Below are 57,671 nucleotides of genomic sequence, written 5' to 3' on the forward strand. Positions count from 1 at the left end.
AATTGTCAACGTACTTTCATCCATTAGTTTGGATTATCTTAGGCGGAACAATATTTACACGTATTGCAAGCTTTATGGCAATGCCTTTTTTAGCTATTTATCTACATAATGAAATTCAAGCCTCCCCTTTACAAATTGGGTTGACGATTGGAATTGCGCCACTTATTTCCACTATTGGTGGATTTTTTGGTGGTTATCTAACAGATCGCTTTGGTCGAAAAAGTGTTATTTTACTAACGATTATTGTTTGGAGCCTTGTATTTTTCGGCTTTGCAACTGTTCATACCGTATGGCTCTTTGTCCTATTCAATGCCTTGAATGGTCTTTGTCGTTCATTTTTTGAACCTTCCACACAGGCATTAATGATTGATTTTACACCTGCTGATAAACGAAAAAGACTATTTTCGTTACGTTATACAGCCATTAATATTGCAGCGGTCATCGGCCCTATTATCGGTGTGTACATCTCACAGCTATCAAGTCCAAGTATCCCCTTTATGCTGACAGGTATTATGTATATCATTTATGCTGTATTTTTATTTTTCGTGTTAAACCGTTATCAAATGCAACAACCTAAAGCTGTCACTCAAACAAAAATACTAAGTACATTCACAATTTTATTAACAAATCGTGTACTACTTAGCTTTATTTTAGGTGCCATCCTAATCAATATAGGATACTCTCAATTTGATTCTACATTACCACAAATCATTGAATTAAAAATCGAGGAAGGTGCGAAACTTTATTCGCTATTAATCTCTCTCAATGCAGCGGTTGTCTTATTATTACAATTACCAATAAGCATTGTATCAGAGCGGTTTTCATCGTCCGCAACATTATTGGTAGGTATACTGTTCTTTGCAATTGGTCTATTTTTATTCGGATTCTCCAATAATTATACGCTCTATATCATCGCCATGATTATTTTTACAATAGGTGAGATTTTTGCCTTCCCAACAATGAATGTTATGATTGATGAAATTGCACCAGATACACAAAAAGCAACTTATTTGGGCGCTGCGCAATTTAAAAATTTAGGCGGCTTTATTGGACCCATAATAGGTGGTTGGTTATTGACTCATTATATGAATGCTATGTTTGCTGTCATCGCCATTCTTGTATTATGTAGTTGTTTCTTTTATAGATCCAAAACGACAACGCATTAAAAAACGCTCCATTGCTATCATTGGCTAATGATAGAATGGAGCGTTTTTTTAAATACTATAGTCTTCGTCAGCAGCGACCTCAGCATAACTAGAATATTGATCTTTACCTGCATTTTTAGATTGATATAGTGCCTTATCCGCCCGTTCAAATAAGCTCATTTCTGTCTCTTCAACATGATGATAAATGGCGCCACCCATGCTGACAGATAATACGGACCATTTTTCACTAGCATATCCCTCATATTTTACGGTTCTGATTTGAGTCAAAATGGCCTCTGCAATTTGTTGCATCTGTTGTTCTGTCGTATCGTACAAGACAATAGCAAATTCATCTCCACCGAATCTCACGACAAAGCCATTGTTTTTCACTACATGCTTTAAAATCATGGCTGTTTCAATCAGGATACGATCCCCTTCCACATGCCCAAATTGATCATTTACTTGCTTAAAATTATCCAAGTCGATTAACAATAAACCCGGCACATTCATTTTTCGTTTTTTTAATAAATTGTCAAACTTCCGAATATAGGTAGCACGATTATAGACACCCGTTAACGGATCGAATGTGGCAAGATAGATTGTTTTAGATAAAATTTTATTGATGACTAATAGCATAATAAATGCTGTTAGCAAGGCAATGGATAGTAAAATCCAAAATTGTTTTGTATTTTTTTGGAGCGCTTCTATTTTAGTAGAATTGACAAATTTCACATAAACAAGCCTTTTTGAAGACTCCCCTCTCACTGTCTCTGCTTCATAAGGCAAAAAAAGATGCGTTTCTATATAACCATGATGTAATGCTTTTTGAAATTCAACTGGCTCCATTTTTTTCTTCGCTAGCTCAAAATATTGCTGAAATTGTTTGGATTGATCTCGCACGGTGATCTTCTTCAATCTAGAATCATCAAAAAAAACTCCACCGGCGTTAATGATTTGCACTTCTACTAAATCCTCGTATTTAGCAATTAAGGATTCTGCGGTTTTCTCAAAATTAAAGGTTTGAAAGACTGGATCATTCAGTAAGTCTATGCCTAACTCAAGCAGATATTTCTTATCATGCGTTGCCAAATAGCCGAACTTTCGGTATTCTCCTGTCGTTGTCGAAATATCTATTCCATCTGTATAAAACTCACCACTAGCACGCCGCTCATCCAATAATGCCGAAAAACGCTGACAGCAGCTCGAAAAATCCAAACCAATATCTTTCTCAAATGTCGTGTAAATCACCTTGTTGGATTGATCTACTATGTAAATATCCATACCATGCTTCTGTTTCTTCTGTTGCAAATCCCAAGTTTCAATAGCAGGATTTTTGCGATAATCGTTTTGTAATTTTCTAAGTTCCTGTTCCATATTATCTGACATATTTTTATCAAAATAAAAATGAGCATTATCGATCGTTTGCATATCTGTCAGAATATGATTTTCAATTAATACTTTATTCATGGCCACTTGCTTCTCGATATCTGCCACTAGTATTTGTCTGTTGACATATGAAATGACAGCAACGAGTATGACTGCAAAAGCTATTAAAGATAGTAATAATTTTATACGCAGGTTCTTCATATATTTGTCCTCTACCTATTTTCACCATCATATTTTAAAAACTTTAGATAATGATAAGCTACATGAGTACATCACAGTAACTCATTCATATTATACCGTTACTGTCATCATACTGTATATAAAAAATCCCCGATGCTATAGTAGCACCGAGGATTGTGTTAATGATTGTTTTGTAAGCTGGCTAGCTCTTCTGCAGTTAGTTCACGATATTCACCTAATGCCAGCTTATCATCTAGGTGAAGATTCCCCATAGACAACCGCTTTAAATACGTTACACGTTTACCCACAGCCTCAAACATTCGTTTCACCTGATGAAATTTGCCTTCCTGAATTGTCAGCTCTATTTCTGATTGCTGTGCAGATTGTAGAATCACAAGCTTTCCAGGCTTTGTAACGTAGCCATCATCTAATTCCACGCCATGCGCAAATTTCTCGACATCTTCTTCCGTCACAACGCCCTCAATCTGTGCAAAATAAACCTTTGGCACATGTTTTTTCGGAGACAATAAATTATGGGCCAGCAAACCGTCATTGGTTAATAACAGTAACCCTTCTGTATCTTTGTCCAGCCGTCCAACTGGGAAAGGTTGAAAATGCTGATGCAATGGCTCTAATAATTCAATCACCGTTTCGTCTCTTAAATCCTCTGTTGCAGAAATAACATCAGGTGGCTTATTCATCATAAAATAGACAAACTCTGTATAAACAACGCGCTCTCCAAACACTGATACAATCTGCTGTTCTGGGTCTACATGTAGCGCTGCGTCTTTAACATAAGCACCATCCACTGTGACAGCCTTTTGCTTTAATAGCTGCTTCACTTCTTTACGGGAACCATACCCCATATTCGCTAGTAATTTATCTAAACGCATAGTACCACTCCTATTTCATTCCCAGTTTGCTCATAATGCGCGTTAATCGTTCACCCAATAACTTTTGTGCCAAACCTAAGCGCAGTGATAAAAAGCCGTAAACAGCCACACCAACACCCGCACAAATAATAGAGAATAGTAATGCTGAGAATTTACTATCTACTGGGCCCATAAGCAATTCCAATAATTTATGCACAACGAGCACGCTAATTGCCATTGCCATTGTCAATAAAGCAATCAACATAACACGACGAACAACCATTTCTGATCGATAATTCAATGTTTTTCGTAGCACAAGGATATTGATAAGAATCGATACACTATAGCCAATTGCAGTTGCCACAATGGCACCATCTGCCTCCAGCCAACGAATGAATGGAATATTTAACGCTAGCTTAACGAATATCCCTGATAATAAGCTGAAGACAATCCACTTTTGAAAATCAATCCCTTGTAACAACGCTGCTGTTACTTGGAATAATGCAAATAAAATCGCAACTGGTGCATAATGCGCTAATATAGTAGCACCCATTTCACTTTCTGAATAAAGCATGAAGTAGATTTCATTAGCTAAAAGAGAAATACCTACTACAGCTGGCAATGTAATAAAAATTAAAATTTGATAGGTTTTATCCATCGCATGGCGTAGTGATAAATACTCACCCTGTGTGTAATATTTTGTAATCGTCGGTACTAATGCCATTGAAAAGCCTGTCGCTAGCATGACCGGAATGATGACAACCTTATGTGTCATAAAGTTTATCATCGATAAATAAGTATCTGTCACTTCTGCTAAACCAATGGAAGTCATCGCCCCATTAAATGTAAGCATGTCAACTAATTGGAATAACGGGTTGGCTACTCCAACAAACACCATTGGTATGGAATAGGTAATCACTTCTTTATAAATATTGGACATCGGTAGCTGTGTAGACGTCACACTTTGGCTACGTAATAAGTTGAATTCAGGCTGATATTTTTTCCAGTAGTAATAAAGAACACCTAATCCACCGATTGCCCCAATAAAGGCAGCAAACACAGCAAACGAAATCGCTGTCTCTGGCTTCCCTTTGAACACCACAACGACTAAGAAAGAACCACCAAGTAACACAACAATTCGCACAATTTGTTCTACCAATTGAGAAACTGCCGTAGGCTCCATTTTGTCATAGCCTTGGAAGAAGCCGCGCCATAGACTCATAAATGGTACGACGATTAAGGCAAAGCTGACCCAGCGAATCACCGAAGCAATTTGTTCAACCGTAAAGACTTGTTCCTCACTTTTAATAACTAGCCCTGCTATCGGCGTTGCAAGCAGGAAGAGTGCGATAAATGCCCCGAAGCCTGTTACCATCATAATGAGTATGCCCGATTTCATCAGCTTGCGACCTGATTGATAGTCTCCCATTGCATTATACTTGGAGACAAATTTAGAGACGGCTATTGGCGCACCTGAAATAGCTATTGCCAACATAATAGAATAGGGAATATATGCATACTGATAAAGCGCAATGTTCTTTTCGCCAACAATTGCATAAAACGGAAAAATATAAATTAATCCGAGTACCTTCGATAAAAACATCCCCAGTGTTAATATCGCAGTACCTTTCATTAAATTGGACATCATACCCATCCATTCATTGTAAAATCAATATTAATATCGTAACACTTCAAGGATACTTATAAAACATTTTCGTTTCTGTTACTTCAAAGAAACCAACATGCAAGCGCTATCACCTTGTGAATAGCATAAGTAAACCAACTGTAATCTTAACATATTTATAGGAAATGAGACGCATAAATACACCAAAAAGTTCATTCAAAAATACCTGATGAAAAAAGACCTTAAAATAATCGGTGAGGAATGGAACATCCCCACCGATTAACCGTATTTCTTATACCATGTCCACAAAGAACTTTTTATACCACACTAGGAATACATAAACCGTCCAAATATATCGACCGCGATTTGCTTTCCCTTCATAGTGTTCATCTAGATAGCCCACTAATTGTTTTGTATCAAAGAATTCATTCGCAAAGTCCGTTGTAAACATTTCTTTGACCATGCTGTAATACTTTTCTTCACGTAACCAGTGACGAATTGGCACTGGGAAACCAAGTTTTGGCCGTTTCGCCCATTCCTCTGGTAATTCTTGATGTGCCGCTTGACGTAAAACATATTTTGTATCAATGTCGTTGACACGATATCTAGATGGAATATTTTTCGCTAATTCCATAACTTCTTTATCTAAAAATGGTACACGTAATTCAATTGAATGAGCCATACTCATTTTATCTGCTTTTAATAAAATGTCACCAGGCATCCAAAGGTTTAGATCTAGGTATTGCATTTTTGTCACATCGTCATCACCAGGCACTTCATCATAAATACGTTTTGTAATCGATTTTACAGATGGCGCATTTTTATAAGCTGGTTTTAAAACATTAATGGCATCTACTTCATCCCACACGACTGCTTCTCCAATAAAACGCTCTTCTACCGTTTGAGCACCTTTAATAAGGAAGTTCGTATATTGATTTTTCGGTAGGGCTTCTGCCATTCCTCGTAATGTTTTACGAAGACCTAATGGTAGTTTTTCGTATTTTTGCATTTTCCCTGAGTTTTGATACCAAGCATAGCCACCAAAAATTTCATCTGCGCCTTCACCTGATAGCACAACTGTTACATCTTTTGATGCAAGCTCTGAAAGGAAGTAAAGTGGCACTGAAGATGGATTGGACTGTGGCTCATCCATATGCCATTGAATTTTAGGAAGAGCTTCAAAGCACTCATCCGCTGTAATATATCTACGTTCATTTTGAATATTCAACGTATCTGATAAATCTTTTGCAAGATTTGTCTCATTGAACATATCTTCATAGTCAGCAAATCCTACTGAGAAGGATTTATCTGGGCGTAATAAAGAAGTAATATAACTAGAGTCAATACCACCAGATAAGAATGAACCAACTTTTACATCACTAATTTTATGAGCTTCTACAGACTCTTTAACCGTTGACTGAATTTCTTCGATATATTTTTCAATCGGTGCGTCTTTTGCATGGAATTTTTTATCCCAATATTGCACAATTTGCTTTTGTCCATTTTGAATCAGCATATAGTGTGCAGGTGGTAATTTAAAGACACCTTTAAAGAAGGTTTCATCCATTGAAGAATATTGGAATGTTAAGTATGGGCGTATCGCCTGTTTATTTAATTCTTTAATAAATGAAGGATGTGGTAAAAACGATTTTATTTCAGAACCGAAAATAAATGTACCATCTGTTGTATGCTCAGAATAGTACAATGGTTTAATACCAAAACCATCACGTGCAATAAATTGTAAATCATTCTTTTTATCCCAAATACAGAAGGCAAACATCCCACGTAGTTTTTTCACAAAATCTACGCCATATTCTACATAGCCATAAATAATGACTTCACTATCTGACTGTGTTTTAAACGTATGACCTTTTTCAATAAGATCTGCACGTAACTCTTGGAAGTTGAAAATTTCCCCATTAAATACAAGCACAATATTGCCGTCTTCACTATATAATGGTTGATTTGCTACTTCTGATAAGTCAATAATACTTAATCGACGGAAACCTAACGTTACTTTATCGTCACTATGAATACCGCCGCTATCTGGTCCGCGGTGAATAATTGTATTCATCATATTTTCTATTGTTTGATGATGATCAATCACATTTGTTCCATTAATATAACCAATAAATCCGCACATTCTATTTTTCACCTCATAATTTAGTGCATAACCTTTACCATAATAGCATGAAAAGACGTTCATTTCATGCTGACAATGCTAATAAAGGAAAACTTTCATCGAAACAATTGTATAACAAAGATTCATGTGTTTCATTCTACTATAAACACTCTTCATCACGAAAGATGAGATAAGGAATTATAAAACACTTTTCTATTATTTTCAATGTCCAAGAAAACCCCTCTCTATATAGACTTCATGTATAATAGGAAAGATTCCTAATTTGAACAGAAAGTGAGTTTCTAACTATGTATGATGTAATCGTGATCGGTGGTGGCCCATCTGGTTTAATGGCGGCGATTGCTGCCGGAGAGCGTAAAAAGAAAGTGTTATTGTTAGAAAAAGGCGCAAAACTTGGCAAGAAATTAGCCATCTCTGGCGGTGGACGTTGTAATGTTACTAATCGTTTACCTGTCGAAGAAATAGTTAAGCATATACCTGGCAATGGTCGTTTTCTTTATAGTCCATTTACAGTTTATAATAACGAAGATATTATCGCATTTTTTGAAGGGCTTGGTGTCGCCCTAAAAGAAGAGGATCACGGCAGAATGTTCCCTGTATCCAATCGGGCACAAGATGTAGTTGATACACTAATTCGTCAGCTTCAACGACTACATATTGAAGTTCGTTTACACACAGCCGTCAGTAAGCTTCTGATGGACGAAAATAAAATTTTGGGTGTACGTCTTGCGGATGGCTCCGAAGTCCGTAGTCAAGCAGTCATTGTAGCAGTTGGTGGCAAGGCGGTCCCACAAACCGGTTCAACAGGTGATGGCTATCCTTGGGCAGAGCGTGCTGGTCATACAATCACGACGCTCTTCCCAACAGAGGTGCCTGTTCTATCAAAAGAGGACTTTATCCAAGCGCGTGAGCTTCAAGGTCTAGCATTGCGTGATGTCGCTGTCTCTGTGCTCAACAAAAAAGGCAAGACACTTGTCACACATCAAATGGATATGCTCTTTACCCATTTTGGCTTGAGTGGTCCCGCTGTTTTACGCTGTAGTCAGTTCGTTGTGAAAGAATTAATGAAAACAGGCTATGAACCAGTGACAATACGTATTCAGACACTGCCTCATTATAATGAAGAAACATGTCTGCAATATTTAAATAAACTAATCAAGGAAGATCCAAAAAAGGCTGTGAAAAATGTCTGGAAAGGCATTGCACCAGAACGGTGGCTCTTATTCTTATGTGAGCGAGCAAATATCGATGTCCAATCAACAGGTGCTGAGTTATCCCAAGAGAAAATTCGTCAATTAGCACATTTATTAGTCAATTTCACATTAAAAGTGAGCGGCACACAGTCACTTGACAAAGCGTTTGTTACGGGCGGTGGTGTCTCTGTAAAAGAAATCGAGCCAAAAACAATGGCATCAAAGAAAAAAGAAGGTTTATTCTTCTGTGGAGAAATTCTTGATATTCATGGCTATACAGGAGGCTATAATATTACCTCTGCGCTCGTAACGGGACGTATTGCAGGAATGCATGCTGCATTATAATAGAAGAGAAAGACCTTTTGGCAAGGCAAGGGGTTTATTTCCGTTCAAGGGGCGTCCGATAAGCCGCCTCCACCATGTTTCTTTATCTTTCATATAGCTGTTGCAATCGAATAGCCCTTTATTTGTATAATGAGAGAAAGAACAGGCTCTTATTTTCAATGTGGAGAAGTGTTTAGTTACAACACGCTTTCATAAATGCTTAGTGAACACCTTCACTTTATTTAAAAACCTTTGCTAAAAAGTTAAAGATTTGTGGGTTGAGGTGGCAGGCTACTTGACTCCCATGGGATAGCGAGACAGTTGAAACCCTACACAGAGCGGTAGCGGAGGAAGCGGCTCGGTGCTCGCCTACAGGAAAGCAAATAGCCAGCAACGGAAATCCATTTTCATCTTTCACAAAAATGCTATTGATTGCTTTGTTTTTCAACACTATGAAAAAGCGTGTCCAAGAAAAACGGACACGCTCTTTTTAGCTTTCACTAGACATATAAACTTCTTCAAACGGCTGGATAATGACAAAGCCTTCACCTGAAAATGCCATCTGAATGGATTCGCCACTGCCACGACCGATAAATGTACGGAAGCTGATATCTGTTTTAAACTCAGGTGTTAAATTTCCTGACCATGCAACGGTAGCATGTGGATCAGTATAAACTGTTTCACCTGGTTTCACTAATAATGTCAATGGTTCAAAATGTGTTGTAATGGCCACTTTCCCTGTTCCTTGTAGTGTCACATTGAATAAACCACCTGACATGATGCCAGCCATTTTACGCATTAAGCGTATATCCCATTCAATACTAGGCTCAAAGGCAAGTAAATCATTTCCGTTTACACAAATACTATCATTTTTCAAATCAAAAACCGTTACTTTCTTTCCTTGGTCTGCTAAATAAAGTCTTCCCTTTCCACTTGCTTTCATCAATTGCGTGCCTTCACCTGTTAAAGCCTTCTTAAACATCTTACCAAGACCATGCTCCAGCACACGCTCACGTTCAAATTTAATATCACCCGTATAGGAAATCATTGCACCCATTTTTGACCATACTTCACCGTTTAGATTCACTTCTAATACTCGTTCAGTTTCCAATTCAAAATAATCATTCTCATTGTCATCTTGCTGTGTTTTATGAACAAATTCATCTAAAGAAAATTTCCCCAAGATTCATCCCTCCTAATTACCTTATATACGTTTACTGTTGAGAAAAGATTCAAATTTTAGCGGATTGTCCCTGATTGTGCATTTCGTTACAAAATTTCTCTTTTAATAATAAAATCACTTCATTTCCAGTCATGTTATTGACATCAAATATATACTGTTATACATTAAATGAAGAAACGTTAATTGTTATATAACAACCGCTGCAAAAAAATAACTATATAAGTGCCATGTGCGAAATGACACTTATATAGTTCCTGTCTCAATTGAAAGTTCACTTTATTGAGTAGCGGAGACATCTCCAACATTTTGTGCTGCTTTTAAAGCAGTTTGTTTACGTACATCTGCGCGTAGTGTTAACGAAATAATTAATGAAGCTGCGATTAACCCAGCAAATACATAGAACACAGGAATATAGCTTCCGTAAGCATTTTTAATTGTACTTACTAACAACGGTCCGAAAATACCACCTAATGACCAAGTTGTTAATAAATAGCCATGAATAACGCCAAGTTGCTTTGTACCAAATAGATCACTAGCAAATGCAGGTAAATTCGAGAATCCACCACCGTAGCAACTAACAACTAAGAAAATAAGTGCTTGGAAAATAATTACGTTTGTTGTATGTGGTAGGACAATAAATGTAATTAATTGTGCTGTAAAGAAAATAACAAAAACGTTTGAACGACCAATATAATCAGACACAGCGGCCCAAATTAAACGACCACCACCATTAAATAGCCCCATTATTCCTACCATTGCAGCAGCACCAGCAACTGATAGACCAACAATCTCCTGTGCCATCGGAGAGGCAACAGATATCATCATAATCCCCGCAGTTACATTGACTAAATGCATGGACCATAGCATCCAGAAATGCTTTGTTTTGACAGCCTCACGCGCTGACATCACTGCTAAATCTTTCTTTACTACTTCTTTGCCTTTATCGGCAGCTGCCTTCATATTCGCTGGCATATAACCAGGCTTAGGCGGCGCTATATATGAAGCCCCTAAAATCATTAACGTGAAATAACTTGCCCCTAAAATAAAATACGTTGTAGAAATGCCAACTGCCTCCATTAAGTTGGCTGCGACTGGCGCTGTAATTAATGCACCAGATCCAAATCCAAGTACGGCCATACCTGTTGCTAGACCACGGCGATCTGGGAACCATTTTACAAGTGTTGATACAGGGGCTATATAACCAATCCCCATACCTAACCCACTAAGAACACCATATGTTAACCAGTACATGACAACAGAATCCATTGAAATCGCTACACCCGCACCAGCTTGTCCTGCTCCAAATAAGACAGCTGCTACCATCGCCGATTTACGTGGCCCCATTTTTTCTACTAAGCTACCAAATAATGCGGCAGAGAAACCTGCAAGCCCCATCATAATGGTAAAGGCAACCGTTACCTTTGTTTCACTCCATCCCATTTCTGTGACAATCGGTAGCTTATATACACTGTATGCATAGGCTCCACCGATTGAAAGGTGAATAGCGATTGCAGATAATGCAATTAACCATCTATTTTTATTCATAAATTCTCATTTCTCCCCTCTTTTGCTACCTGTGAAAATTCTATGAACGTCCATGTAAAACAATTTACCACTTAGAATTATTCAAATGCAAGATGTTTTTCTAAAAAATATTATTTCTCCAAAAAGTATTTTGTTTTTTTATTAATGATTTTTATCACATAATCCTTACAGTCTCTAAGTATAAATTCGTTTTTCCTACAAAAAACATGACAGCTTTTAGCTAATATTACTTTTCTACTCTATTATCCTAGGTATCATTAATTATGTTAATATAATTATTTTTGTGCATAACTTCACATTCTGATGTTGTATACGTCTTATTTTACCAACAATATTTTTATGCTCATTTCTCTAAAAAGGAAGCAGATCAAATTAATGAATAATAGAAATTTTTAGAACAAAAGAGAATTTCACCATATAAATGTACGAAATTTTAATTTTTAGAAGTAGCAATAAAAATTAAAAATCAATTCTGTTTTTACTTAAACTTTCAAAAAAATAATTTATTGACAATACAGAGTATGCATATTTTATAAATAGCTTTCAATCGCTCCCTATTTTTATTATTCAAATATACATTTTTATTTCAGGAAATTGAATATTAATGGCAACTAAACAAAATCAATTGCTTCTTATAGAATACAAATAATCTGGAACAAGACGATTTTCGAAGTCATATTGTTTTTGTAAAAAAATAAAACAAGCGCTACAAAAAAACAGCATGTTAGAAGCTACCTCTAACATACTGTACAGAAAAATACATTTTTTAATTTGTTTTTCCTTTCATAAAAAGCATAACTTTTATTTCTTTATAATAAATACATAGCAAAATCCCTAGTAAAATCAGTAAGGAGCCATAAATTTGGACACTAGTAGGAAATTGCTTTAAAAAAATCGCACTCAACAGCATGGCAATAGCTGGCTCAAAATTCAATAACAGCGAAGCATTCGTCGAGCCTATTTCCTTCATTTTTTGATTCCACATTAAATTACTAACCCCATGAATAACGATTGCTGATAAAACTAGTAAAATCCAATAGGGGTATGTTACTTGCCAATTTGTTTGCGGCAATATAGTAAAAGAAAATGGTATAAGCATCAGTAAGCCAATTAGATTTGTATAAAAGGTGATGGACTGAGCTGACATTTTTAGACTAAGATGATTCACAATAATAAGGAATAAGGAAAAGCTTAGCATTGTAATTAAACTTAGCACCTCTCCCTTACCAATAGAAATGGTGATGAGAGCTCCTTTTGTAATGATAAGACCCACTCCTACAAATGAAATGATCGCACCTAGCCAAAATATGCCGTTCCGTGATTCATGATAAATCAATTTATTCAATAATGATGTGACAATCGGTGCACAGGCTAATATTAAAGCCGCAGTGATAGGAGAAGTATGCTGAAGGCTGGCATAAAAACTATAGTGATTAATGGAAACGCCCAGTATTCCTGCAATGACCAACAATAGTAAATTCTTGCGCGTAAATATTGTTCGGGTAATAGCTTTCCAACTAATACATCCCAAAAATAAAACAATGATAATTAGCCTAAAAATGGCGACTGTTATAGGAGCCCAGTGTTCAATTAAAATCGAGCCAATAATGAAGTTACTGGCCCAAAAAAATACACAGCTAAATAAAATCATATAGATAGTTAATTGCTTCATATTAATCGTACCTGCATGTAAAGAGACTTCTACATAAGTTCTGGGTCAACTATTAAAAATCTACTTCCCTTTCCTTTATTCATCTTTTCTATTAAAACATAAGTATAGCAAACTAGAAGATTTCTAGTTTGCTATCATATCTAAATAAGGGGGATTTAGATTTATACTTAGTTGATAAACTTACCATTTGACATAACCACTCGGTTAGATGGTTTACGTGCAATGACCTCAGCACTTGATACTGCGTCAAAGAATACAAAGCTTGCTTCGTCTTTCACATTCGGCCAAACCTTCTGACCATTTGCATCTAATGGTGTTACACCATTTGTAATATATTTTAATGTTTGTCGAATAGAGCGTTCATCTAGCTTACGAGAAATATCAGCAAAAGTAGTCGCTTTTTCTAAAATATCTCCAGAGCCATTAGGACTCCAAGAATCATAAAAGCCATCGCACCCAAAGTGGACATCTACTCCGTGCTCTGTTAGTAAATCAATTGGTGGAATTAAACGTCTTAAATCGAATGGCACAGTAGACATAATTTTCACTTGCTGTTGTGCGAGACGATCAGCGATTTTATGCTGTTCCATAACGGATACATCCCCAAGTGAAAATGCATGACTAATCGCCGTTCTACCTTGATATTGTGCATCCTCAACGATATCTATCCATTTATCGATTGTATAATACCCAACATGACCACCATCATGGAGGTGAATATCAACATCTACATTAAACTCCTGTGCAATATCCATCACTTCATAAAGAGAAGGCTCAATTGAATTATCAATCCCTGCTGGATCTAAGCCGCCAATCATCGTTGCCCCATTGCGTAAGGCTTCACGCAATAATTTAGGGACATCATCTCTTAGTAAGCCATGCTGTGGGAAGGCAATGACTTCTGACGTCACGACATCTTTATATTCATCCAGTGCCGCTAGTACACCTTCTAAATTTTTCAAGCCAATGTAAGGATCAATATTAACATGGGTACGAATATGGTTGGCGCCATTCTTAACGATTTTCTCAATCATTGCAGCTGCACGTTGTTTACCTGTTGTAGCAAGAACGGATAACTCTTGTGCTTCACGATCAAGTCGTTCCTTTAAATTTTTTACGGGTACACAAGCCTTCCATGGTAAAGTTAAGTATGTTTTATCTAAATGATTATGCATTTCCTTAAAGGCAGGTAATAGCAGCTTCCCGTTCATATTTGTTACTTCATTTGGAGAATCGATTACCTGCGTTGCTGGTACAATTTGAGAAATATAGCCATCTGTAATTTCAAGGTTAAAAAGCTCCACTTTCGTACCAACTGTATCATTTTCTTTTACATATTCTCCTGTTTCAAGTAGAACATTTGTAAGCCAGTGCTTCATCTGAATTCTCCTTTCAACTCTCCTACTTCCTGTTGGTGAATAATTTTGCCCTGTGAAATAACAGTAGAAATTGGGCATCTTCTTGCTATAACATGAGCAGTGCTAACGCCATCTACTAACAGCATATTGGCTTTATCACCAGCTTGTGGCCAAACACGTTCTCCCACGTCGTTCAAAGGTGTGATACCACCAGAAGCGTATTTCCAAGCACGACTTAATGAATATTCGTCGATAAAACGGAATCTCTGTGCCATCACATTTAATTTCATAATCGTATTGCCCGTACCGTATGGTGACCAATGGTCTGTTAAACTATCATGTCCTACAGAAACCTTTACACCATTGTTATAAAGATAAGGCATTGGTATTGTTGAACGATTCAGGTCTGTTGGTACAGTTGTTGTGACATCCATTTGTACAGCAGCCATCGCCTGTACTAAATCTTCTAATCGTGACTGTTCTAAATCGGCAAGTGCCATCGCATGGCTAATTGTCACTTGTCCTTCTTTTTTCGCCTGTTTCGTTAACTCGATTAGCTTATAAAATTCAAATTCACCAAGTGTGTTAGCTGTATGAATATGAATATCTATTCCTGCATTATAGTCTTGGGCAATATCCATCGTTGTGTGCAGTGATTTCTCAATATTGCGATCTACAATGGATGGGTCAACGCCCCCAACGAGCGTTGCACCCATTGCCATTGCTTCACGGATCAATTCTTCCACATTGGAGCGTAATAAGCCATGTTGTGGAAAAGCCACAATCTCATAGGTGATTTGATCTTGATATTTTTCTAATACTTGCTTTGTTATGTCAATGTGTTTTGTCCCAATTTGTGGGTCCACATTACAATGTGAACGAATATGTGTATGTCCTTGGGAAATAAGCCACTTCACCATTTCCTCTGCTCGATAAGCAGCCGTTGGTAATTGCTTTGGTAATAGCGTTCTTTCTTCTTCAATACGCGTTAATATCCCTTTAGTAATGGGTCTTGGTGCTTGCCATTCCCCACCAAAATACGTTTTATCGATATGGATATGCATTTCTCGGAAAGAAGGAACTAATAGTTGCTTTTGAGCATCCACTACTTCTACGTCTCCATCGGCCACTATATTGTTATCCACTTGTTGAACATGCCCATCTACGATTAGGACATCATAAATACCTGTACGAGTTGCAACAATATGTTCATTTTCGTGCTCATATGCTTCTTCTAATCTTACATTTTTCAGCAATAGTTTACTCATAGTTTCCTCCCAATTGGTATTTTTTATCTTTCACCAAATTCGATTATTCTACAATTTCAACGCCACCGATTATTGTGTAGTTAGATGCGTCTAACCAGAAACCTTTTACAGCATTGCTGTAGACTGCTAAATGCTCATAGTTACGAACTGGAATGTATACAGCTTCATCTAACTCTATTTGCATTGCCTTTTTGTAGATTTCATTACGTGCTTCTTGATTTGACTCAGAACGCCCTTGCTCAATTAGCTTGTCTACCTCTGGATTTGAATAGTAGAAATGGTTGCCTGGAGGTCCCATAGAAGCCGTGTGGAATAGATTAAATTGATTATAATCAGCATCCCCAGTAGCATTACCCCAACCACTAATAAATATTTGGTGCTGTTCTTTCGTGATTTCAGAAATAAATGCACCATACTCCATTACTTGAATTTCAACATCTAATCCAATACCTTTTAATTGAGATTGAATAACCTCAGCCATATTGATACGCTCTTTACGGTCACTTGTCAGTAATTTAACTTTTGTTCCTTCTTTAACGCCAGCTTCTTTTAGTAACTCTTTTGCCTTTACTACATCATAGTCATATGGTTTTGTTTCACTAGAATAACCAATAATTTTAGGACTCATTGCCGAATTTGCAAGTGTACCTACATTATCATAAATACCACTAATAATTGCTTCGCGGTCAACTGCATAACTAATTGCCTGACGTACTTTTACATCTAATAATAGTGCATCTTTCACATTGAAACCGATAAATTCTACTGCAAGTCCTTCGGCACGGAATAAATTCATCGTTGAAGAATTTTCTATGCGGTCAATCTCTGTTACGGGTACTTGTTCAGCGATATGTGCTTCTCCACTTTCAATCATTGCTAAACGAGTAGAGTCCTCTGGTACGACTTTAAATGTTACTTTATCTACTTTCGGTACAGTGCCCCAGTAATCTTTGTTTGTATTTAATGTAATTTCTTGACCTGATTTCCAATCCTCGAATACAAAAGGACCTGTCCCTACTGGATGTGTTGCTAATTCATCAGCCGCTTCCGCAATAGCTTTCGGGCTGATCATACTACCTTCTTGACTTGCTAAAATAGATAAAAGCGGTGCATATGGTTCTTTTAACTTCAACGTGACAACATACGTATCATCTACCACTGCTTCATTAATCATTGATAATTTATCACGTTGTGGTGAACCAGTTGCAGGATCTAAAATACGATCAAATGTAGCTTTAACAGCCTCTGCATTAAAATCTGCTCCATCATGGAATTTAATGCCCTCATTTAATGTAAATGTCCAAGTGACATCATCTTTTTGCTCCCACTCTTTTGCAAGTAATGGAACAATTTTGCGATCTCTATCAAAAGCAACAAGTGTTTCATATATTTTGCCATGGATAATATTCGCTGACGGAATATCTGTAATAAAATGAGGATCAAGGCTTGTCGCATCCGATGCTCTTAAAACAACTAATTCTCCTCCTACACTTTTTGATCCCTCCTTAGAACCTTCTGAACTTTGATTGCTTGCAGTTGAACATGCCTGTAAAACAAGTACGGTAATGAGTGTCATAAATAAAATCAACTTCATTTTCTTCATAAACATTTCCTCCTTATGTGATTTGATCCTTACATTTCGAATTATAAAGAAATAAAATTCACTTGTTTTTTAAAATCTTTACATGTTTTTTAAATTTTCTGACTAATACTCCATTAATCATTTACATTCTTTACGCTTTTCACTAAATTGAAAACAAATCAAATAGAAAAGGAGATTCGATATGGATAAAGTAACTACTACTATCGATCATTCTGTTTTAGTGAATGCACGCAAGGCCTCTAGAAAAAAGAATCTTGTCTCTTTCCTAAACAAAATAAAAAAAAATAAAGCGGCGGTCGCTGGGGGCATCATCATTCTTCTATATATATTGATGTTTCTTATCGGACCTATTCTAGCACCTTATGATCCTTACGACGTACAGTTAGATCAAAAATTACAAGGGCCAAGTTTAGATCATCTAATGGGCACCGATGACAAAGGACGAGATATTTTAAGTCGAATTTTATATGGTTCACGCTTATCCATTGGAGTTGGTATTTCAGCTGTGTTATTTGGTGGATCGATTGGCACATTCCTAGGACTTATCGCTGGTTATTATGGTAAATGGGTTGATTCTATTATTAGTCGAATTTTAGATATCATGCTTGCCTTTCCAGGTATTTTATTAGCTCTAGCTATTGTCAGTGCATTAGGGCCAAGTCTAATTAACGTCACAATTGCAGTAGGTTTTTTCTCTATCCCCATGTTTGCTCGTATCGTACGTGGCTCGACAATGGAAGTTAAAAAACTAGAATATATCGATGCTGTCAAAACACTCGGAGCAAATGATATGACGATTTTAATTAAACATATTTTCCCGAACATTTTATCACCGATTATTGTACAAGCATCTATGCGTTTAGCAACGGCTATTCTATCTGCGGCAGGTCTATCCTTTTTAGGATTAGGGGCACAGCCACCATCTCCTGAATGGGGTGCCATGCTATCAAACGGAAGAGATTTCTTATTTACTGCTCCTTATATGGCGCTATTCCCTGGTATTATGATTTCCATCCTTGTTTTAGGATTTAACTTATTTGGCGATGGTTTACGCGATGCGCTAGACCCAAGAATGAAAAATTAAAGGAGAGAAGACACATGACATTATTTATCATAAAACGGCTCGCTCAAATTATTCCTGTGACCCTTGGTGTAACGCTTGTTGTTTTTTTAATTATGCAAATGATCCCCGGTGATCCCGCCATTATTTTAGCAGGAGAAGGAGCTTCTCAAGAAACGGTTGAAGAATTACGTGAAAATTTAGGGCTTAATAAACCATTAGCTATCCAATATACAGATTATATTAAAAATCTTGTACAGGGAGATATGGGGCATTCGTTAAAAAATAAACAACCTGTATTTGAGGAAATTACTGCACGTTTACCAATTACAATTGAGCTAGCCTTTTATAGTATTTTAATCACTATTATTTTGGGGTTGATTGCCGGCATCATCTCAGCAATCCGTCCATATTCGTTTATGGATGTTGGACTAATGATTGTCGCCTTATTAGGGATTTCCCTACCAAGTTTTTGGTTAGGTATTTTATTGATGTATGTTTTCTCTGTACAGCTACACTGGCTTCCTGTAGCAGGTTGGGATAGTGCCAAACATATTATTCTACCAGCGGTCACACTAGGTGCTGGTGGCGCTGCAATCGTTGCGCGTATGACTCGCTCTAGTATGCTAGAGGTTGTGAACCAAGACTATATTCGAACAGCGAAGGCGAAAGGTTTAAAAGGCTATATTATCATTTTAAAACACGCACTACGCAATGCCTTAATTCCAGTTATTACAGTTGTAGGCTTACAGTTTGGTAGTTTACTTGGGGGAACAGTATTAGTAGAATCTGTGTTCGCTGTCAACGGCTTAGGACGAATGATTGTAGATGCTATTCGTACACGAGATATACCTGTTGTTCAAGGCGGCGTTCTCGTAGCCTCATTAATATTTGTTTTCATTAATCTTTTCGTAGACATATTATATCGAATTTTTAATAAACGAATGGATTTAAACTAGGGAGGGAAAAAGCGATGAAACAAAATACCGTGTTAGAAGTAAAAAATTTACAAACTTATTTTTATTCGAGTGAAGGCGTTGCCAAAGCTGTGGATGGTGTTTCCTTTATACTTCAAAAGGGAGAAACGCTAGGCATTGTTGGTGAATCTGGTTGTGGGAAATCAATGACCTCCCTATCGTTACTTCGTTTAGTACCATCACCTCCTGGTAAAATCATCAACGGTGAGATTTTCTTAAATAATACAGATATCTTAAAATTATCAGATGAGGAATTACGCAAAATTCGAGGCAATAAAATATCAATGATTTTCCAAGAGCCTATGACAAGTCTAAATCCTGTGTTATCCGTTGGGGAGCAAATTGCTGAATCTATTCGCTTACACCAAGGTTTATCACGTAAAGAGGCATGGCAAAAGGCCGTCGATATGATCCGTCTAGTGGGAATTCCTGCACCAGAAAAAAGAGCGAAGCAGGAGCCGTACCAGTTAAGCGGTGGGATGCGTCAGCGCATTATGATCGCAATGGCATTAGCGTGTACACCAGATGTTTTAATTGCAGACGAACCTACAACGGCACTTGATGTAACCATTCAGGCTCAAATTATTGAAATTATACAAAATCTGCAAAAGCAATTAGGCATGAGCATTATTTTCATTACTCACGACCTAGGTGTTGTAGCAGAAATTTGCGATAAAATTGCTGTGATGTATGCGGGGCAGATTGTAGAAGAAGGCACAACAGAAAGTCTTTTTGAAAAACCGTTACACCCCTATACAAATGGATTAATACAATCATTACCAAAGCTCTATGAAGAGCAAGAAGAATTATCTACTATTCACGGAACTGTTCCAAGTCCATACAATTATCCGGTTGGCTGTCGTTATGCAGAACGTTGCCCATTTGCTACAGATTTATGTCATGAACAACAACCTGAGCTTATGACTGTGGAGCTAGAGAAAAAAGTAAGATGTTGGATGTACAGCAATGAATGGCAAGGGCAAACAATGATGAAGGAGATGACAGTATGACAACAGCGCAACAAACACAACCACTCTTACAAGTAAATGATTTAAAACAGCATTTTTTCTTAAAAAAAGAAAAGCTCTTCGGTCCTCAGCAAATTGTAAAAGCTGTGGATGGTGTTTCCTTTGACATTATGCCTGGTGAAACACTTAGCATTGTTGGAGAATCTGGCTGCGGAAAATCAACGACGGGGCGTTCTATTTTAAGATTAGATGAACCTACTTCTGGAGAAGTAATGTTATTTGGTAAAAACTTAGTGAATATGAACAAAAAAGAGCTACGTGCTGCACGCAAGGACATCCAAATTATTTTCCAAGATCCGTATGCATCCCTTAACCCACGAAGAACCATTCGTAAAATGTTAACAGAAGCCATGTCTATTCAAAAAATAGTACCACCTGAACAACAAGAGGCACGCATGATTGAATTAATGTCGCTTGTTGGATTACGTCCTGAATACTTAGAGCGCTATCCACATGAATTTTCTGGTGGTCAGCGTCAACGTATCGGAATTGCAAGAGCTCTTGCAGTCAATCCTAAAATTATTATTTGTGATGAATCGGTTTCTGCGCTAGACGTTTCTATTCAAGCACAAATTTTAAATTTATTAAAGCAGCTACAACAAGATTTAGATTTAACATTTTTATTTATCTCGCACGATTTAAGTGTTGTTCGACATATTTCAGATCGTATCATGGTCATGTATCTTGGAAAGGTGGTCGAAATTGCTGATAAGCATTCCCTTTTCACACAGCCATATCATCCTTATACAAAAGCATTATTTTCTTCTATTCCAGTAATCGACAAACAACATCGCAAGGAGCGCATTATTTTAAAAGGAGACCTACCGTCACCTCTTAACCCTCCTACTGGCTGTAGCTTTCACACACGTTGTCCATTCGCCACAGAGAAATGTAAAGCAGAAGTTCCAGCATTACGAGAAATCACCGCAACACATAAGGTAGCTTGCCATTTTGCAGAAAATTTAGTTTAATGTATCTTACACTTATAAAATAAATGGAGAGATCATTATGTTACAACTAGAAACCTTCAACATATATATTCTCCTATGTGTAATTGCTCCAATTATTGGAGCTTTTCTGCTTACTTTTATATTTATTTTCGAAAAACAAATCGATAGCCTTGAGGAAGAAAAGAGAAGTTTAGAGCTCAAGCAGGATTTACAACGAGCGAATATTCTTCAGTTAAATCAGCAAATACAACCACATTTCTTTTTTAACGCATTAAATTCATTGCTAAGCCTAGCCCGCATCAATCGTAAGGAAGATTTGGTTGCGGGTATTGAGGCCTTAGCAACGTTTTTTAAATTTAAATACAATAATCATGAGGTTTTAATCGCGTTAAAGAACGAGATACAATTTATGGATAGCTATTTAAATATTCAACAGTTACGCTTTGGACATCGTTTGACGATTCATAAGGATATGGATGATGAAGCTCTATCTGTACAAATACCTCCATTTATTTTGCAGACCATTATTGAAAATGCATATAAACATAGCTTTGAAAAGCATATAGGACCTGCTGAGTTATCCATTACGATTAAAAAAATGGACAAGATCTTATTAATAGAAATAAAAAATACACAGCCTTTAGAAAAGATAGAAACTGCTATTGAACAGCTAGAAGATGAATTACAGCAAGGTTATGGTCTTGAAAATATTAGACAACGGCTTGAGCTTATTTATGGTCTCGAAAATGTTTTATTTTCGATTCAAAATAATGAACAGTTTTACACAGTTACAATTCACGTTCCCGCTTAGCCCTTCTATCAATTTGAATGTGAAAGGAGAATCTCACCATGCATATTTTAATCGCAGATGATGAGCCGTTAGAGCTAGAGCAAATGATTTATTTATTAAAACCGCATTTCCCTAATTGGACATTCCATACTGCTCAGGATGCCTCACAAGCTCTGCAATTAGCTAAAAAACACCGTATGACTATCGCCTTTTTGGATATCCAAATGCCTGGGAAAGATGGTATCACTTTAAGCAAGGAATTAAAAGAAATGTATGAAATAGACATCATTATGGTAACTGCTTATCAGACCTTCGAATATGCCCAGCAAGCATTGCGTATCGGGGTAAAAGATTATCTTACAAAACCTGTTATTGCTAGTGAATTAGATGCGATTGTGGAGAAATATAAAGTATGGAGCTCCAACCATGATGCGATTCAAAGTGCGCTTTCCTATATCCATGAAAACTATTATGAAAAGCTCGGTTTAAATATTATTGCAGAAAAGATCCATTTGAATCCAAGCTACTTAAGTCGTAAATTTTTGGAGGAGCAGTCTATTGGCATTAATGAGTATATAAATAATTACCGCCTCGAAATGGCCGTGAAGAAAATAAATGAAAACCTGGACGCAAGCATGTCTGCAATCGCGGAGAGCTGTGGATTTAATAGCCAACACTATTTTAGTGTGGCCTTTAAGAAAAAGTATAATCAATCGCCACGTCAATATAAATCCGCTAAAATGAGTAAAGGTATTTGATGTTATGTTAAAAAATTATTCATTGCTCGTACCATTTGCAAGTTTAAGCACAGCAGCAGGCGTCATCATTCTTTTAGCAAGATGGATTAACGGTAATTTATTATTGTCCTCTCCCTCAGCCCTTATTTCTTTTGGCTTTATGGCAGGCATTTGTTATACATTAGCAACAGCTATTTCGTTTATTGTATTGAGCTCCTTGTTAAATAAAAGGAATTACAAGCAAAACCAGCATACACAAAGCTTTTTACTCTTTACCATACAACAAAAATTGAGTGGTATGAATTTAAAAATGATACGACTGTTTTACCTTTTGACAAGCATTGAACTTTGGTTAATTCAATTAATTAGCATTAGTGTCTTGTCTGAAATCATGTTAAATATCCCGATACCCATTACGCTTTTTTTATTTCTAACCGGTATGTTACTGCTTGATCGCATCATGTCTGTGAAAAGTATACTGTGGCTAGAAATTTTATTTATCATCGCCCTGTTTTCATTACTTATTTTTATCCCTATTTACTACTTTGTACAAAATGGAGCAAGCACCGTTTATGAAGGCATTCGCTTATACCACCCTTATTTATTTTATTTTAAAAATAGCGAAATCCTCCTGTTCTATGTCATTATTCAATTAGCCGTTTTAGGACAAGTACTTTTCGATAAATCAACATGGTATTTAATTGCATTTATCAAGCCCAAAAAAATACGTCGAAGCCTATTTTCATCAGGCGTGATTTTAGCATTATTAACATTATCCTTTACAGCTATTTTAATGATTGCTTTATACAGTGGCTCCTTTGGTCAGTTTCAAGTGCTAATTTTTACGTTTTTATATGAAGTACAGCCTGGGTTTCTGACATTCGCTTTCCTTGTCATTGTCCTGTTGGCCGTTGTGACGTCCTTACTTGTAGATATGCGTGCAACAAAACGTTTTTTTATGAAGAAAAGACCCTATTATTTTTACTTAACTGGACTTACGGTCATTTTACTTACCTTTTTCTTATCTATCGATTTAACGATTTTAGGGGTTATTTATTCTTTCGCGTTCCTGCACATTACCATACTGCCGTTTATGTTAATTCTTTTATTTACGAATCGCCGTATTCATAAACATAGTTGGTTTGTCATACTGCTATCTATCCTCATAGGAATTGGCGTTGCCCTAAGCTTCAATGCACTTTACGGATTAGCAACTAGCTTTATGATCTCTAGCATTTATCAATTAATGCTTCAGACCGATACTATAGAAAAAATGCCTGAACCCTAAAATATATGGAGGTCAGGCATTAGTCTGTAGTTAACTAAATATATGTCTTTTATGTTTTCGTCAATAATGATTAGGCAAAAAAATACATCCTGAATACCCTCTTCTGCATCTTTAAATAACACCACTCGTACGTTTGCCACAATGGTCAGAACTTCCCAAACACGCCTATACACTTTCACTTCCTTAGTTGGTTTCCTACGTTTTCATTTACACATTGGTCATAAAATTTTAAAAACTTCACACAATAAAAAAGTGTTTTGACATGAGCTTTTCTTGTTATAGAACTGTATTTATCGTATTCGTATGCCCTGTTGCATACTTTTTTTCTATTATCTATTGAATAACTAGCAAAAAAACTGTTATAGTGAGATTGTTTGTCTGACGTCTGACTAATTAAGATCTTTAGCTGTTCTTCTGAATTTAGAACATCAGGACAAAACTATTACACATACTTATGGAGGAACTTATGAGATACTTAATATCCTTTTGTGGATTGTTACTTGTTTTTGCCCTAGCTTTATTAATGAGTAAAAACAAAAAAGAAATAAAATATAAATATATAGTGGTGATGTTAATCATCCAATTTTTATTGGCAGCTTTACTACTCAATACGACAATTGGTTTTGTTTTAATCAAAGGAATCACCAAAGTATTTGATCATTTATTGTCTTACGCAAATGCAGGGATATCATTTGTTTTTGGTGGATTAGCAAATGAAGGAGAGTCTCCGTTCTTCCTAGCTGTATTATTACCGATTGTCTTTATATCAGTCTTAATTGGGATTTTGCAGCATTTTAAAATTCTCCCTTTCTTCATGAAATGGATAGGATTACTGTTGAGTAAAGTAAGTGGAATGGGGAAATTGGAATCCTATAATGCTGTTGCTTCCGCAATGGTTGGACAATCGGAAGTATTCATTACAGTTAAAAAACAATTAGATAAGATTGCGCCACAGCGTATGTATACATTATGCGCATCCGCGATGTCGACCGTCTCGATGTCAGTTGTTGGCGCGTACATGACGATGATTGAACCAAAGTATGTCGTAACGGCGATTGTGTTAAACTTATTTGGTGGTTTTATAATTGTTTCCATCATTAATCCGTATACCGTAAAAGAAGAGGAAGATATCTTAACCATTGAAGATGAGCAGAAGCAAGCTTTCTTCCAAATGCTTGGTGAATATATTATGGATGGCTTTAAGGTAGCCATCATTGTTGGAGCCATGCTAATTGGTTTCGTAGCATTAATGGATTTAATCAATTCATTGTTTGATATGATTATCGGTGTTTCTTTCCAAGAAATATTGGGCTATATTTTTGCACCAATAGCTTTCCTAATGGGTATCCCATGGGCAGACGCTGTTTCAGCTGGTGGAATAATGGCCACTAAATTAGTAACGAATGAATTTGTTGCTATGATCAACCTTGGCGACGTCTCAGAGTCCATGAGTGAACGTACACTGGGCATTATTTCGGTATTCCTTGTATCCTTTGCCAACTTTTCATCCATCGGTATTATTTCCGGAGCAGTTAAAGGGTTGAATGAAAGACAAGGTAATGTCGTTGCTCGTTTTGGCTTAAAGTTATTGTACGGAGCCACACTTGTCAGTATCCTAACAGCTATTATTGTTGGATTGATTATTTAAACATCATCATTTGAACTGCACTCCGATAGTTATGGAGTGTAGTTTTTTAAATTATCCACTATAAACTCTTCACGAAAAATAAAAAATGTACATCACTAAAATTTCATTTAGTAATGTACATTTTTATTATTTAGATCATTTTATTTAACGACAATATTGACAAGTTTGCTTGGAATAACGATGATTTTCACTAGGTTTTTTCCTGCCATATATTCTTGTACTTTTTCATCAGCAAGCGCTACTTTTTCGATATCCTCTTTTGAAGCATCTTTCGCTACGACGATTTTTGCACGGACTTTACCAGCCACTTGCACGGCAATCTCCACTTCATCATCCACAAGCTTCGTTTCATCGTATGTTGGCCATTGCTCGTAAGAAAGTGTTGAATCGTGACCTAATAGCTGCCATAGCTCTTCTGCAATATGCGGCGCCATTGGTGCTAGCATTTTAACAAAGCCTTCCGCATACTCTGCTGGAATAACGTCAGCTTTATAGCAATCATTGATAAATACCATCATCTGTGAAATAGCTGTGTTAAAGCGGATACCTTCGTAATCCTCTGTCACTTTTTTCACTGTTTGGTGGTATGCTTTTTCAAGTGTTTGATCGTTAGACACTTGAATTTTTGATGAAATGGCACCATCTTCTTCATTAACAAATAGACGCCAAATACGATCTAAGAAACGACGTGCCCCATCTAAACCATTTGTTGACCATGCAACAGATGCCTCTAATGGTCCCATGAACATTTCATACAAACGTAATGTATCGGCACCATGTGATGAAATGATTTCATCTGGGTTTACAACATTACCTTTCGATTTAGACATTTTTTCATTACCTTCACCAAGAATCATACCTTGGTTAAATAATTTATGGAATGGCTCTTTCGTGTGAACAACACCTAGATCATAAAGAACTTTATGCCAGAAGCGAGCGTAAAGTAAGTGCAGTACTGCATGCTCCGCTCCTCCAATATAAATATCTACTGGTAACCAACGTTTTAGTAACGCTGGATCTGCAATCGCCTCTGTATTTGTAGGGTCGATATAGCGTAAGAAGTACCAGCTAGACCCAGCCCACTGTGGCATTGTATTTGTTTCACGTCGACCCTTTTTGCCTGTCTCTGGATCTACAACATTCACCCATTCAGCGATATTAGCTAATGGTGATTCACCAGTACCCGATGGACGGATATTATCTGTTTTTGGAAGCACTAATGGTAATTCTGATTCTGGAACAGGTGTGATCGTGCCATCTTCCCAATGAATCATTGGAATTGGTTCACCCCAGTAACGCTGACGTGAGAATAGCCAATCACGTAGTCGATAAGAAATTTTCTTCTCTCCAACGCCTTTTTGCTCTAACCATTCAATTGCTTTCGCAATGCCATCTTCTTTATTTAAACCATTAAGGAATTCAGAATTAATATGTTGACCATCACCTGTAAATGCTTCTTTGCTAATGTCCCCACCCTCAAGTACAGGAACGATGTCTAAACCAAATGCAGTCGCAAATTCATAGTCACGTTCATCATGTGCTGGCACCGCCATAATAGCACCTGTACCGTAAGACACTAACACATAGTCAGCAATCCAAATCGGCGCTTTTTTCCCGTTAATCGGATTCACGGCATAAGCACCTGTGAATACGCCTGTTTTTTCTTTTGCTAAATCTGTGCGCTCAAGATCCGATTTCATTTTCACTTTCTCTAAATATGCCTCAACAGCTTGACGTTGCTCAGCTGTCGTTATTTGTTCTACCAATTTATGTTCAGGCGCAAGTACACAATATGTAGCACCAAATAATGTATCTGGACGTGTTGTGAAGACCGTGAAGTTTTGATCTGAACCATCAATAGCAAATGTTACTTCTGCCCCTTCTGAACGACCAATCCAGTTGCGCTGCATATCTTTAATAGATTCTGGCCAATCAACTTCTTCTAGGTCGTCGATTAAACGATCAGCATACGCAGTAATTTTAAGCATCCATTGTTTCATTGGTCGACGTTCTACTGGATGCCCACCACGCTCTGATTTCCCATCAATTACTTCTTCGTTAGCCAATACCGTACCAAGCGCTGGACACCAGTTAACAGCTACTTCATCCACATAGGCTAAACCTTTTTTATAAAGCTGGATAAAAATCCATTGTGTCCATTTATAATACTCTGGATCCGTCGTGTTAATTTCGCGATCCCAATCATAACTGAATCCTAGCTCTTGAATTTGGCGTTTAAAAGTTGCAATATTTTTAGCTGTAAATTCTGCTGGGTCATTTCCTGTATCGAGTGCATATTGCTCAGCTGGTAAACCAAAAGCATCCCAGCCCATTGGATGTAATACATTGTAGCCTTGCATACGTTTAAAGCGTGATAAAATATCTGTCGCTGTATATCCTTCTGGATGTCCTACATGTAGTCCAGCGCCAGATGGATATGGAAACATATCTAATGCAAAAAATTTAGGCTTCGCTGTTTCATTTTCAGTTTTGAATGTTTTGTTATTAGCCCAATATTGCTGCCACTTTTTTTCAATTTGTAGATGATTAAAACTCATTCTTTTTCCTCCTTCGATTGAATCATGTTGCTCTTCATCATAATTGACAAAATATTTAAAAAATAAAAAAACTCGTCCCTTTCTTATAGAAGGGACGAGAGAATTTGTACTCCCGCGGTACCACCCAAATTAGTGATTACACTCGGCTCAAGCTTCCTTAACGCGGAAGAAACGACACACGCTGTTTCACGCGGGCAGACTCAGAAGGCGAGTTCAACTTGCTTTCTTACTAGCTCCCACCAGCCGCTAGCTCTCTAAAAAGAACGACAAATTTACTATTCCTCATCACAGTCTTTACATGATATTGCATTTATTCTAATGGAAAGTATTGAAAAGCACAAGCCTTTGTTTACAGACTAACCCATTACTGAAGAATTAATTCCTTTTCTTCCTTAGATTTTGATAAATCCTTACATTCATGAAAAGCAAAATGCTGGCATCCGATGCATTTCTTTGTGTCCAAATAGCCGAGAGCCTTAGTAATCGCTTCTCCAGTATGCTGATAAAAATGATGCGCTCCAACCTTATCGTAAATACCATTGTGCTGAAGAGCTATTTTTAAATCACCTTGCACACCTGTTACCAGAATTTTACCACCCTGTGCTGTAAAGTTTTCAATGATATTGCTAAAATATGCTTCACCAGTGGAATCCATAAAGGGCACTTTCCCCATTCGCAATATCAAAACTCTTGGTTGCTGATGCAAAGTGCTTTCAATTTTTTGTTCAAACATTTGAGCAGCTCCAAAGAACAATGGTCCTTCAATTGTATACATGCTAATTTGCGGACAATCATGCTGCTGGTGAACGACATGGGGCTGTACCTTCCCACTTTTGTTTGAATGGTCTGGGAGTACCTTTGTCACAACAAGCTTTTCACTCATGCGTTTTGCAAATAATAGCACAGCTAATACAAGCCCTACTTCCACTGCTAATGTGAGACTTGTAAACACCGTTAATAAAAAGGTAATCAATAACACTAGCGAGTCACCCGATTTTAATTTCACAATATGTGAGAAATGGTGTCGTTCGCTCATATTCCAGGCTACAACCATCAATACAGGAGCCATACTTGCTAATGGAATATGAGACGCATATGGTGCTAATAGCAATAATGTAACTAAAACAAATACTCCGTGTATGATACCTGACATAGGCGATACTGCACCTGTTTTAATATTAGTTGCAGTCCGTGCAATAGCACCTGTAGCTGGAATCCCCCCGAACAAAGGCGTCACGATATTAGCAATTCCTTGACCAATCAGCTCTCGATTACTGTTATGCTTACTATTCGTCATCCCATCTGCAACGACTGCCGATAGTAGTGACTCTATGCCCCCTAGCATGGCGATGACAAACGCTGGTCCAATAAGCAGTTGTAGGCGTTCAAAGGTGATATCAGGTATAGCAAAATGAGGCAATGAATTCGGAATTTGCCCATAAGCTGTCGCGATCGTAGCAACATGTCCTGTAAAGAGGAAAGTGGCCACAAGTGTAGAAACAACAATACCTGCTAATGCTCCAGGAACCTTTGGGAAAAACTTCGGCGTCATCAGTATTGTCACAAAACAGATAACAGCCGTCAAAATACTATACATATTGGTCGTTCCAAGCTGCTTCATAATTTCTTGTATATTGGCAATAAAATACTCATGTCTTTTAACATTTGTTAACCCTAAAAAGTTGGCAATTTGCCCTGTAAAAATAATAACTGCTATACCTGCTGTAAAACCAACTGTAACAGGGCGAGGTATAAATTTAATTAAAGATCCTAACTTAAAAATGCCCATTAAGCAAAGCATAATCCCAGCCATTAATCCTGCAAGTAATAAATCCTCATAGCCATAGGTAATGACAATTCCTAATAAAATCGGTACAAACGCCCCTGTTGGCCCACCAATTTGATATTTCGATCCACCAAAAAGAGAAATAAGAATACCCGCAATACAGGCGGTATAAATCCCATATTCGGGTTTCACCCCCGATGCAATGGCAAAAGACATGGCAAGTGGAATAGCGACGATCCCAACTATAATTCCGGATAATAGATCCTTCTTGACGTGATGAACAGAATACCCTTCAAAGCGTCCTGTAAACAGTGACTTCATAGATAAATCTTCCCTTCGAAATAATAAGCAAAGCATAATTTTTCAACTTCTTTGATTTACTTATTGCCTTCGTCACCTTCATTGCTCGTCATTTCCTCTAATCTCGAAATGGTGTTAACTAAATGGTTATTGAAAATATCCTTTGCCACCCCAAGTAATTCACCAATCATTGGATCACTTAAAGAATAGTAGACTTTTTTACCTTCCTTCACACCATAAACGATATTTTTGGCGCGTAATACACTTAATTGCTGAGAAACAGCAGAACCCTCTTTCTCTAAGCAATCTTGAATCTCATTGACACTTTTCTGACCTTCTACAAGGAGTTCCAGTATTCTAATGCGTAACGGATGTGCTAATGCTTTAAAAAAATCCGCCTTAAATTGTTGTAAACCCTCTTCCATAAAAAAACACCCTCCACATTACTACATATTCAAATATTTGAATATGTATGATTGTAAGCCTGTATCGATTATTTTTCAATAGCTTCAATAAAAAAAGAGCAAAACCAAGTGCTGATCACTCGTTTTTGCTCTTTTCCTTGCCTACTATTAATCTGCAACGATATTATTCTTTTTTAAAGGATAATCATAAGTTAAACATGGAATAATAGCCAACAGCACAACGACCACTAAAGTTAATACAAGAGGTATCATGCCAAATTGATCCACCATTATCCCACCGAATAATGGCCCTATCATCCGACCACCTGTCGCTGCACTATTGATAATGCCCTGATAGAATCCTTGTCGGCCTTTTGGTGCGAGTTGATTCGCGATGGTTGGTAATGCTGGGGTATAGAACATTTCACCAAACGTTAAAACAAGCATCGCGGCTCCAAACATTTTAAAATCACTCGCAAAGGCGATGATTCCAAACGATAGGGCAATCAGAATTACACCAAATACGAGCTGACGCTTTAAATTGTTTTCCCATCTTTTCACAAGCGGTGCAATGAGTGGCTGACCTACAACTATAAGCAAACCATTTATTGTCCAAAGTAAACTATATTGCTTTAACCCTAAGCCTAAATCTTGAGTATAGGATGAAATAGTAGCACTCCATTGAGAATATGCAAGCCAACATAACACTGAGGATGCGCTAATAATTAACAAAGCATAGAATGGTGCTTTGTTAACAATTCGTTTACTTTCACTGACGACATTTTTAGGGGCAATACTGCCTGCCTCTAAACGTTTAAATGTAAATAAAGCAATAAAAAAGAATAAAATATACATGCCTAAATTCACTTTAAAAACATAATCAAATTGATAATCAGCCACTATACCCGCAAGAGCAGGGCCAACTGCAACACCGACATTCTGTGCCAAATAGATCGCATTAAAGGCTTTTCGTCCGCCCTCAGGCCATGCAGCCCCTGCTAATGCGAACATACTTGGAAAAACGATGCCCCCACTAAAGCCTAGTATCGTTAAAAACCACACATAATGTGGCCAACCATGCCAAATTGTTAAGCCTATTAATGAAGCAATCGTTAGCAGGATGCCAAACATAATCGCCTTATAGCCACCGATTCTATCAAATAAGTAACCACCTAATAGATTGCCCAATACTCCAGCAGCAGAGTTGAGCATTAAGACAAAACCAGCCATCGCTAAAGTTTTCCCTAAATAATCATGCATATATATGGCATTTAAAGGCCATAAAAAAGAGTTACCTGTTGTGTTCACAAGCATTCCAATAAGTAAAAACCAAACACGTTTTGGCATATGATGACCTCCATTATTTCGCCTCTCTAAATAGCTAGTTTATGCTGAAAACCTTAAAAGCACAAGAAAAATAATTTTACCCTTTTTACAAGTATGCCATCATACTTTAACTAAGTTTTAAAAGTCTTTTTCTTGTTTTCATTACAATTTTTCTTCATTGATGTAACGATCAAGCCCTTCCCCCATGACGGAACGAAAAGCACATGATAGAATAAAGCGTTAGAGGAGTGAAATAAATGACAGAAACGAATTTTCCTTTTCCTTCAGAAGGAAAAAGGTATTATACATGGAATCGCTATTTACGTGATCAATTCGGACATAAAGTATTTAAAGTCGCATTAGACGCAGGCTTTGATTGTCCAAACCGTGATGGCACAGTCGCTTTTGGTGGCTGTACATTTTGCAGTGCTGCAGGCTCTGGTGATTTTGCCGGTAATAAGGTAGATCCAATCGATGTACAATTTGCTGAAATCCGAGACAAAATGCATCAGAAATGGAAGGACGGCAAATATATGGCGTACTTCCAAGCCTATACAAATACACATGCCCCACTGCCAGTTTTAAAGGAAAAATTTGAAGCTGCTTTAGCACAAGAAGGTGTTGTTGGTCTTTCCATTGCTACTCGCCCTGATTGTTTGCCAGATGATGTCGTGGAATACTTAGCAGAGTTAAACGAGCGTACGTATTTATGGATTGAGCTTGGTCTTCAAACCGTGCATGAAAAAACAGCGAATCTGATTAATCGTGCCCATGATTATGCAACCTATGTGGAAGGCGTTGAAAAATTGCGCAAGCACGGCATACGTGTTTGCTCACACATCATTAATGGCCTGCCTCTTGAAGACTATGACATGATGATGGAAACTGCTCGAGCAGTAGCACAGCTAGATGTCCAAGGCATAAAAATCCACTTACTACATCTACTAAAAGGGACGCCAATGGTGAAGCAATATGAAAAAGGCATGTTAGAATTTTTAGATCAGGATGTCTATACAAAACTAGTAGCAGATCAATTAGAACTTCTCCCACCTGAAATGGTCATTCATCGTATTACCGGCGATGGACCGATTGATTTAATGATTGGACCAATGTGGAGCGTCAATAAATGGGAAGTATTGAATGGTATTGATGCCGAGCTTGAACGTCGTGGCAGCTGGCAAGGGAAGTTTTATAAGGCTGAGGTTACAAAATGAAACTACAACGTGTTTTACAATATGCACAGCAGCTTTTAAAGGACAGTATAGATGAGGGAGATACGGTCGTTGATGCTACTGCTGGAAACGGTCATGATACATTGTTTCTAGCACAGCTTGTGGGAGATAATGGACAAGTTTATGCCTTTGATGTTCAAAAAGAAGCGGTTGATGCAACACTCCTTCGTCTTTTAGATCACGGTTTAGAGCATCGTGCACTGGTCCTTAATAAAGGGCATGAAGACGTAGCACAGTATGTACACAAGCCTGTAGCTGCAGCCATTTTCAACCTTGGCTATTTACCTGGCAGCAATCATGACATTATTACAAAGCCCGCTACAACGACACAAGCTATTGAGGATTTACTAAAGCTTTTGAAGGTTGGCGGCCTAATCATTCTTGTTATTTATCATGGTCATCCTGGTGGTAAGGAAGAACGAGATACGGTCATGGACTATGTTAGTAGGCTTCCACAAAAACATGTACATGTCTTAAAATACGAGTTTCTCAATCAACAAAATGATCCACCCTTCGTTATTGCGTTAGAGAAAATGAAAGAATTTCCTATTTAATATATGCAAAAGGCTATCTACTAGTTTAATAGAAACTAGTAGATAGCCTTCGTCATTTACTATTTATTTTTACGTTGCTCATTATAATCAACCCAGAAATCTGCACCCTTAATGCCTAGTTTACGAGGATCAAAGACAGGGTCTTTCCCCTCTTTTTTCTGTTTCTCGTAATCTTTTAATGCTACGATAGCTGGTTTCATAATAATTAAAATAGCAAGAACGTTAATCCAAACCATTAGTCCAAGACCCACATCTCCCATTGCCCAAGCTAGGTCAGATGTACGGACTGTACCATAAAAGGCAGCAACTAAAATGGCAATTTTCGCAATCCAAATGAAAATCTTCTCCGTGCTACCTCTGAATAAATAGGCGACATTTGTTTCAGCAATATAGTAATAGGCCATAATTGTTGTAAAGGCAAAGAAGAATAACGCGATTGCTACGAATGGAGCTCCAAAACCAGGTAATGATGAATCAACTGCATATTGTGTATAAGCAGCACCTGCTTCAATACTTTTCGCAAATGTCATTTGCTCATCGCCTGCTAATCCGCCACTATTGAATTCCCCAATATGGATAAATGGATCTGCTCCTTCAGCGGCCTTTTCATCATGTACATTGTACATACCTGTAAATAAAATCATAAATGCAGTAGCTGAACAAATTAATAATGTATCAATGTACACAGACGCTGCTTGTACTATCCCTTGTTTAGCAGGATGTGATACTTCCGCAGCAGCAGCAGGGTGCGCCCCTGTTCCTTGACCAGCTTCATTGGAATAGATGCCACGCTTCACTCCCCAAGCTATCGCAGAACCAATGATACCACCAAAAATCTCTTGTGCACCAAAGGCACTTGAGAAAATTAAAGCAAAGACTGCAGGTACCTCAGAAATATTCATAGCAATAATGATAATAGCCATAATAATGTATGCTAATGCCATGAACGGTACAATGATTTGGGCAGCATTCGCGATAGATTTAACTCCCCCAATAATAATAGCACCTAACAACACTACAATAATCAGTCCTGTAATCCATGTATCCAGACCAAAAGCGTTTTCAACAGCTCCTGCAATGGCGTTAGACTGCACACCTGGCATTAAAATTAGCATTGCAATCAACGCAGCTACAGCAAAAATAACTGCAAACCATTTTTGACCCATTCCCTTTTCTATGTAAAAGGCTGGTCCACCACGATATTCCGTATCTTTTTCTTCTTTATAGATTTGTGCTAATGTTGACTCTACATATGCGGTAGCCGCACCAATGAAAGCGATTGCCCACATCCAAAAGACAGCACCAGGTCCCCCCATCCCAATTGCAGTTGCAGTACCAGCAATATTACCAGTACCTACACGGCCTGATAATGCAATCGACATTGCTTGGAAAGATGAAATCCCCTTTTCCGATTTCTCCCCTTTAAACATTAAAACAAACATGTCTTTAATGTGTCTTACTTGCAGAAACCTTGTGATGATTGAGAAAAAAAGTCCAATCAATAAAATACCATAAATAAACCACGGTCCCCATAAAATACCATTCAACTTACCAACGATTACCTCCATTTTACCCCTCCAATTTGAAAATACCATACTTTAAGTCATTATAGTATTACACTTTTCTGAAAATTACAACATTATATTTAAGTAACAATATTTAAGTAAGTCTTCTAGTAAATGGAAGGGATAAAACCTATTTAATGATATAACCGATTCTTCGAAGAGCATTATTAATAAAATCACGAATATACATAAAAATCTCTTCTCGTTCTACTTCGTGAAATAAATTGTGATAGCAATTTGCCCATTCTTTAAATTGAAACTCTGTAAACTCTTGTTGATGGAGCCAATTTCGAGTTTGTCGTGTTTCCGTAATTTTATCTTTCTCAGCTGTCATAATGAGCATAGGCATATTCGGAAATTCACCTTTTGGAAGCATCACTAAATTTTTCATCATCTGCTGAAGCTCTCGATACCATTTCACTGAAACGACTGACATGAATGGTACCTCATCTTTCATTTCGTCCCTACCTTCAACATTGCGTGTAAGGTTCTCATATGAAATATTGTGAGTCATTTTAACATTTGCAGTCAATGCACTTAGACTCGTTAAAGCATTTGATAATTTACCTGGTAAAAGCTTTAATTGCAGCCACGGTGATGTCAAAATAATGCCTGCACATTCATATTGCTTCTTTTGCATTGTGTGAAGAACTAACGTTGCTCCAAGCCCATGTCCTATTACAAAAGTTGGTAAATTATATGAAAAAGCATTCTCAATCAGATTTCTTGTATATTTATTGTACAATTTGAAGTCCTCATCATGGACACGAGCAAACCTTGCATTCACGCCATGATTAGGTAAATCTCCCATGACTATGTGGAAGCCTTCCAATCTTAATTTCTCTATCAGCCATGCATACCATCGGTGATTTTCATATGCACCATGAACTATAGCAATCACAGCCTTTGCTTGTCCTTCAGCTTCCCATTTCCACATTCACATAGTCCTCCTAAAAAATAATTACACATTGATTATATCGAAATAAATAGCTCATTTTAATTTTATATTTCCATAAAGTTGCGTATTTGATACGATAATACTACATTATAGAAAGAATTGAGGCGATTTTCATGATTTATCCATTTAAAGATAAAATGCCAAAGATCGATCCATCTGTCTTCATTGCTGATTACGCAACTGTTACGGGCGACGTAACAATTGGTGCGGAAACAACCATTTGGTTTAATACGGTCATTCGTGGTGATGTTTCCCCAACCATTATTGGGAAACGTGTCAGTATCCAAGATCTTTGTTGCTTACATCAAAGTCCAAAATTTCCGCTAATTATTGAAGATGAGGTAACAGTTGGACACCAAGTCACTTTACATAGCTGTACAATTCGCAAAAATGCTTTAATTGGTATGGGCTCCATTATATTAGACGGGGCAGAGATTGGAGAGGGTGCATTTATTGGGGCAGGAAGCCTAGTACCTCCTGGTAAAGTCATTCCTCCGAATAGTTTAGCATTAGGTCGTCCGGCAAAAGTAGTCCGTGAATTAAATGCAGAAGATAAAGAGGATATGGAACGTATCGTGCGCGAATATGCAGAAAAAGGACAATATTATAAATCCCTTCAGAAGTAAACAATATACACAAAAATTCAATATTAACGAAAAAAATACCTCGCATTTCCGTGTAACCAAAATGTTCACGGATCGTAGCGAGGGATTTTTTGTAAAACAAAGGGGACAATATTGCCCCTTTCCTTTTTAATACATTAGAATAATTTTCTAATGTCTTCATTACTTTAGCTCAATAGTTTATAGATGTGCCTTTTCTCGTAGAGCATCTGCTTTATCGATTTGTTCCCATGGTACATTTAAATCTGTACGACCAAAATGACCATAAGCTGCCGTTTGTTTATAAATCGGACGACGTAAATCTAGCATTTTAATAATACCTGCTGGACGTAAATCAAATAGCTCACGTACCCACTCTACGATTGCGCTTTCTTTCACTTTACCTGTACCAAATGTGTCAACCGCAATGGAAACTGGTTGAGCCACACCAATCGCATAGGCAAGTTGTACCTCAGCGCGTTCTGCCAAGCCAGCTGCTACAATGTTTTTTGCTACATAACGTGCCGCATAAGCCGCTGAACGGTCTACCTTTGTTGCATCCTTACCAGAGAATGCGCCACCACCGTGACGTGCATAACCACCGTATGTATCAACAATGATTTTACGTCCTGTTAAACCAGCGTCCCCTTTAGGTCCACCGATAACAAAACGGCCAGTCGGGTTAATAAAGTATTTCGTGTTTGCATCTAATAATTCACTTGGCACAACGGGTGCAATAACAAATTCTTTCAGATCAGCTTGAATTTGTTCAAGTGTTGCTTCTTCATCATGTTGTGTTGAAATAACAATTGTATCCACTCGCACAGGTACATTATTGTCATCATATTCAATCGTTACTTGTGTTTTTCCATCAGGACGTAAATACGCTAATTCACCTGATTTACGAACTTCTGTTAATCGGCGTGCTAATTTATGTGCTAAGCTGATTGGCAATGGCATTAGTTCAGGTGTTTCATTACATGCATAACCAAACATTAGACCTTGGTCACCAGCACCAATTGCTTCAATATCAGCATCTGTCATAGAGCCTTCACGAGCCTCTAAAGCTTGGTCAACACCTTGTGCAATATCAGGCGATTGTTCGCCAATAGCTACAAGCACCGCTAGATTTTCAGCATCAAAGCCATATTTACCACGTGTATAGCCAATTTCTGCTACAGTATCACGAACGATACCTTTAATATCAACGTAAGTAGAAGTAGTTATTTCTCCTGCTACTAATACTAATCCTGTTGTGACAGTTGTTTCACACGCTACACGTGCATTTGGATCTTCTGCTAAAATAGCATCTAAAATGGCATCCGAGATTTGGTCACAAATCTTATCTGGATGTCCTTCTGTTACACTCTCTGATGTAAACAGTCGACGGTTTGTCATTTGGTTTTCCTCCTATTACTCTTACAAAAAGTAGTTGTGTATGAATACGGTACTCATTACCCATGTCAAGTCCGCTCCTAAGGATTGAACTCTCAAGCCGTTACTGCTGCTTTTAACACGAGGATTTCGAAAGATCTGTCATTATAATAAGGAAAGAACTACATATACTTACCTTTACATTCTTTTTTAGCAATAAAAAAATCCTTTACTCACGTTACTGCACATGAGGAAAGGAATAATGACTTCGTAACCTTTCACTCTTATCGTTCAAGGGATGTTCCCTTGCATCAGGTTGGCACCAACGCATGCTGTGAAATAAAACATGCAGGTTGCCGGGTTTCACAGGGCCTGACCCTCCACCAGCTCGGGATAAGAGTATCCGTTCAATTTCATGTTACTGAAAAGGTTGAACGTTGTCAAATATTTTCTTATGTATTACTGTATAGAAAGGAAGGAACTGATTACACAAAAACTTTTCATACTTGGATGATGATGTAAATAGAAGCAAATTAATCCCTACAACATACCTAGCTACTTGTGGTAACATATGTGTGGCTCAATTTTTGCGCCTAATTACAGTAGGATTGATCGGATTCTACTCGAAAAACATTATTTTTTGTCAGTTTATTGAAAAGTGATAAAAACTCTAAAATAATTTCTTAATTAGTATAGATTATTTAAGCAATTGTGTTATACTATTTTTGAAATTAAGAAAAAATCCCTCTAAATCAAGGGAATACTATAAAAAAGGATGGTATTTAATCGATGAATTCAGTAGAAATTGCAAACGAACTGAAGGAATTATTAAACGGCGGTAACATTAATGTTCAACTTTCAGTACCACAATTAGCAGAAAAAGCTACATCTCGTGGTGAAGCAATGTTAACAGTAGATGGCGCAGTTCGTGCAGAAACTGGCAAATACACTGGTCGTTCACCTAAAGATAAATATACGGTAGAAGAAGAAAGCACAAAAGATCAAATTGACTGGGGTAAAGTCAACCAACCGATTTCTTCTGAAGTGTTTGATAACTTATATGTAAAAGTAATAAAATATTTAAAAGAACGTGACGAGTTATTCGTATTTAAAGGCTTCGCAGGTGCTGACAAAGATTCACAATTAAGCATCCAAGTAATTAATGAATACGCTTGGCACAACCTTTTTGCTCATCAATTATTTATCCGTCCAACTGAAGAAGAATTAGCTTCTCATGTTGCAGACTTCACTGTCATCTCTGCTCCTAACTTTAAAGCAGACCCTGCAGTTGATGGTACTGCTTCTGAAACTTTCATCATTGTATCACTTGAAAAGAAAATGATCTTAATCGGTGGTACTGAATATGCTGGTGAAATGAAAAAATCTATTTTTGGTATCATGAACTACTTATTACCACAGCAAGGTATCCTTTCAATGCACTGTTCAGCAAACGTTGGTGAAGCTGGCGATGTGGCATTATTCTTCGGTCTATCTGGTACTGGTAAAACGACATTATCCGCTGATCCAGATCGTAAGCTAATTGGTGACGATGAACACGGCTGGTCTGATAATGGTGTATTCAACATTGAGGGTGGCTGCTATGCAAAAACAATCAACCTTTCTGCTGAGAAAGAACCAGAAATCTACAATGCAATCCGCTTCGGTTCTGTTTTAGAAAACGTAGCTGTTGATCCAGAAACTCGTATTTGTGACTATGATGATGGTTCATTAACAGAAAATACACGTGTAGCTTATCCAATCCAATACATCGAAAATATTGTTGATCCTTCTGTTGCAGGTCATCCAAAAACAATCATCTTCCTAACAGCTGATGCGTTTGGCGTATTACCTCCAATCAGTAAATTAACAAAAGAGCAAGCAATGTATCACTTCCTAAGCGGTTTCACTTCTAAGCTTGCTGGAACTGAACGCGGTGTAACAGAGCCAGAACCAGTATTCTCTACTTGCTTCGGTTCTCCATTCCTTCCACTTCCAGCAACAGTGTACGCAGAAATGTTAGGTCAAAAAATTGACGAGCATGGTGCACAAGTATTCCTAGTGAACACTGGTTGGACTGGTGGCGAATATGGTACAGGTAGCCGTATGAAGCTGTCTTACACACGCACAATGGTACGTGCAGCAATCGACGGAAAATTAACAAATGTTGAAACGACACAAGATGCTGTCTTCGGTTTACACATTCCAACAGCAGTTGAAGGTGTACCGTCAGAAGTGTTAAATCCTCGTGAAGCATGGGCAGATAAAGCTGCATATGATGCGAAAGCTGCTGAACTTGCAGGCTTATTCAACGAAAACTTCAAGAAATTCTCAAACGTTTCTGATGCCATTACTACACTTGGTGGCCCATTAAAATAACGACTAGACACAAGAATCAAAGGGAACGAATTCATTCGTTCTCTTTTTCTTTACCTTGAAGGTAGCTAGTATTAGGGAGATACATATGACAAAAAAATATAAAATACTATTTTCTATTCTTATAATGTTGTTAGCTTTATTTGTTGGCGCTGGTTTTTTTGCAGGAAATTACTTTTATAATCTGGCATTAAATCCTGACACTGATAAAACAGCAGTGCTAGATGCACCTCATAATGTAATAGCTGTCAATCCTCAGGAAGCTAAAGAGAAAGAAACAACTGAGCAATGGTTTCATAAGCAATATGAAGATGCTTCGCTTCAATCCTATGATTCGCTAAAGCTCCATGCTTACTCCATCCAAAATGATCACCCCACTGACAAATGGGCTATCATCTTTCATGGCTATTCAAGCGAAGGCGCACAAATGACAAAGTATGCTAAACATTTTTATGATATGGGCTATCATGTACTTATTCCAGATGCGAGAGGCCATGGTAAAAGTGAAGGAGATTATATTGGCATGGGCTGGCATGATCGTTTTGATGTTGTTTCATGGGTCAATCACATTGTCAGCTTAAATGAGAGCGCTGAAATTGTTCTTTATGGTGTTTCGATGGGTGGAGCCACTGTCATGATGGCTTCAGGAGAGAATTTACCAACAAACGTTAAAGCAATCATTGAGGATTGTGGCTATTCTTCAGTATGGGATGAATTTTCCTATCAGTTGAAAGCAATCTTTCACTTACCTGCATTTCCAATCATGCATTTCTCTTCTGTAGTGACGAAACTAAAAGCAGGCTATACATTAGGTGAAGCGAGTGCAGTTGAACAAGTGGCAAAATCGAAGACACCCATGTTGTTTATTCATGGAGACAACGATACGTTCGTTCCATCTACCATGTTGAATGAAGTATATGAAGCGGCAAATGTACCAAAGCAAAAGTTGATTGTTGAGGGAGCTGGGCATGGTCGCGCAGAAAGTGTTGCAAGCGAGCTTTACTGGGCTACCATACAACAATTTTTAGAAAGTAACATGAAATAATCATCACCCCTTTATTGCCCCTACTCCTTAGCATAGCTATCTTGCCTGAAGCGGATAGCTATTCTAAGGAAGGGGGTATTTTTTTCATCATTTATTTATTGCTGTTTCATCCATTCGCAAAGGGCACGGACGGTTTCACGATTTTTTGCTGGTGGATATTGATGTGCATGGTCTGGATCATACCAGGTTTCGTATGATTTATTCGCATCTTCTAAAAAAAAGGCTAGTTGTCTGGCATGTTCGATATCTACATTTTCATCACGATAGCCATGTATGATTAATACAGGCGCAGTGATCTGCTCTATCTCGAAAAGTGGGGTTCGCGCATCATATGCTTCTGGTACACGATTCGGTGTTCCGCCAATTACACGCTTCATCATTCTGCGCATATCCGTACGTTCCCAATAAGTGGCTGTTGCGTCCGAAACACCTGCCCATGTGACGACCGAGGTAATATCCTTTCTTAAAATGGCTGTCCAAAGAGCCATAATTCCCCCACGAGAAAAACCAAAAACATGTATATTGTCATTACAATATTGCTTGAGAACATCTACGGCATAAACAGCATCATAACGGTCTGCTCCTGCAAACTCATCACGGCCTTCTCCACCACGATTTCCACGATAGTATGGGGCAAAAACGATAAAGCCCTGTGCAGCAAATTGGGCAATACGTGAAGGTCTTACCATCCCAATGCTTTGCATGCCCCCTCTTAAATATAAAAAACCATCATATGTACCTTCTGCCTTTGGCTCTGCTAATAATCCTTTTATACGTAAGCCCTGTGATAGATAGGTTATTTCTGTTAGTCGTATGGCTGGATTCGGTGAGGGATAGGCACGTTTTTCCACAATTTCACCATTGTATGTCACGGTCTTTCAACTCCTCCAGCATTTTCTTCATACCCTCATCCTTCATATGAAAGCTTAAATTAGGATGATGAGCAAATTCTTCATCCGTTAGCCAAAGCATACCCGATGTTTCTAAATCAAATTCAATGTCCTCCTGCGTTAAAAATTGTGCAGTAAAAACAGATTTACAAAACACAATGGCATCATGAACGGCATATTCTGCGAACCATTGGAGATTTTTCACACGGACACCCGTCTCTTCGAAAACTTCCCGAATAGCCGCCTCCTCTAAAGTTTCACCTTGCTCTAATTTGCCCCCTGGCACCTCTACACCACGTCGTTTATGAATAGTACATAGCCATTTATTTTCATGCTTTAACAAAACAAGGACGTGCTTTGGCTCGACTTCAAATTCCCCTCTTGAAAAACTCAAATCTACTTGTAGACCATGTAAATCTGTAAATGTTAGCATATTTTCAACCTCACGTTCTTTCTTGATGACCAATAGAAGCTATACCTATTCTTTGCTCCTATTTTATGGACAGGATCTAATGTTGGTTCCTAGTTTAACGGAATGCTAGATGCAAAATGTTTCCTTTCCTCTAGCTTATCTATGTTAACTATAGTGTAATCCTACAAAGACAAGCAACTGTAAACTATAGTGAGGTAAAGCAAAAAAGCGTGCTTCATATGAAGACACGCTTTTCCTTAGATGACTTGCTGACCATCGAAATAGACAGTGGGGTTTTTCACAACGCAATCAATATGGACATCAGCCATATTTGCTCCACCGAATGGCTTATTACTACCAAATGCAATATGGATTGTCCCATACACCTTCTCATCCTCTAGTACATTACCACATAGGATGGCACTTTTATTCGCTCCGATGCCAAACTCTGCAATGATTCTACCATTTCCTTCACCAAGTAAAGCAAGTAATTGAGGACCATCAGGACCGATTGCCTCCTCTAAACGACCATTCGTGATTTTTAATAATAATGGCTCCTTTAAAACACCTATATTAGCAATCGAACCATCCACTAAAATCTCTCCATTCGCAGATGTTTCTAGTGGTGCAATATAAGATTCTCCAGAAGGGACATTTCCATGCTCTCCAGCTTGGCGTATAACACCTGTAGAACGAATTCCCAAACGATTTTCTACACTAAACGTTAATGTATGCCCGTCTTTGTCAATGCGAATATTTTTTGCTGCATCAAGTAAATGAACATATTTTTCTACCATATCTTCTATTTCCTGTGCATCTGCATGTAGCGCACCTTGCTCTAGCATATCCATTGTAACACCTGGCATTGTCGCCACTCGGCCACCCTGTTCACAGGCGTTTTTACGAGCAGCTGTATGTGTTAATGAGTGCGAGGTAATACAAAGCGTGACATCGACATTCGTCATCAGCGTCGAAACAGCTTGGATTGGCTCCTGTCCAGATTTATCTAATAGCGGCATTACCATCAACATTGTCTTCGCTGTAATAGATTGCCCAGCTTTATAAAAGATTTGCGCAATATCTTGCTTATGAATATCTGTTAAGATTAACAGTGTTTCAGATGATTGAACATTTAGATTACCTTTTAGTATAGTAAGTGCAATATCATGTAAATGTTGCATAATAAAACTCCTTAATTAAAATTCAAATGATATCTACGAATAATTCCTTCTATTTCATTTCTCGCCTCTTTTAATGGTTCTAAAACTTCTGGAACACGTTGTTCCGTAAAACGATAGATTGGTCCAGAAACAGTAATGGAGGCTACGACCTGATCTTCACTATTGAATATGGGCATGGCAAGTGCCAGTACATCAACAGAATATTCACTGTTACTGAGTGCATAACCACACGCACGAATTTTTTCCAGCTCTGCTCGTATTTCATTAGCATCTGTCATCGTATTATTCGTATAGGCTGTTAAAGGCTCGTCAATCACCTTGGCAATTTGCTCTTCATTTAGAAAAGCAAGCATCGAACGATAGGATGCCCCTACATAAAGTGGGGATCTACTTCCTCTTGAAACAGTAAATTTCACCTTATTAACAGGTTCGGCTTTTAGTAATGTTAACGCTTCCAGTCCATTCAGAACAGTAAAAATAGCTGTTTCGCCTGTGACATCCTTTAATTTCTCAAGAACCGGCATACATAGCTGATCTATGTTTAATGAATCATACATATTCATACCAATCTCCCATAAAGCAATACCGAGTGAGTATTTTTTTGTTACAGGATCTTTTGTAATAAACCCATTATTTTCAAAGGTTTCAAGAATGCGATATAAATTTGTATGATTCATATTCATCGCCATTGCTAACTCTCTTCCACCCCATATGGGCTTTTCTTTTGTAAACATTTTTAAAACCGCAATTGATAAATTTAACGTCTTTAGCATATCTCTCATCCTTTTGATCTATTTATCTGTACAAACGGCTGCAAATCTTTCTCTTAAAGGGGGAAATAAGCGACAGATTTAGCAGCCGTCAGCACCTGATATCACTTTATCAAAAGTAAGAGAGTAGCTAATCTCTTACTTTTGATATAGGAAATCAACAGCAGCAGTAATATATACTTTTGCACAGCGTACGATATCCTCAACACGCACTTTTTCATTGTAACCATGAATACTTGGTAAATAGGCTGGGCCGTACTGCAATACAGGAATATTATATTGTCTGAAATGTCGAGCATCACTACTTGCCCATTGCATAACGCCATATGCCTCTTGCCCTGTTACAAATGAAATATTTTCCACAATGGATTGGCATACAGGATTTTCGGCAGGCGTATAATTTGCTACACTTTTGAAGCCAAAACGTTTGATTGAATAATCAATAGCCAAACCATCTAGTTTATGTTTCAAAATTTCTGTTACTTCTTCTTGTGTAATACCGAATGGTAAGCGACAATCGACCTGAACCTTGCAATAATCTGGGATTACGTTGGACTTCGTACCTCCCTCAATTGTACCAATATTTACAGTAATTTTCTCTAAAACTTCTTGATATTTCAAACGATCTTTTTCCACCTCTCGCATGTATTTTTTAGATACCTCGATAAGTGGCAGTACCTCTTCTGGGATCGTAATTTCCAAATCCCATAGTGTACGAATCTCTTGAATAGCTCGAATGGCATCGACAATAGCATTTCTCCCAGCTAAAGGTGATAGGCTTCCATGTCCAGGTTCCCCACGAACCTCTAATTCAAACCAATAAGAACCCTTTTGCCCAATGGTTGGATTTAGCGGTGAAGAAGGCTCAGCGATTAAGCAACCATCTCCTTGCACAAAACCTCGCTCTAACAACCACGGAACACCAAATTCGCCGCCTGTTTCTTCATCTGGCACAATCGCCAATGTTAGTTTCCCTGGTAATTCAATATTCAATTTCTTTAGTAGCTTTGTTGCAAAAATAATACCAGCTAAACCAGCTTTCATATCACTTGCACCACGGCCCAGCATCCAGCCATCCTTCACCTCCCCTGAAAATGGATTGAATTCCCACTTTGATAAATCACCAACAGGAACAACATCTGTATGACCACAATAAATGAGTTCCTTGCCCTCACCACTCCCAATAGAAGCTACTAAATTAAACATTTTATCTGCAGCTTCGTATTTTTGATAAGTAATGCCAACATCCTGTAAATAGTTTTCGATAAAAGCTGTTATTTCAGTCGTATCTCCTGGAGGATTGACACTAGGAATTTGAATGAGTTTCGAACAAAATGCAATCAGTTCATCTTGATGCTTTCCAACTGCCTCTAATAATTGCGCTTTGAGTGCTTGTAAATCATTCATGTGTATATACCTCTTTTCCTTTCGTTTGTAGATGATGCATGCTTCCATATAAATTTTTCATATGTGTAAACTGCTTTTCGTCAAAGAAGGAACATTTATGAGCTCCATACGTTTTTGCTACTTCTAACACAAATCGAACTACATTTTCTACATCTGTTACATGTGTGGCGCCTGTTGCACAGCCTGCCACGACAGATTCTGTTGTGATAGCCACACCTACAACAGGGCTTGTTGTTGCCACAGCTGGTTGTAAAATACTATTAATATGGAATAAACCATTGCCATATGGTGTAATGTCTTGCATGGTAATCGGTAGTACAACTGGAGAAATTCCTGCTGCTTGTGTGTAAACATGCAATAAATCATCACTGATTTTTAATATGTAACCTTCTTTGACGGTTGGCGTAATGGCAAACCCTTTATGGTTACATACTTGATTGCCTTTCGTTGTATCGATTGATAGAATGGCATCCATTGTTTCTTCCACTTCATTTTCGTTCATGACACTAATATCCACTGGAGAGTTCATAAATGGTACTGGCTCATGTGGCAAAGTGGGTGCTGTTGGACAAATATGCGTTGAGAAAATAACATCTCCTTCTAACTGATCACCCTTTAACGCCATATCAATGGCTTTGGCTGCACCTGCCATACATGCTAGTGCTCCATCTCCATCTGATACAAAGCCTGTCATTTCAGGACGTGCTCCAATACCACCGAGACGACCAATAATGCCTAACGTCGGTGCCTGACCACCAGAGGATTTTCCTTGCTTTCCTTTCACTAGTACACGCACAAAATCCGTTGAGCCACTTTCACCTTTAATCGTTTTGATCTTCACATCTGCTGTTGGATCAATGCTGTGTAAATAGGCTTTAATCGTTTCTCCGTTAACATGGAAATTATCCATTACCTCGTATAATTCAATAACATGCTTCAATGACATAATCAGTCCGCTCCTTTTTACTTCTATAATTTATTCAATTACTTTCTGCTCTAAGTCGTCGACACTTCTTGCTGTATCGACGAAAATAAATGACAAGAAACTTGATGTGTGGCTGTCACAGTATCGAGTGTCGGTTGGACGTCTGCACATTTGTCTGTAGCAAAACGACAACGCTTGTGGAATGCACAGCCACTCGGTGGATTTACTGGACTTGGAACATCTCCAGATAAAATAATACGGTCCTTTTTATCAAAGGGGTTTTCCTTAGGAATTGCCGATAATAAGGCTTGTGTGTAGGGATGTTGAGGGTTCTCATAAATTTCCTTATATGTCCCGATTTCCACAATTTTACCCAAGTACATGACGGCAATCCGATCACACATATAATTCACAACATTTAAATCATGTGAAATAAAAATATATGTTAAACCGAAGTCTCTCTGTAAGTCTTTTAATAGATTGATTACCTGTGCTTGTACAGAAACATCTAATGCTGAAACAGGTTCATCGCATACAACAATATCTGGATTAAGCGCAAGGGCACGAGCAATATTGATACGTTGTCTTTGTCCCCCAGAAAATTCATGTGGATGGCGCTTTGCATGATAAGCACTTAATCCTACTGTTTCAAGTAATTCAATAACACGCTTTTTACGTGATGCTTCATCACCAATACCATGGATGACTAATGGCTCGGCAATGAGATATTCAATCGTTTTTCGAGGATCGAGTGATGCATATGGATTTTGGAAAACCATTTGTATCGACTTTCGAGCAGAGCGAATATCCTTTGTATTTAAGCTTGCTAAATCCGTACCCTTAAACTCTACGATTCCCTCTGTTGGAGAAATCAGCTGGTTGATTAAACGAGCAACCGTCGATTTCCCACAACCTGATTCACCTACAATCCCAAGTGTTTCGCCCTTATATAATTCAAAACTGACGCCATCTACTGCTTTCACAAATTGTGTTGATTTTTTAAAAGGGATTGAACTTTTAATGGGAAAATGCTTTTTTAAATTACTTACCTTTAAAACAAGTTCATTGTGCTGTTGCATTAAAAATTCCCTCCTTCCTTGCGACAATTTGATTTTTCGCTTGTAAATGGCAGGCTACAAAATGGTTGTCCTGCACTTCCACTAAGTCGGGTACTGTATGACGACAAATATCTGTTGCTAAAGGGCAACGTGATGAAAAGTGACAGCCGCTATGTGGCATTGTTAAATCCGGTGGACTACCTGGAATGGCTGGCAATCTTTGTTGCTCCTGTGTGCCCATTGTAATTTGAGACTCTAATAATCCCCACGTATAAGGATGTAAAGGTTTTTCATAGAGCTGTCTTGTTGTAGTCGACTCAACTGTTCGACCTGCATACATAACATTTACTTTGTCACATAACTCCCAAACCACACCTAAATCGTGTGTAATCATAATGATGGCTGTATCATGGTCTTGTTGTAATTTTTTCATTAAATCAAGAATTTGAGCTTGTACAGTTACATCCAGTGCAGTTGTTGGCTCATCGGCAATGAGTAGTTTCGGGTTACAAGCAAGAGCAATAGCAATCATGACACGCTGACGCATGCCTCCTGAAAATTCGTGAGGATACATTTTTAATCGTTTCTCTGGCTCGGGAATACCAACCATTTTTAACATATCGACAGCTTTGATAGCGGCATCTTTCTTCGAGATCTTTTCATGTGCTTGGATGACTTCAATAATTTGATTGCCCACTGTTAATACAGGATTCAAACTTGTAATAGGATCTTGGAAAATCATTGAAATATCATTACCTCGCACATTGCGCATTTCTTTTTCAGAAATGCCAATTAAATCACGACCATTAAAGTCAATTTTTCCATTCGTTATTTTTCCTGGCGGAGATGGAATTAAACGCATGAGAGCAGTGGCTGTAACACTTTTTCCCGACCCTGATTCTCCAACAATCCCTAGTGTTTCCTTCTTATTTAATTGTAAATTTACTCCATTGACAGCTTTCATTGTAGAGCCGCCACTTTTAAATTCTACTGTTAAATTTTCTACATCTAGTAAACGTTCAGTCATGACTCCACCCCCTTCCATTAAACTTTCATTTTCGGATCTAACGCATCACGTAATCCATCTCCTAAAAGGTTAATACCAAGAACTGTTAATAAAATACAGATTCCTGAAAATGTCGCCATTTGAGGATTTAATACTAAAAAATCTTTACCATCTTTTAAAATACTACCCCACGAAGCTGTTGGCGGTTGAACTCCTAATCCTAAAAAGCTCAGTGCCGCCTCCGAAATAATAGCGCCCGCTGTACTCATCGTTCCATAAACAATTAAAGGAGCTAAACAGTTCGGTAATATATGGCTAAAAATAATTCGACTATGTGTAGCACCTAGAGAATGCGTCACTTCGATGAATTCTTCTTCTTTTACACTTAAAACCTGACCACGAACAAGTCTTGCGAACCCTGGAATATTTGCAACACCAATAGCAACAATAACGTTGACAAGTCCTTGCCCTAATACCGTCATTAGTGTAATAGCAAGTAAAATGAATGGGAATGCAAAAAGACCATCCATCGTACGCATAATGATCGAATCAATGCGACCACCGAAATACCCAGCTACTAAGCCTAGGAGCGTTCCAAATACAGCACCAAATAGCACTGCCGCAATCCCAACAATCATCGATATTCTTGTACCATAAACTAAGCGACTAAACAGATCACGACCATAGTTATCTGTTCCTAATAAATGTCCTTCTGTATTCATCGGTAAAAATGATTTACCGACAATCATTTCATTTGGTGGATGGGTAGCAATCAATGGTGCAAAAATTGCAACAATGGCCATCAAGGTGACAATGACTAACCCAATTGTCGCTAATTTATTTTTTAGCAACTTGCGCAACAACGTATTTCTTTTTCTTGTTTCATTGACGATTGCTTGAGTCATTGTTATTTTTTCCCTCCATCCGATTCTAAATTGACCTTAGGATTGACAACTTTATAAAGCACGTCCACTACTAAGTTAACAAGTACAAAGATAAATGCGATGAAAATAACAGTACCTTGTACAACAACAAAATCACGTTTATCAATGGCATCTACAATTAGTCGCCCCATTCCAGGCCAACTAAAAATCGTTTCTGTTAAAACCGCTCCCCCCAGTAAATTGGATATCTGCATCCCTAATACCGTTAAAATAGGTGTTAGCGCATTTTTAAAGGCATGTTTACCAATCACTAAATATTCTTTAATGCCTTTAGAACGAGCTGTTTTAATATAATCTTGCGAAATAACCTCTAACATGCTTGAACGGGTAATCCGTGCAAATGTCGCCATTGGAATCGTTGCTAATGCAAATGCTGGCAAAATTAAATGTTTCAAATAGGTCCATAGGCCATCACTGATGTTGCCCATTCCAGTGGCTGGGAACCAACCAAGATTGACACTAAAGAATAAAACAAGCATGATCCCCAACCAAAAAATGGGCATGGATACACCAACTAATGATACAAGCATGACAATATAATCAATGATTGTATTTTGCTTTCTAGCAGCTAATATTCCTGCTGGGATACCGACCACAACCGCTATAAACAAGGCTGCCAATGCTAGTATCACTGTGTTAGGGAATCTTTCTATAATAAGCCCGATGACAGACTCACTATAAGAATAGGAATATCCTAAATTTAACTGTGCTAAGTCTCCTACATATGAAATAAATTGCGAAGGCATTGATTTATTTAATCCTAGCTCTTCTCTTAAATTCTCTACATCTTCCACACTGGCTTGTGGCCCAAGCATTACTGAAGCTGGGTCACCTGGAATCATTCGCGTAATAATGAAGACGATGATTCCTACTACTAGCAGTGTCGGGATAAGGTTGACTAACCTTTTTAAAATAAATGAGCCCATCTTATTAAGACCTCCTTTTCATTATTAGAATCAGTGGTTCATATTGTGAATAACCACATACTACACCATGTGATAATTATTTGTAAATATATTTTTTCTGAATTTTTTTAATTTTATATTTACTTTCTGTTTACAAATGTGCTAATTTTAATTCGAACCTATCATTTTTGAATCAACGGTTCATATTGTGAAACAAAATAAAGGAGGCTTATGCAGATGAAGAAGATAAACGTAAAAAAACCTTTACTACTACTCTTTTTAACTTTATTAATTGGTGTTTTAGCAGCTTGTGGTGGGAACACAGAAAAAAGTAATTCTTCAAATGAAAAAGATGGAGAAGTCACTTCAGGTGGCAAATTAAATATTGGTCTTTCAGCCAATGCCAAAACATTTGACCCTATCAAATATACAGGGGTTTATGAATCGCAAGTTATGCGTCAAATGGGTGATACTTTAGTTGTTTATAACAAAAATCTATCAGATATCATCCCCTCTTTAGCAACAGAATGGAAAGTGTCCGATGATATGTTAGTCTATACGTTCAAATTACGTGAGGGTGTGAAATTCCAAAAGGGGCAATACCAGGATGGCCGTGAAATGACAGCGGAAGATGTGAAATATTCTTTAGAGCGCTCCGCCAAAGAATCCGCTATGAATCGTTTAAGTGGTGTGACAGAAGTTAAAGTGTTGTCAGATTATGAAATAGAAATTCACTTAACTACACCGAATGCTGCCCTTCTTGCTATGCTAACGGATGCAGGAAATATCATTATTCCAAAAGAAGAGGTTGAAGGCTGGGGCGATAACTTCTCAGAACACTTCATTGGTACAGGCCCATTCCAGTTAACAGAATGGAAAAAAGACCAAGAAGTAAAACTAGTTCGCCATGACAATTATTGGGGTGAAAAACCTCATGTTGATAATTTATCCATGAAGTTTATCTCCGATCAAAATATGATGACAAATGCATTACGTTCTGGTGACATAGATATTGCTATGGATGTCAAAGGCCAAAACAGAGAAATTATTAACCAAGATAGCAACCTTGAGCTTTTAACGAATCCAGGTTTATCTATTGTTTATCTTGACCTTAACAACAAAGTTGGTCCGACTGCTGACAAACGTGTTCGCGAGGCACTTTATATGGCAACAAATGTTGAGGAAATCATTTCTGGTGTTAACCAATGGGGTGGCGGTGATGTTTCTTATTTACCATTACCACCAGGTTCATGGGGATATGATAAATCATTAGTTGATTTAGTACCAAAATATAATCCAGAAGAAGCAAAAAAATTGCTAGCAGAGGCTGGTTATCCTGATGGCTTCAAAACAGAGATTTATGTATCAGAAGCACGTGTGCCTTACGCAACGATTTTCCAAAGTCAATTAAAGAAAAACTTAAACATTGATGTGGAAATTAAAGTGCTTGAATGGGGTACTTACAGTGATACTGTTGCAAAAGGGAACGCTCCAATGAATATTGGTGGCTGGACTTGGTATCCAGATCCTTATTTCTTCCTATATCAATTATTCCACACAAATCAAATCGGTGCGTTAGGTAATGGGAAAGGCTATAGCAACCCAGAGGTAGATAAATTATTAGAGCGTGCCGTATCTGAAACAGTGGTACAGGAAGAACGTGCTAAATTATACCAAGAAGCATTAAAACTGATTTTAGCAGATGTTCCGCGTATTGAATTAGAAGCAACACAAACCGTTGCAGGTGTAAACAAAAAAGTACAGGGCTTTGAGGTTTCTACTGACAACTCCGTACAAATTGTACATCCAAACGGTACGAACGTATCCATTTCTAAATAATTAACTGGAAAAGTGGAGATGCTTGTCTCCGCTTTTCTCTTCATAAGGAGAGATTTAATCCCATGACTCGATATATAAATGGACTTGTTTTTAACTCTGAGACACGTAGCTTTAACAAACAGTCATTTCAAGTACAGGGGCAATACTTTGCTCCATCTTCTACAACGTCTGAAATAGACATCGATTTAGATGGCTATTATATTACACCTGGCCTTATCGACAGTTGTTCACAAATTGGCTTAGCTGAAATAGGGATTCGTTGGGAGGGAGATGATAGCTATGAATTTGACTCACATCTGGACTATTCTGTAGTTGATGGCATTTATCCATTCGATGCTGCCTTTCAAAAAGCTATCTCCCATGGGGTGACAGCCTCTCATATCGTTCCCTCCCCTAAAAGCTTGGTCGGTGCAAAAACAGCTATTATTCATCATACACATACAACGGTTGATGAAATGGTCATTGCCAAAGATATTGCTTATTCCTTCTCCATTGGACACCAAGCAAAAAGCACTTTTTTCGCTGAAAAGAGAAAGCCACTAACCCGTATGGGGATTGCCAAAATTTTAAGAGAAACATTGCAACAGATTCAGCAGCAAGAACCTTTAATTAAGAAAATTGTCATACGGGCACATAAAGCTGTGGATCTTGAATTCATTGACCGTCTTCAACAAGAGTTTAAGTCTACTTTTGATTTTCATATTATTCACGGCACTGAAGCTTCACTGCTTCAAGGGACATCCTTCAATACGGTCATTGCTGGCCCAACGTTTCGATATATCGAGCATAACGAGATGATGGCATTATCACCAAAACTATACCGCCAGTTGTCCCAACAACATACTCCGTTTGTTTTTTGTACGGATCATCCTGTTAGTAGCACCTCTCACCTAACATTAGAAGGTTGCTTAGCTGTAAGAGAAGGGCTGACACGTCAGGATGTTCTGTATGCACTAACAACAGGAGCTGCTAATTTCCTTGGAATCGCTCATAAAACTGGCACTATTCGTGATGGCCTTCTAGCTGATTTTGTCATATGGGATAAGCATCCATTAAATTTAGATGCACAGGTTGTAGCTACTTTTATTAAAGGAACAAAAGTTTATGCAAGGGAAGAAGGGTTCTCAGAATGATTATTTATCATCATGCAAAGTTTCTCACAGTCAATGAACAAAATGATATTTTTGAACAGTTATGGATCGAAGATGGACGTATAGTCTATGTCGGTCCAGCCAAAGATTATCCTCCTCAAGCAGAGTTAGTCGATCTTCAGGGAGCTTATGTCACACCAGGCTTAATTGATATTCACGCCCATGTTGGGACATGGGCAGAGGTTACTGAAGACATTAATGATGCTAATGAATATAGCGAGCCCTTTACACCTCTTATGCATGCTCTAGATAGTGTAGATATCCGACACTTTTCCTTCCAACATGCGTTAGAAGGCGGTGTGACGACTGTACAAACTGGTCCAGGTAGTGCCAATGTCATTGGGGGCATTTGGAGTATTCTTAAAACAGCAGGGCCCACTCTTCCCTCTCGTGTTTTAGTAGAACGAAGCGGCTTAAAGGGCGCGTTAGGAGAAAATCCAAAGAATGTTTTTGGCAATCAATACAAACGAAAGCCAATGACTCGCATGGCCATTGCCCAGCTTTTACGTGATGGTTTCCAACGTGCAAGTCAACTGAATGAACAACAACGGGCTGAGCAAATTAAACAAAATTCAGAGTTGCGTCCATTCATTGAAGTGCTACGAGGTGACATGCCCCTTCGCCTTCATTGTCACAGAGCAGATGACATTATGACAGCTATAAGAATTGCTAAAGAATTTAATGTGAAGCTCCATTTAGAGCATTGCACAGAAGGCTATTTAATGGTCGATGCGGTAAAAAACAGTGGCTTTCATGCGACACTTGGGCCCTATATGTTAACCCCATCTAAATATGAAACACGTAATTCTACACCGGCGATTGCAGCCATTTTTAAAGAGCATAATATCCCATTTGCCATCATGACAGACCATCCATTCGTACCAATTCAGTACTTAAAATATTGTGCTACTGAAGCTATTCGCTATGGTTTAGATGAGGACACCGCCTTAAAAAGTATTACAATAAATGCCGCTAAGCTCGTACAGTTAGATCACCGCATTGGCAGCCTTGAGGAAGGCAAGGATGCTGATTTTGTTGTTTGGTCACACCCTATTTTTGAAACAGAAGCAAAGGTCTTACAAACGTATGTCAATGGACAAAAATATTACGAAGCGGAGTGAGCTTATTGAAACATTCAAAAATTGCCGTAGTCACAATTGGTCAAGCGCCTCGCAAAGATATGGCGGAGGATATTCAGCAATTAAGAGCATCTGGTTTACATGTTCATGAGTTTGGCGTACTGGATTCACTCTCTCCAGCCGAAATCACTTCCCTTTCACCCTCTAGTGAAGACACAGATGTTTTAGTGACACTTTTGACAAATGGACAACAAGTCAAGCTAAGTAAACAAAAGCTGATGCCCTATATTCAGACATGTATTGATGATTTACATGAATTCACTTGGGTCTTGCTTATGTGTACAGGAGATTTTACGAATAAGCTGTCATGTAAAAACCTGTTACTACCTGATCGCATGATGACAAATTTAGTGAAAGGGTTACAAACAGAATTAGCACTTGGTTTAATAGGCCCTGAGCCTGAGCAACAACAAACTGTTGCGGAGAAATGGCAAAGTGCACAGTTCGATGTCACCTTTTCAGCTAGCTCACCCTATCAGTTTAATGCACAACATTTATTAGCAAAAGCACAGCTATTAGAATATCAAGGAGCTGATTTGCTCATTCTTGATTGTATGGGTTATTCCACAACAATGAAAAACATGATTAAAGATCAACTCACTATTCCCGTCATTGTTCCTAGAGAAGCAGTATTTACGGTTTTAAAGGTCATTTGTTAATGGTAAAAAAGGTGATGTCAACAGCAGAAACAACCATTTTGAAAGGCGAGGGTTGATTTCCGTTCCGCCAGCGTCCCTTCCAGGGGATGCCCGATGAGCCGCTTCACTCACAGGGTCTCATCAACCATGTGGAGAAGTCATGAGTGACAGCACCCCTCCATAAAGAGTAGTGAATACCCTCACTTTATTTGAAAACCTTGCTAAAAAGAAATATTTTTATGGATTGGGAGGCTAGTAGACTCTCGTGGGCGAGCGTCCCTACACGAAGCGGCTCGCCAACAGGAAAGCCCATGGAAATCCATTTTCACCTTTAACATAAATTCTATGGATGGTTTTGTTTTTCAACACTATGAAAAAGGGCACTGCCGATGCAGTGCCCTTTTCCCGTTCCGCTAGACACGTTTATTGAAATAAGGAAGCTGCTCAACAAATGCCTTTGTGTCATCATCCCCATATTCATGAACGAGTGCATAAATTTTCATTAATCGCTTATCGATTTCATCATTTTCCCTGTCTAAGTGATACTGTATATACGGTAATTGTGCACGCCATGCATTTGAAATTTCTAGCAGCTGCATTTGCTGAAAGATTCTCTCAAATACATCTAATGCCTGTCGATCTACATTCAGTTCAAAATTCCACGGCCCAGCATAAGGATTTGTATAATAGGTTCTATTGGCAAGTGAAAAATATACGCGCTGACGATCCATCTTTATGATTCACTCCTTTTTCCATAGTATGGAGAGAACGGAGTTGTTTTATTCGCTTTAATGTCAAACTTCCTTCACAATTAATAGAACCACATAATTTATAATAGGTATGATGAACAAAGAACGGAGTGAATACTATGAGTTTAACTACGCTCTTAATAGTCGCAGTTATCATTGTTATCTTTATCACTATTGCGACGATTATCAGTGTCAACCGTGCCTATGCCTTTAAACATACTATTGATGAAAAACCACAGCAAAGCTATCATCAAGAGGATAACTAATCATAATTTATTGAATTTGGAGTGAAAGCAATGGGTGTACCTTTACCAATTATCATTATGATTGCCATGATGATGTTAATGTTTGGTCTTTCTGTCATTATTATTTTGAAGAAAAAAAATCATATCTTTACACAAACTATTGATCCAAAACCTGAAAAAATGACGTCTCAGCAAGAGGAAGAACAACGATGAAATACCCCTTTATTTGGCTCATTCAGTTTTATAGAAAATTCATTTCACCTATGACGCCACCAACTTGCCGTTTCCATCCTACTTGTTCTTCTTACGGGCTAGAAGCTTTTCAAAAGCATGGAGCATTGAAAGGCTCTATCTTAACCAT

General features: G+C 37.9%; 50 protein-coding genes, 1 riboswitch and 1 other annotated feature (2 of these 52 cut by a window edge). Of the genes, 22 read left to right on the plus strand and 28 right to left on the minus strand.

Annotated elements, in window-relative coordinates; translation table 11 throughout:
* On the plus strand, window positions 1–1,166 hold the 3' portion of the coding sequence (locus MKY46_RS17645; RefSeq protein WP_080717032.1) for an MDR family MFS transporter. It extends 4 nt beyond the left edge of the window; 1,166 of the gene's 1,170 nt are visible here — the last part of the coding sequence; its start codon lies beyond the left edge, outside the window; its stop codon occupies window positions 1,164–1,166.
* Between the two features lie 48 nt (window positions 1,167–1,214).
* On the opposite strand, the gene MKY46_RS17650 is transcribed toward MKY46_RS17645, so the two are convergent.
* The 4 genes from MKY46_RS17650 to asnB all read right to left on the minus strand — a co-directional run bounded on the left by MKY46_RS17650 (window position 1,215) and on the right by asnB (window position 7,350).
* Window positions 1,215–2,732: a GGDEF domain-containing protein gene (locus MKY46_RS17650; protein WP_036118791.1), complete on the minus strand. Its 1,518-nt coding sequence runs from the start codon at window positions 2,730–2,732 to the stop codon at window positions 1,215–1,217.
* Between the two features lie 158 nt (window positions 2,733–2,890).
* Window positions 2,891–3,604 (minus strand): pseudouridine synthase, encoded by a 714-nt coding sequence (locus tag MKY46_RS17655; protein WP_036118789.1) that lies wholly within the window; start codon window positions 3,602–3,604, stop codon window positions 2,891–2,893.
* A 10-nt stretch (window positions 3,605–3,614) separates the two neighbouring features.
* Window positions 3,615–5,228 carry a putative polysaccharide biosynthesis protein gene (locus MKY46_RS17660; RefSeq protein ID WP_080717031.1) on the minus strand — a complete coding sequence of 538 codons (1,614 nt, stop codon included), beginning with the start codon at window positions 5,226–5,228 and terminating at the stop codon, window positions 3,615–3,617.
* Between the two features lie 271 nt (window positions 5,229–5,499).
* A complete protein-coding gene (gene asnB, locus MKY46_RS17665) occupies window positions 5,500–7,350 on the minus strand; it encodes an asparagine synthase (glutamine-hydrolyzing) (RefSeq protein ID WP_036118787.1) in 1,851 nt (616 codons plus the stop codon).
* 287 nt (window positions 7,351–7,637) lie between these two features.
* Here asnB and MKY46_RS17670 point away from each other — a divergent pair, with 287 nt between their 5' ends.
* Window positions 7,638–8,888, plus strand: a complete 1,251-nt coding sequence (locus MKY46_RS17670; protein ID WP_036118785.1) for a BaiN/RdsA family NAD(P)/FAD-dependent oxidoreductase — start codon at window positions 7,638–7,640, stop codon at window positions 8,886–8,888.
* A gap of 469 nt (window positions 8,889–9,357) precedes the next feature.
* Here the strand turns inward: MKY46_RS17670 and MKY46_RS17675 are convergent, their stop codons facing one another.
* The 6 genes from MKY46_RS17675 to MKY46_RS17700 form a co-directional block, all read right to left on the minus strand.
* A complete protein-coding gene (locus MKY46_RS17675) occupies window positions 9,358–10,050 on the minus strand; it encodes an AIM24 family protein (RefSeq protein WP_036118779.1) in 693 nt (230 codons plus the stop codon).
* A gap of 276 nt (window positions 10,051–10,326) precedes the next feature.
* Entirely contained in the window at window positions 10,327–11,595 is a 1,269-nt protein-coding gene (locus MKY46_RS17680) for an L-lactate MFS transporter (RefSeq protein ID WP_036118777.1), read from the minus strand.
* Window positions 11,596–12,361: 766 nt separating this feature from the next.
* On the minus strand, window positions 12,362–13,267 hold the full coding sequence (locus MKY46_RS17685) for a DMT family transporter (RefSeq protein ID WP_036118776.1): 906 nt from the start codon (window positions 13,265–13,267) through the stop codon (window positions 12,362–12,364).
* Window positions 13,268–13,434: 167 nt separating this feature from the next.
* Window positions 13,435–14,646, minus strand: coding sequence for an amidohydrolase (locus MKY46_RS17690; protein ID WP_036118775.1), 1,212 nt, complete (start codon window positions 14,644–14,646; stop codon window positions 13,435–13,437).
* Complete coding sequence (locus MKY46_RS17695; RefSeq protein ID WP_036118774.1) at window positions 14,643–15,893, minus strand: amidohydrolase family protein; 1,251 nt, start codon at window positions 15,891–15,893, stop codon at window positions 14,643–14,645. The genes MKY46_RS17690 and MKY46_RS17695 overlap by 4 nt, the downstream gene beginning before the upstream one ends.
* A gap of 43 nt (window positions 15,894–15,936) precedes the next feature.
* Window positions 15,937–17,496 (minus strand): glutathione ABC transporter substrate-binding protein, encoded by a 1,560-nt coding sequence (locus MKY46_RS17700; protein WP_036118773.1) that lies wholly within the window; start codon window positions 17,494–17,496, stop codon window positions 15,937–15,939.
* Between the two features lie 181 nt (window positions 17,497–17,677).
* Here MKY46_RS17700 and MKY46_RS17705 point away from each other — a divergent pair, with 181 nt between their 5' ends.
* The 8 genes from MKY46_RS17705 to MKY46_RS17740 all read left to right on the plus strand — a co-directional run bounded on the left by MKY46_RS17705 (window position 17,678) and on the right by MKY46_RS17740 (window position 25,974).
* The gene (locus tag MKY46_RS17705; RefSeq protein WP_036118772.1) at window positions 17,678–18,580 is read left to right on the plus strand and encodes an ABC transporter permease; all 903 of its coding nucleotides are present in this window, start codon (window positions 17,678–17,680) and stop codon (window positions 18,578–18,580) included.
* 14 nt (window positions 18,581–18,594) lie between these two features.
* Complete coding sequence (gene nikB / locus MKY46_RS17710; protein WP_036118771.1) at window positions 18,595–19,515, plus strand: nickel ABC transporter permease; 921 nt, start codon at window positions 18,595–18,597, stop codon at window positions 19,513–19,515.
* Between the two features lie 14 nt (window positions 19,516–19,529).
* Entirely contained in the window at window positions 19,530–20,543 is a 1,014-nt protein-coding gene (locus MKY46_RS17715; RefSeq protein ID WP_036118770.1) for an ABC transporter ATP-binding protein, read from the plus strand.
* Entirely contained in the window at window positions 20,540–21,532 is a 993-nt protein-coding gene (locus MKY46_RS17720; protein WP_036118769.1) for an ABC transporter ATP-binding protein, read from the plus strand. The genes MKY46_RS17715 and MKY46_RS17720 overlap by 4 nt, the downstream gene beginning before the upstream one ends.
* A 37-nt stretch (window positions 21,533–21,569) precedes the next feature.
* Window positions 21,570–22,322, plus strand: coding sequence for a sensor histidine kinase (locus tag MKY46_RS17725; RefSeq protein ID WP_036118768.1), 753 nt, complete (start codon window positions 21,570–21,572; stop codon window positions 22,320–22,322).
* 38 nt (window positions 22,323–22,360) lie between these two features.
* Window positions 22,361–23,059, plus strand: coding sequence for a response regulator transcription factor (locus MKY46_RS17730; RefSeq protein ID WP_036118767.1), 699 nt, complete (start codon window positions 22,361–22,363; stop codon window positions 23,057–23,059).
* 4 nt (window positions 23,060–23,063) lie between these two features.
* A complete protein-coding gene (locus MKY46_RS17735) occupies window positions 23,064–24,326 on the plus strand; it encodes a hypothetical protein (protein WP_036118766.1) in 1,263 nt (420 codons plus the stop codon).
* 466 nt (window positions 24,327–24,792) lie between these two features.
* A complete protein-coding gene (locus MKY46_RS17740; protein ID WP_036118765.1) occupies window positions 24,793–25,974 on the plus strand; it encodes a NupC/NupG family nucleoside CNT transporter in 1,182 nt (393 codons plus the stop codon).
* Between the two features lie 140 nt (window positions 25,975–26,114).
* Here the strand turns inward: MKY46_RS17740 and leuS are convergent, their stop codons facing one another.
* The 4 genes from leuS to MKY46_RS17760 form a co-directional block, all read right to left on the minus strand.
* Window positions 26,115–28,532, minus strand: coding sequence for a leucine--tRNA ligase (gene leuS, locus MKY46_RS17745; RefSeq protein WP_036118764.1), 2,418 nt, complete (start codon window positions 28,530–28,532; stop codon window positions 26,115–26,117).
* A gap of 87 nt (window positions 28,533–28,619) precedes the next feature.
* Window positions 28,620–28,830: a binding site (T-box leader), on the minus strand.
* Window positions 28,831–28,896: 66 nt separating this feature from the next.
* Window positions 28,897–30,639 (minus strand): SulP family inorganic anion transporter, encoded by a 1,743-nt coding sequence (locus tag MKY46_RS17750; RefSeq protein ID WP_036118763.1) that lies wholly within the window; start codon window positions 30,637–30,639, stop codon window positions 28,897–28,899.
* A gap of 56 nt (window positions 30,640–30,695) precedes the next feature.
* Entirely contained in the window at window positions 30,696–31,043 is a 348-nt protein-coding gene (locus MKY46_RS17755) for an ArsR/SmtB family transcription factor (RefSeq protein WP_036118762.1), read from the minus strand.
* 147 nt (window positions 31,044–31,190) lie between these two features.
* Window positions 31,191–32,369: an MDR family MFS transporter gene (locus tag MKY46_RS17760; RefSeq protein ID WP_036118761.1), complete on the minus strand. Its 1,179-nt coding sequence runs from the start codon at window positions 32,367–32,369 to the stop codon at window positions 31,191–31,193.
* A gap of 236 nt (window positions 32,370–32,605) precedes the next feature.
* On the opposite strand from MKY46_RS17760, the gene MKY46_RS17765 reads away from it, so the two are divergent.
* Window positions 32,606–33,562, plus strand: a complete 957-nt coding sequence (locus tag MKY46_RS17765) for a TIGR01212 family radical SAM protein (protein WP_036118760.1) — start codon at window positions 32,606–32,608, stop codon at window positions 33,560–33,562.
* Window positions 33,559–34,134 (plus strand): class I SAM-dependent methyltransferase, encoded by a 576-nt coding sequence (locus MKY46_RS17770; protein WP_036118758.1) that lies wholly within the window; start codon window positions 33,559–33,561, stop codon window positions 34,132–34,134. The genes MKY46_RS17765 and MKY46_RS17770 overlap by 4 nt, the downstream gene beginning before the upstream one ends.
* A 59-nt stretch (window positions 34,135–34,193) precedes the next feature.
* Here the strand turns inward: MKY46_RS17770 and MKY46_RS17775 are convergent, their stop codons facing one another.
* Both MKY46_RS17775 and MKY46_RS17780 read right to left on the minus strand, forming a co-directional pair.
* Window positions 34,194–35,702 (minus strand): alanine/glycine:cation symporter family protein, encoded by a 1,509-nt coding sequence (locus tag MKY46_RS17775; protein WP_036118756.1) that lies wholly within the window; start codon window positions 35,700–35,702, stop codon window positions 34,194–34,196.
* A 127-nt stretch (window positions 35,703–35,829) separates the two neighbouring features.
* A complete protein-coding gene (locus tag MKY46_RS17780) occupies window positions 35,830–36,636 on the minus strand; it encodes an alpha/beta hydrolase (protein WP_036118754.1) in 807 nt (268 codons plus the stop codon).
* A gap of 134 nt (window positions 36,637–36,770) precedes the next feature.
* Here MKY46_RS17780 and MKY46_RS17785 point away from each other — a divergent pair, with 134 nt between their 5' ends.
* A complete protein-coding gene (locus MKY46_RS17785) occupies window positions 36,771–37,283 on the plus strand; it encodes a gamma carbonic anhydrase (protein ID WP_036118752.1) in 513 nt (170 codons plus the stop codon).
* A gap of 177 nt (window positions 37,284–37,460) precedes the next feature.
* Here MKY46_RS17785 and metK read toward each other — a convergent pair whose 3' ends face one another.
* Window positions 37,461–38,657: a methionine adenosyltransferase gene (metK, locus tag MKY46_RS17790; protein ID WP_058845047.1), complete on the minus strand. Its 1,197-nt coding sequence runs from the start codon at window positions 38,655–38,657 to the stop codon at window positions 37,461–37,463.
* Window positions 38,658–38,914: 257 nt separating this feature from the next.
* A riboswitch (SAM riboswitch) is annotated at window positions 38,915–39,033 on the minus strand.
* Window positions 39,034–39,422: 389 nt separating this feature from the next.
* On the opposite strand from metK, the gene pckA reads away from it, so the two are divergent.
* Complete coding sequence (pckA, locus tag MKY46_RS17795) at window positions 39,423–41,009, plus strand: phosphoenolpyruvate carboxykinase (ATP) (RefSeq protein WP_036118749.1); 1,587 nt, start codon at window positions 39,423–39,425, stop codon at window positions 41,007–41,009.
* An 85-nt stretch (window positions 41,010–41,094) separates the two neighbouring features.
* A complete protein-coding gene (locus MKY46_RS17800) occupies window positions 41,095–42,051 on the plus strand; it encodes an alpha/beta hydrolase (RefSeq protein ID WP_036118747.1) in 957 nt (318 codons plus the stop codon).
* A gap of 95 nt (window positions 42,052–42,146) precedes the next feature.
* Here the strand turns inward: MKY46_RS17800 and MKY46_RS17805 are convergent, their stop codons facing one another.
* The 10 genes from MKY46_RS17805 to MKY46_RS17850 all read right to left on the minus strand — a co-directional run bounded on the left by MKY46_RS17805 (window position 42,147) and on the right by MKY46_RS17850 (window position 51,570).
* The gene (locus tag MKY46_RS17805) at window positions 42,147–42,923 is read right to left on the minus strand and encodes an alpha/beta hydrolase family protein (RefSeq protein ID WP_036118745.1); all 777 of its coding nucleotides are present in this window, start codon (window positions 42,921–42,923) and stop codon (window positions 42,147–42,149) included.
* A complete protein-coding gene (locus tag MKY46_RS17810) occupies window positions 42,907–43,374 on the minus strand; it encodes an NUDIX domain-containing protein (protein ID WP_036118781.1) in 468 nt (155 codons plus the stop codon). Before MKY46_RS17810 ends, MKY46_RS17805 begins: the two co-directional genes overlap by 17 nt.
* 236 nt (window positions 43,375–43,610) lie before the next feature.
* A complete protein-coding gene (locus tag MKY46_RS17815; protein WP_036118743.1) occupies window positions 43,611–44,534 on the minus strand; it encodes an aminopeptidase in 924 nt (307 codons plus the stop codon).
* An 11-nt stretch (window positions 44,535–44,545) separates the two neighbouring features.
* Window positions 44,546–45,307, minus strand: coding sequence for an IclR family transcriptional regulator (locus MKY46_RS17820; protein WP_036118741.1), 762 nt, complete (start codon window positions 45,305–45,307; stop codon window positions 44,546–44,548).
* A gap of 135 nt (window positions 45,308–45,442) precedes the next feature.
* Window positions 45,443–46,711, minus strand: coding sequence for a M20 family metallopeptidase (locus tag MKY46_RS17825; RefSeq protein WP_036118739.1), 1,269 nt, complete (start codon window positions 46,709–46,711; stop codon window positions 45,443–45,445).
* Complete coding sequence (locus MKY46_RS17830) at window positions 46,704–47,657, minus strand: DUF1177 domain-containing protein (RefSeq protein WP_036118738.1); 954 nt, start codon at window positions 47,655–47,657, stop codon at window positions 46,704–46,706. Before MKY46_RS17830 ends, MKY46_RS17825 begins: the two co-directional genes overlap by 8 nt.
* A gap of 50 nt (window positions 47,658–47,707) precedes the next feature.
* Window positions 47,708–48,715: an ABC transporter ATP-binding protein gene (locus MKY46_RS17835; protein WP_036118734.1), complete on the minus strand. Its 1,008-nt coding sequence runs from the start codon at window positions 48,713–48,715 to the stop codon at window positions 47,708–47,710.
* A complete protein-coding gene (locus MKY46_RS17840; protein ID WP_036118732.1) occupies window positions 48,699–49,721 on the minus strand; it encodes an ABC transporter ATP-binding protein in 1,023 nt (340 codons plus the stop codon). The genes MKY46_RS17835 and MKY46_RS17840 overlap by 17 nt, the downstream gene beginning before the upstream one ends.
* 17 nt (window positions 49,722–49,738) lie before the next feature.
* Complete coding sequence (locus MKY46_RS17845) at window positions 49,739–50,605, minus strand: ABC transporter permease (protein WP_036118729.1); 867 nt, start codon at window positions 50,603–50,605, stop codon at window positions 49,739–49,741.
* A gap of 2 nt (window positions 50,606–50,607) precedes the next feature.
* Window positions 50,608–51,570, minus strand: coding sequence for an ABC transporter permease (locus tag MKY46_RS17850; RefSeq protein ID WP_036118726.1), 963 nt, complete (start codon window positions 51,568–51,570; stop codon window positions 50,608–50,610).
* A 216-nt stretch (window positions 51,571–51,786) separates the two neighbouring features.
* Between MKY46_RS17850 and MKY46_RS17855 the strand changes: the two genes are divergently transcribed.
* The 4 genes from MKY46_RS17855 (at window position 51,787) to MKY46_RS17870 (ending at window position 56,337) form a co-directional block, all read left to right on the plus strand.
* A complete protein-coding gene (locus MKY46_RS17855; protein ID WP_036118722.1) occupies window positions 51,787–53,388 on the plus strand; it encodes an ABC transporter substrate-binding protein in 1,602 nt (533 codons plus the stop codon).
* A 62-nt stretch (window positions 53,389–53,450) separates the two neighbouring features.
* Window positions 53,451–54,521 (plus strand): amidohydrolase family protein, encoded by a 1,071-nt coding sequence (locus MKY46_RS17860; RefSeq protein WP_036118719.1) that lies wholly within the window; start codon window positions 53,451–53,453, stop codon window positions 54,519–54,521.
* Window positions 54,518–55,660 carry an amidohydrolase gene (locus tag MKY46_RS17865; RefSeq protein WP_036118716.1) on the plus strand — a complete coding sequence of 381 codons (1,143 nt, stop codon included), beginning with the start codon at window positions 54,518–54,520 and terminating at the stop codon, window positions 55,658–55,660. The genes MKY46_RS17860 and MKY46_RS17865 overlap by 4 nt, the downstream gene beginning before the upstream one ends.
* A complete protein-coding gene (locus MKY46_RS17870; RefSeq protein WP_340835025.1) occupies window positions 55,657–56,337 on the plus strand; it encodes an AroM family protein in 681 nt (226 codons plus the stop codon). Before MKY46_RS17865 ends, MKY46_RS17870 begins: the two co-directional genes overlap by 4 nt.
* A 392-nt stretch (window positions 56,338–56,729) precedes the next feature.
* Here MKY46_RS17870 and MKY46_RS17875 read toward each other — a convergent pair whose 3' ends face one another.
* Window positions 56,730–57,047, minus strand: coding sequence for a hypothetical protein (locus MKY46_RS17875; protein WP_016992524.1), 318 nt, complete (start codon window positions 57,045–57,047; stop codon window positions 56,730–56,732).
* Window positions 57,048–57,184: 137 nt separating this feature from the next.
* On the opposite strand from MKY46_RS17875, the gene ytzI reads away from it, so the two are divergent.
* The 3 genes in view from ytzI to yidD are tightly spaced (at most 30 nt apart) and all read left to right on the plus strand, a layout consistent with a single transcriptional unit that may run on beyond the window.
* On the plus strand, window positions 57,185–57,331 hold the full coding sequence (ytzI, locus tag MKY46_RS17880; protein ID WP_094029263.1) for a YtzI protein: 147 nt from the start codon (window positions 57,185–57,187) through the stop codon (window positions 57,329–57,331).
* 30 nt (window positions 57,332–57,361) lie between these two features.
* Entirely contained in the window at window positions 57,362–57,523 is a 162-nt protein-coding gene (locus MKY46_RS17885; RefSeq protein ID WP_170829901.1) for a hypothetical protein, read from the plus strand.
* On the plus strand, window positions 57,520–57,671 hold the 5' portion of the coding sequence (gene yidD, locus MKY46_RS17890; RefSeq protein WP_036123166.1) for a membrane protein insertion efficiency factor YidD. It continues 82 nt past the right edge of the window; the window shows 152 of its 234 coding nt (coding positions 1–152); it begins with the start codon at window positions 57,520–57,522; its stop codon lies beyond the right edge, outside the window. Before MKY46_RS17885 ends, yidD begins: the two co-directional genes overlap by 4 nt.

The sequence above is a fragment of the Lysinibacillus sp. FSL M8-0355 genome, from assembly GCF_038008985.1.
Lineage (GTDB): Bacteria > Bacillota > Bacilli > Bacillales_A > Planococcaceae > Lysinibacillus > Lysinibacillus fusiformis_D.

What these genes read in the sequence shown, in the direction of transcription:
- MKY46_RS17650 (WP_036118791.1), bottom strand. Translation starts at nt 2,732, where the DNA reads ATGAAGAACCTGCGTATAAAATTATTACTATCTTTAATAGCTTTTGCA.
- MKY46_RS17655 (WP_036118789.1), bottom strand. Translation starts at nt 3,604, where the DNA reads ATGCGTTTAGATAAATTACTAGCGAATATGGGGTATGGTTCCCGTAAA.
- MKY46_RS17660 (WP_080717031.1), bottom strand. Translation starts at nt 5,228, where the DNA reads ATGTCCAATTTAATGAAAGGTACTGCGATATTAACACTGGGGATGTTT.
- asnB (WP_036118787.1), bottom strand. Translation starts at nt 7,350, where the DNA reads ATGTGCGGATTTATTGGTTATATTAATGGAACAAATGTGATTGATCAT.
- MKY46_RS17670 (WP_036118785.1), top strand. Translation starts at nt 7,638, where the DNA reads ATGTATGATGTAATCGTGATCGGTGGTGGCCCATCTGGTTTAATGGCG.
- MKY46_RS17680 (WP_036118777.1), bottom strand. Translation starts at nt 11,595, where the DNA reads ATGAATAAAAATAGATGGTTAATTGCATTATCTGCAATCGCTATTCAC.
- MKY46_RS17685 (WP_036118776.1), bottom strand. Translation starts at nt 13,267, where the DNA reads ATGAAGCAATTAACTATCTATATGATTTTATTTAGCTGTGTATTTTTT.
- MKY46_RS17690 (WP_036118775.1), bottom strand. Translation starts at nt 14,646, where the DNA reads ATGAAGCACTGGCTTACAAATGTTCTACTTGAAACAGGAGAATATGTA.
- MKY46_RS17695 (WP_036118774.1), bottom strand. Translation starts at nt 15,893, where the DNA reads ATGAGTAAACTATTGCTGAAAAATGTAAGATTAGAAGAAGCATATGAG.
- MKY46_RS17700 (WP_036118773.1), bottom strand. Translation starts at nt 17,496, where the DNA reads ATGAAGAAAATGAAGTTGATTTTATTTATGACACTCATTACCGTACTT.
- MKY46_RS17705 (WP_036118772.1), top strand. Translation starts at nt 17,678, where the DNA reads ATGGATAAAGTAACTACTACTATCGATCATTCTGTTTTAGTGAATGCA.
- nikB (WP_036118771.1), top strand. Translation starts at nt 18,595, where the DNA reads ATGACATTATTTATCATAAAACGGCTCGCTCAAATTATTCCTGTGACC.
- MKY46_RS17715 (WP_036118770.1), top strand. Translation starts at nt 19,530, where the DNA reads ATGAAACAAAATACCGTGTTAGAAGTAAAAAATTTACAAACTTATTTT.
- MKY46_RS17720 (WP_036118769.1), top strand. Translation starts at nt 20,540, where the DNA reads ATGACAACAGCGCAACAAACACAACCACTCTTACAAGTAAATGATTTA.
- MKY46_RS17725 (WP_036118768.1), top strand. Translation starts at nt 21,570, where the DNA reads ATGTTACAACTAGAAACCTTCAACATATATATTCTCCTATGTGTAATT.
- MKY46_RS17730 (WP_036118767.1), top strand. Translation starts at nt 22,361, where the DNA reads ATGCATATTTTAATCGCAGATGATGAGCCGTTAGAGCTAGAGCAAATG.
- MKY46_RS17735 (WP_036118766.1), top strand. Translation starts at nt 23,064, where the DNA reads ATGTTAAAAAATTATTCATTGCTCGTACCATTTGCAAGTTTAAGCACA.
- MKY46_RS17740 (WP_036118765.1), top strand. Translation starts at nt 24,793, where the DNA reads ATGAGATACTTAATATCCTTTTGTGGATTGTTACTTGTTTTTGCCCTA.
- leuS (WP_036118764.1), bottom strand. Translation starts at nt 28,532, where the DNA reads ATGAGTTTTAATCATCTACAAATTGAAAAAAAGTGGCAGCAATATTGG.
- MKY46_RS17750 (WP_036118763.1), bottom strand. Translation starts at nt 30,639, where the DNA reads ATGAAGTCACTGTTTACAGGACGCTTTGAAGGGTATTCTGTTCATCAC.
- MKY46_RS17755 (WP_036118762.1), bottom strand. Translation starts at nt 31,043, where the DNA reads ATGGAAGAGGGTTTACAACAATTTAAGGCGGATTTTTTTAAAGCATTA.
- MKY46_RS17760 (WP_036118761.1), bottom strand. Translation starts at nt 32,369, where the DNA reads ATGCCAAAACGTGTTTGGTTTTTACTTATTGGAATGCTTGTGAACACA.
- MKY46_RS17765 (WP_036118760.1), top strand. Translation starts at nt 32,606, where the DNA reads ATGACAGAAACGAATTTTCCTTTTCCTTCAGAAGGAAAAAGGTATTAT.
- MKY46_RS17770 (WP_036118758.1), top strand. Translation starts at nt 33,559, where the DNA reads ATGAAACTACAACGTGTTTTACAATATGCACAGCAGCTTTTAAAGGAC.
- MKY46_RS17775 (WP_036118756.1), bottom strand. Translation starts at nt 35,702, where the DNA reads ATGGAGGTAATCGTTGGTAAGTTGAATGGTATTTTATGGGGACCGTGG.
- MKY46_RS17780 (WP_036118754.1), bottom strand. Translation starts at nt 36,636, where the DNA reads ATGTGGAAATGGGAAGCTGAAGGACAAGCAAAGGCTGTGATTGCTATA.
- MKY46_RS17785 (WP_036118752.1), top strand. Translation starts at nt 36,771, where the DNA reads ATGATTTATCCATTTAAAGATAAAATGCCAAAGATCGATCCATCTGTC.
- metK (WP_058845047.1), bottom strand. Translation starts at nt 38,657, where the DNA reads ATGACAAACCGTCGACTGTTTACATCAGAGAGTGTAACAGAAGGACAT.
- pckA (WP_036118749.1), top strand. Translation starts at nt 39,423, where the DNA reads ATGAATTCAGTAGAAATTGCAAACGAACTGAAGGAATTATTAAACGGC.
- MKY46_RS17800 (WP_036118747.1), top strand. Translation starts at nt 41,095, where the DNA reads ATGACAAAAAAATATAAAATACTATTTTCTATTCTTATAATGTTGTTA.
- MKY46_RS17810 (WP_036118781.1), bottom strand. Translation starts at nt 43,374, where the DNA reads ATGCTAACATTTACAGATTTACATGGTCTACAAGTAGATTTGAGTTTT.
- MKY46_RS17815 (WP_036118743.1), bottom strand. Translation starts at nt 44,534, where the DNA reads ATGCAACATTTACATGATATTGCACTTACTATACTAAAAGGTAATCTA.
- MKY46_RS17820 (WP_036118741.1), bottom strand. Translation starts at nt 45,307, where the DNA reads ATGCTAAAGACGTTAAATTTATCAATTGCGGTTTTAAAAATGTTTACA.
- MKY46_RS17825 (WP_036118739.1), bottom strand. Translation starts at nt 46,711, where the DNA reads ATGAATGATTTACAAGCACTCAAAGCGCAATTATTAGAGGCAGTTGGA.
- MKY46_RS17830 (WP_036118738.1), bottom strand. Translation starts at nt 47,657, where the DNA reads ATGTCATTGAAGCATGTTATTGAATTATACGAGGTAATGGATAATTTC.
- MKY46_RS17835 (WP_036118734.1), bottom strand. Translation starts at nt 48,715, where the DNA reads ATGCAACAGCACAATGAACTTGTTTTAAAGGTAAGTAATTTAAAAAAG.
- MKY46_RS17840 (WP_036118732.1), bottom strand. Translation starts at nt 49,721, where the DNA reads ATGACTGAACGTTTACTAGATGTAGAAAATTTAACAGTAGAATTTAAA.
- MKY46_RS17845 (WP_036118729.1), bottom strand. Translation starts at nt 50,605, where the DNA reads ATGACTCAAGCAATCGTCAATGAAACAAGAAAAAGAAATACGTTGTTG.
- MKY46_RS17850 (WP_036118726.1), bottom strand. Translation starts at nt 51,570, where the DNA reads ATGGGCTCATTTATTTTAAAAAGGTTAGTCAACCTTATCCCGACACTG.
- MKY46_RS17855 (WP_036118722.1), top strand. Translation starts at nt 51,787, where the DNA reads ATGAAGAAGATAAACGTAAAAAAACCTTTACTACTACTCTTTTTAACT.
- MKY46_RS17860 (WP_036118719.1), top strand. Translation starts at nt 53,451, where the DNA reads ATGACTCGATATATAAATGGACTTGTTTTTAACTCTGAGACACGTAGC.
- MKY46_RS17865 (WP_036118716.1), top strand. Translation starts at nt 54,518, where the DNA reads ATGATTATTTATCATCATGCAAAGTTTCTCACAGTCAATGAACAAAAT.
- MKY46_RS17875 (WP_016992524.1), bottom strand. Translation starts at nt 57,047, where the DNA reads ATGGATCGTCAGCGCGTATATTTTTCACTTGCCAATAGAACCTATTAT.
- ytzI (WP_094029263.1), top strand. Translation starts at nt 57,185, where the DNA reads ATGAGTTTAACTACGCTCTTAATAGTCGCAGTTATCATTGTTATCTTT.
- MKY46_RS17885 (WP_170829901.1), top strand. Translation starts at nt 57,362, where the DNA reads ATGGGTGTACCTTTACCAATTATCATTATGATTGCCATGATGATGTTA.